This window comes from Paracidovorax cattleyae (assembly GCF_900104515.1).
In the GTDB taxonomy this organism is placed as follows: domain Bacteria; phylum Pseudomonadota; class Gammaproteobacteria; order Burkholderiales; family Burkholderiaceae_C; genus Paracidovorax; species Paracidovorax cattleyae.
The window spans coordinates 1-55584 of the sequence record NZ_FNJL01000030.1; the positions used below are offsets into that span (position 1 = coordinate 1).

The following is a 55584-nucleotide window of genomic DNA, read 5'->3' on the forward strand; positions in this document are numbered from 1 at the left end:
CTGGCGCAGCGCAGTGCCACCGCTGCCAGGGAGATCAAGTCCCTCATCGACGACTCCGTCGCCCAGGTCAATGCCGGCAGCCGGCTGGTGCAGGACGCGGGCTCCACCATGCAGGAAGTGGTCGAGAGCGTGCAGCGCGTCACCGCCATCGTCACCGAGATCAGCAACGCCAGCCAGGAGCAGAGCACCGGCATCGCCGAGATCGGCGGCGCCGTCAGCCAGATGGACCAGAGCACCCAGCAGAACGCCGCCCTCGTCGAGCAGGCCACCGCCGCCGCGCAATCGCTGCAGCAGCAGGCCCACCAACTCGCCGATGCCGTCGCCGGCTTCAAGCTCGACGCACACGGCTCCGCCGGCCAGGCGCCGCGCCACCCGGCGCTCGGCGCGCCTCGGTAGGCGCCCGGGAAGGCATTCGCGGCCGTGGCTGGCACGGCAGGCGCCGCAACTGCGGCGATGATGGGGGCATGATGACATCCCCGTCCACTTCGCCCACCCCCGCTGCGGCCAGCGCGCACCGCGCGCCCCTGTCGCCCCGCGCCTGGCTGGCCCTCGCGGGCTGGCTGCTGCTGTGCTTCATCGCCGCGGGCGTCGGCAGCGTGGCCTCGGTGCAGGCGCCGCAGTTCTATGCGCAACTGGTGCAGCCCCCCTGGCCCCCCCCGCCCGGCGTCTTCGGCCCTGTCTGGAGCGTGCTCTACACCCTCATGGGCATCGCCGCCTGGCTGGTCTGGCGCGAGCCCGCGGGTGCGGCACGGCGCCACGCGCTCGCGCTTTTCTGCGTCCAGCTGGCAGTCAACGCGCTCTGGAGCTGGCTGTTCTTCCAATGGCACCTGGGTGCCTGGGCCCTGGCGGACATCGCCCTGCTCGGCGCCTGCGTGGCCGCCACGTTCGTGGCCTTCCTGCGGCTGCGACCGCTGGCGGGCCTGTTGCTGCTGCCCTATCTGGCCTGGATCAGCTTCGCCGCGGCGCTCAGCTACACCCTCTGGCGAATGAATCCCGGCCTGCTCGGCTGATGTGCCCCCCCCCCGGGCGGCAGGCCTTTACAGCGCCTTGCGCAGGTTGGCCGGCGCGATCTTCAGCGCCTCGCGGTACTTGGCGACCGTGCGGCGTGCGCACTCGATGCCCTGCTCCTTGAGCATCTCGGCGATCTGGCTGTCCGACAGCGGCTTGGCCGGGCTCTCCGATGCGACGAACTGCTTGATGAGCGCGCGCACGGCCGTGCTCGACGCATTGCCGCCCGTTTCGGTGCCCAGCCCCGACCCGAAGAAGTACTTCAGCTCGTAGGTGCCCTGGGGCGTCGCCATGTACTTGGCTGTGGTCACCCGGCTGATCGTGGACTCGTGCAGTCCCAGCTCGTCGGCGATGTCGCGCAGCACCAGCGGCCGCATGGCCAGCTCGCCGTGCACGAAGAAATTCTTCTGCCGGTCCACGATGGCGCGCGACACGCGCAGGATGGTGTCGAACCGCTGCTGGATGTTCTTGATGAACCAGCGCGCCTCCTGCAGCCGCTGCTGCAGCGCCTGGTGCCCCTCGCCGCCACGGTTGCCGCGCAGCGCACCGGCATAGATGTCGTGCACGCGCAGACGCGGCATGACGTCCGGATTGAGCTGCACGGTGAACGCATGCGCCGCCCCGCGGCCGCTGCTCTTCTTCACGATCACGTCGGGCACGATGATGTTGCGCTCGACCTGCGCGAAGGCCCGGCCCGGCCGGGGCTCCAGCCGTGCGATCAGCGCCATCGCCGCGCGCGTGCATTCCTCGCTGGCGCCGCAGCCCTGGGCGAGCCGGCGAACGTCGCGCCGCGCCAGCATCTCCAGCGGCTGCTGGCAGATGCGCAGCGCCGCCTGCAGCACCTCGGGCTCCGCGTCGCCATCTTCCTGCTGGGCCCGCAGCTGCAGCGCCATGCATTCGCTCAGGCCGCGCGCGCCCACGCCCACGGGCTCCAGGCTCTGCAAGAGCCGCAGTGCCACCGTGAAGCGGTGCACCAGTTCCTCCACCTGTTCGGGGTCTTCCTTGCCCGCGAGGGCCACGGCCAGCGCCTCCAGCGGCTCGTCGAGGTAGCCGTCGTCGTTCAGCGATTCGATCAGGAAGCGCAGCGCAGCGCGGTCCACCTCCGACAGGCGCAGCGAGAGCGCCTGACGGTGCAGGTAATCGGTCAGCGACTCGTGCTCGCGCGCGAGCTCGGTCGCGTCCGTGTCGTCTTCGTCCCCCACCTGGTTGCGGGTGCGTGCGGGCGCCTCGCCGCCCCACTCGCCGTCGTCGGGCGCCATCTCGACCGTGCCGTCGCCCTCCCAGTCCGGCGCATCGGGGGCCTCCGGCGCGTCCGGGCCTTCGGCCGCACCCTCGCCCGGCGCCGTGGTCGCAGCCTCGGCCGCCCCGCTGGCCGGCGTGTAGAGGGACTCATCCGCACCACGGTCGGCCTCGCTCACCGGCGCATCCGCCTGCGGGAGCCCGAACTCCTCGCGCGGCGCCTCGTCCGGATTGCGCTCCAGGAAGGGGTTCTCGTCGAGCATCTGCTCGACTTCCTGCGACAGCTCCAGCGTGGACAGCTGCAGCAGCCGGATCGACTGCTGCAGCTGCGGCGTCAACGCCAGATGCTGCGAGATGCGCAGCGACAGGCCAGGCTTCATCACATGCGGAAGTGTTCGCCGAGGTACACGCGGCGCACTTCGGCGTTGTCCACGATCTCCGAGGGAGTGCCCTGCGCTAGCACCCGGCCGTCGCTGATGATGAAGGCATGGTCGCAGATGCCCAGCGTCTCGCGCACGTTGTGGTCGGTGATGAGCACGCCGATGCCGCGGGCCTTCAGGAAGCCGATGATGCGCTGGATCTCGATCACCGCGATGGGGTCGATGCCCGCGAACGGCTCGTCCAGCAGGATGAACCGAGGCTGCGTGGCCAGCGCGCGCGCGATCTCCACCCGGCGGCGCTCGCCGCCCGAGAGCGCGAGCGCGGGCGAGGCGCGCAGGTGGTCCACCCGCAGTTCCTGCAGGAGCGCGGTGAGGCGTTCCTCGATCTCCGCGCGCGAGAGGGCTCGCCCGTCGTCGTCGCGCTGCAGCTCCAGCACCGCGCGCACGTTCTCCTCCACGGAGAGCTTGCGGAAGATCGAGGCCTCCTGCGGCAGGTACGACAGCCCCAGGCGCGACCGGCGGTGGATCGGCATGTTCGCCACCGACTGCCCGTCGATGCGGATGTCGCCGCCGTCGCTGCGCACGAGGCCCACGATCATGTAGAACGACGTGGTCTTGCCCGCGCCGTTGGGGCCGAGCAGGCCGACAACCTCGCCCTTCTGCACGACCATGGAAACGTCCTTGACCACCTTGCGGGTGCCGTAGGACTTCTCGAGATGCATCGCCTCGAGGCGGCTCGGCGCTGCCGCCGCCGGTGCCGCCGCGGCGTCCGGTTGGTAGGAAGCCGCCATGCTCACTTCGCCCCGTTGCCCAGTTCGTTGCTGCGGCGCAGCGCGGGAGCGGGCCCCGGTGCCGGAGCCGCCGCGGGCGCCGAAGCGGTCTCCTTGGGTGAGAGCACTGCGCGCACGCGCCCGCCGGGCGTGCCGGACGACGCGGCGCCCGCGGGCGCGGTCTTCTGGCCGTCCACGGTGAAGACGTCGGTGGTGTTGTTGTAGACGATCAGCGCGCCGGCCATCTCGTCGGTGAGGGTGGACTCCCGGTAGCGGCGCAGCTCCGCGCGGCGGATGAGCCGCACCAGGTCGGCCCGGCCGTCGTACTCGATCACCTCGCCTTCGCCCTCGACGAACTCGTCCGGGGCGCCCGGCGCGGTGTCGCGCTTCTGGCGGAAGAAGGCCCGCTTGCCGGGCTCGGCCGTCATGGTGCCGTACTGGAAGCCGTCCGGGTCCTGGCGCACGTCGAGCCGGGTGCCACGCAGCACGATGGTGCCCTTGGTCACCACCACGCGCCCGGTGAACACGCTGGTCTGCTTGAGCTCATCGTGGCGCAGTGCGTCGGCCTCGATGTTCATCGGCTTGTTGCGATCGGCTTTTTCGGCCTGTGCCGGTCCCACGGCAAATGCCATGGACGCCAGCAGGAGGAGGGTGGGTAGGAGTCTGGGTCTCATAGAGGGCACGAATCTTGCAAAGATTGTAGTCCCCCGCTGCGGCAGCGCAGCCGCCGGAAAGGAAAAGCCCGCCGGAGCGGGCTTTTTGCCGGGGCGGAGGGCGGCGCCCTGGAAGGGATGTCAGCCCTTGCGGGCCAGGCCCGCCAGGTATTCCACCACCTGCAGCACGTTCTGCATGCTGCCAGCCATGGTGCCATCGGTGTAGAAGCGGCCGGCCACGCCCATGGAGGGCACGCCCTCGACGCCGTACGCGTCCTGCAGCTGGGCGGCCTTGCGCAGCTGGTTGGACACGGTGAAGGAGTTGTAGACCTCCTTGAACTTGGCCACGTCCAGGCCCTGCTTGCCGATCCATTCGAAGATCTGGTCGTCCTTGGCAAGGGGCAGCTTCTCCACATGCACGGCGCGGAACACCTTGGCATGTACCTCGGGCAGCTTGCCCATGCCCTCCAGGGCGAAATAGAGCTTCTGCTGCGCGGCGAAACTGGAGTTGAAGGCCACCGGGACGCGGCGGATCACGAGATCCTTGGGGGCGGACTTGATCCAGGCCTCGAGCGTGGGCTCGAAGGCATTGCAGTGCGGGCAGCTGTACCAGAAGAACTCGATGACCTCGACCTTGCCGGCGGGCGCATCGGTGGGGGCCGGCTTGGCCAGGCGGGTGTAGTCCTTGCCCTCCTTGAACTGGCGCGCCTGCGCGAAGGCGGGCGTGGCCACCGGCAGCGCGACGGCGGAAGCGGCCACGGCGGTGGCGGCGGAGAGGGAGAACTCGCGGCGTTTCATGGAAAAGGGCACTCCTGGTTACGGTATCTGGAGGATTGGGAGCCGCGCCAGGCGGCAAAGTTCAAGCCGACTTGGGGGCAGTTCACGGAACCCAGCGAAGCGGTTCCGGCGAGGCGCCGCATCGCAGGCAGTACGCACAGTACGACAAGATGCGGCAACGATGCCAGAAGGGTTCCGCGGGCTGCCCTCAGTGCTGCACGCGCACCAGTGCGGACTCCACCCCGGCGCCGTCCAGCTTTTCCTTGAGCATCTCGGCATCGTCGCGCTTGGTGAACGGGCCCACGCGCACGCGGAACACCGTCCGGCCGTTCTGCTCGCGCTCGCTCACGCGGGCCTCCCAGCCCAGCATGGCCAGCTTGGCGCGCTGCGCATCGGCATCGCCCTGGGTGCGGAAGGCGCCGGCCTGCACGAAGTAGTCGAACGGCTCCGCGCCGGTGGCGGCGCGTGCGCGGGCCAGATCACCCAGCGGATCGGCCGACGAGGCACCGGCGGCCGGCTTGCTGGCGGCGGCCCGCGGCATGGAAGCGGCCGCCACTGCGGCGGACGCCGCCGGCGTGCTGGCCGGCGCGGGCTCGACACCCGCGACGGCCGGCGTGCTGGCCGCCGGCGCGGCCGGCCGTGCCGGGTTCTTGCCGTACAGCGGCGAATTCGGGTCCCAGTTCTTGTTGCGCTGGGATTCGAGGGCATCCTGGTCGGAACTGCGGGCACCACCCTTGTTGAGGAAGGGCACCGGCACCTTGGTCACATACACCGCCACGGCGAGCGCCACGCCCAGGCCGACGACGATCCCCAGGATGAAGCCGACGGCCGAACCGCCACGTTGCTGCTTCTTGGTCATATTTGGCTCGAGACTCACATTCTGGCTGGCGCCGACACGCCCAGCACGGCCAGGCCATTGTGCAATACCTGCGCCGTGGCGGCGACCAGCGCGAGGCGTGCGCGCTTGACGGCCTCGTCGTCCACGAGGATGCGCTCGGCGTCGTAGTAGCTGTGATAGCTGGCGGCCAGGTCACGCAGGTAGAAGGTCACGTCGTGCGGGGCTTCGCCTTCGGCGGCGGCCGTCAGCATCTCGGGGTACTTGGCGAGCTGCAGCATCAGGGCCTGGGCCTGCGGGCCTTCCAGGGCCGACAGGTCCACCTCCTTGAGCGAAGCGACATCGCCGCCGCCGGCCTCTGCCCAAGCCCGCAGCACCGACTGGATGCGCGCATGCGCGTACTGCACGTAATAGACCGGGTTGTCGTTGTTCTGCGCCACGGCCAGATCGACATCGAAGGTGTACTCCGTGTCGGGCTTGCGCGAGAGCAGGAAGAAGCGCACCGCGTCCTTGCTGGTCCACTCGATCAGGTCGCGCAGCGTGACGTAGCTGCCTGCGCGCTTGCTGATCTTGACCTCTTCGCCGCCCTTGACCACGCGCACCATGGTGTGCAGCACGTAGTCGGGGTAGCCCTGCGGGATGCCCACGTCGGCCGCCTGCAGGCCGGCGCGCACGCGGGCGATGGTGCCGTGGTGGTCCGTGCCCTGGATGTTCACCACCTTGGCAAAGCCGCGCTCCCATTTAGAGATGTGGTAGGCCACGTCGGGCACGAAATACGTGTACGTGCCGTCCTTCTTGCGCATCACGCGGTCCTTGTCGTCCCCGTAGTCGGTGGACTTCAGCCACAGCGCGCCGTCCTGCTCGTAGGTGTGCCCCTTTTCGACCAGGCGGTTCACCGTGGCCTCGACGCGGCCCGAGGTGTAGAGGCTCGACTCCAGGTAGTACTGGTCGAAATGCAGGTTGAACGCCCGCAGGTCCTTGTCCTGCTCATTGCGCAGGTACGCCACGGCGAACTGGCGGATATTGTCGTAATCCTCGACGTCACCGTTGGCGGTGAATGCGCGATCCTCGGCCTGGACGGTCTTCTTCGCCAGGAAGTCGTTGGCGATGTCCTGGATGTACTCGCCGTTGTAGAACGCCTTGGAGGCCGGGTTCTCCGGATCGGTGGGCCAGCAGTCGTCGCCGGGCTTGAAGCCCTTGGCGCGCAACTGCGTGCTCTTGGCCAGCGTTTCGATCTGCACGCCGGCATCGTTGTAGTAATACTCGCGGTGCACGCTCCAGCCCTGGGTGGCGAAGAGGTTGCAGATCGCATCGCCCAGCGCCGCCTGGCGGCCGTGGCCCACGTGCAGCGGCCCCGTGGGATTGGCGGAGACGAACTCGACCAGCACGCGCTGGCCGTTGTCCTTCCGGTAGCCGAACCGGTCGCCGGCGGCCAGCACCTCGCGCACGATCTCCTGCTTGGCGGCGGCTTTGAGGCGGATGTTCAGGAAGCCGGGGCCCGCGATCTCGATGGCATCGACCCAGCGCGCGAAGGCCGGCGTGGCCTCCAGCGCGGCCTTCAGCCGTTCGCCCAGCGCGCGCGGGTTGAGCTTGAGCGGCTTGGCCAGCTGCATGGCGGCGGTGCAGGCGAAATCGCCGTGCGCGGCCACCTTGGGGGATTCGAAAGCGGCGCGCCCGGCAGAGCCGGGCGAGAGTTTTTCCAGCTCGCCGGCCAGCGCCGCGAGCAATTCCTGTTTGACGGAGAGCATGCGCGGATTCTACGGGCCGGCCGTCATCCGGCCGGGCCCGGCCGGCGTTAAGCTGGACAGCCCCGGTTTCCGCCAGTGGCGGCCGGGGCGGACCACCCCCCTTACATCACCCGCAGGAGCATTACATGAAGAAGCTGCTTTCGATGCTGGCCGCCGCCGGCCTGGCCCTCTCCTTCGCGACGGCCCACGCCGCAGACACCGCGGCCCCGGCCGCCTCCGCACCTGCCGCCGCCACCGCGGCTGCATCCAAGCCGGCCAAGGCGCCGACTGCGCAGCAGGGCAAGATGACCACCTGCAACGCCGAGGCCAAGGACAAGAAGGGTGACGAGCGCAAGGCCTTCATGAAGGAATGCCTCTCGGCCAAGAAGCCCGCCACCCAGCAGGACAAGATGAAGACCTGCAACGCCGACGCCAAGACCAAGGCGCTCAAGGGCGACGAGCGCAAGGCGTTCATGAAGGAATGCCTGAGTAATAAGTGACATCCCCCTGAGGCGGCTGCGCCGCCTTTCCCCCTTCTCTCGCCGCGCTGCGCGCGGCGGGAAGGGCGACGATGCCGGTGGCCCGGCAAAGCCGGTTCCACGGCATCTGCTGGCATGGCCTGCTCCGCGGCCTTCTGGATCTTTGGGGGTGAAGGCCATCTGGCGAAGCATGCCGAAGAGGTTTTGCCCCTCATGCCTGTGCTCGGTGCCTGACTGGCGCCGGCTTGTTACTGGCAATTTGGGACATATCACCGTTTGCCAGTCCGTACGCTCACCGCTTCACCTGGATTGCGCCCGGAAGCCATCATGGTCTCCGGGCGCGTTTCTTTTACCGGGCGCCGACGCCGCGGGCCAGGAAAACGGCCAGCAGCGGGATCACGGCCAGCAGGTGGGCCTCGATCATCACGAGGCGGCGCGTGCTGCGGATGGTGGCTTCGTCGGGCAACGCGCCGGTGGCTCGCAAGGTCTTGCGCCAGCGCAGGAAGCGCATCGTGGGAGCGATGGAGAGCACGCCGATCGCCACGAACAGGGTGACCTTGGCGTGCAGCAGGGGCTGCGACCAGTACCACGCGGAACCTTTCATGCCCCAGGCGACGCGGGCCAGGCCCGTGGCCAGGACGGCCAGGGCCGAGAGGCCGTAGATCAGGTCCACGCGCGCGAGGCGCTCCACGACGGCGGCATTCATCCATTCCTTGCGGCAGAGCGCGGCCTCGCTTGCCAGGAAGACGGCCATCGCCAGGATGGCCAGGAAATGGGCATAGGCCAGCAGGGCTTCGGTAGTCACGCGGCGATCCTTTGCATCGGAAGGGGTGGCGCATGGTAGCGCGCCCCGCCCTCTTCCCGCCGCGCGGCGCTGCCGGCTATTTCTGTGCGGGCAGCGCGTAGGCTCGCACGCTGTCGCCGGGCTTGGTGCCCGTGGAACCGTGCCCCCCGGCCACGACGACCACGTACTGCCGGCCGTCCTCTCCGGTATAGCTCATCGGCGTGGCCTGCCCGCCCGCAGGCAGGCGGTCCTGCCAGAGGATGCGGCCGCCGTTCAGGTCGTAGGCGCGCACGTAGTTGTCCAGCGCGCCCGAGTAGAACGCCACGCCGCCGCCGGTGAGCATCGGCCCGCCGATGCCGGGTACGCCCATGCGGAAGGGCAGGGGCAGCGGCGAGAGGTCCCGCACCGTGCCATTGCGGTGCTTCCAGGCCACCTCACCGGTGCGCAGGTCCACGCCGGCCACATAGCCCCAGGGGGGCGCCTGGCAAGGCAGGCCGATGGGCGACGTGAACGGCTTCATCGATGCGGCAAAAGGCGCGCCGAAGTTCTCGTTCAGCGCCGGCAGGCTGCCCTTGGGCGGGCCGCCCTCCTGCACGAGCAGGCTGGTGTCATCCTTGCGCGGCACCAATTTGGAGACGAACGCGAGGTAGGTCGGCGTGGTGAACGCCACCTGCCGCTGCGGATCGACGGCGATGCCACCCCAGTTGAACACGCCGAAATTGCCCGGATAGATGATGCTGCCCTGCTCCGACGGCGGCGTGAAGCGGCCTTCGTAGCGCAGGCGGTGGAAGGCGATGCGGCAGGCGAGCTGGTCGAACATCGTGCCGCCCCACATGTCTCGCTCCGAGAGCGGCGGCGGATCGAAGGACAGCGCGGACTTCGGCTGCGTGGCTGCCGTGCGGTCGCCTTTCGCGGCCCCCTGCGGCGCAGGGTGTTCCTGCACCGGCAGGATCGGGGTGCCGGTACGCCGGTCGAGCACGAACAGTTCGCCCTGCTTGGTGGGTTGCACCAGTGCCGGCACGGTCTGCCCGCCCACCTGCAGGTCGATGAGCGTGGGCTGCGACGGCACGTCGTAGTCCCACAGGTCGTGGTGCACGGTCTGGAAGTGCCAGCGCACCTTGCCACTGTCCAGGTCCAGCGCGACGACGGAAGAGGAATACTTCTCCACCGCCGGGCTGCGGTTGCCGCCCCACTGGTCGGGCGGCTGGTTGCCCATGGGCACGTACACCATGCCGAGTGTTTCATCGACGCTGGAAATCGACCAGCTGTTGGGCGAATTGGGCGTGTAGGTACGGCCGGGCGGCAGGGGCGCCGTGTCGTCGGGGTTGCCGGAATCCCAGTTCCAGACCAGGGCGCCGGAGTCGATGTCGAACGCGCGGATCACGCCGGACTGCTCCTTCACCGAGGCGTTGTCCAGCACTGTGCCGCCCACGATCACGAGGCGCTGCGTGACCACCACGGGAGAGGTCGAATAGTAGGCCCCGGGGCGCAGGTTGGGCATGCGCTGCCAGAGATCGATCTGCCCCGTGCCGCCGCCGAAGTTGACGCACACGGCACCGCTTTCGGGGTTGAGTGCGATCACTCGGCCATCGGCCGTGGGCATGAAGAGCTTGGCGCGGCAGGCGGCGTCGGTGGGGCCTTTGCGGGCCGCAACGGGCGGCTGGCGCTGGTCCGCGGCCTGCGTGGCGGGCGCCGCCGGCTGCGTGGTGGTGGGCGAGGCATGCACCGCGGGCTCGGTGCGCTCGCCGCCCGAAGCCACGCCGGCCACGGCATTGAGCGCCGCGGGCGAAGCATCGGCGACGGGATCGCGCGGCGGCTGGTAGGACAGTCCGCGGCAGGTCAGATGCTGCAGCGCGAGCTTGCCCTCGATCTGCGGGTCGTACCGCCAGAGCTGCTTGCCGGTGGTGGCGTCGAGCGCGATCACTGACTGGTGCGGCGTGCACAGGAACAGGCGGTTGCCGATCTTCAGCGGCGTGACCTCGTAGGTGGTTTCCTCCGGATCGCCGTCCTTGCCGCGCACGTCGCCCGTGCGGAATTCCCAGGCCATCTTCAGCTGCGAGGCGTTGTCGGGCGTGATCTGCGCCAGCGGAGAGAAACGCTGGCCATGGCCGGTGCGCCCGTAGGCATGCCATTCGCCGTCGGGCAGCGTGGGCGCCGCCTGCGCCGGGGCGGGCACGGATTCACCCGCCAGCTGTCCCGCCAGTTCGTGCGGCGCGGTGAACCAGGACGCCACCGCCAGCACAGCGGACAGCAGCAGGGCCAGGCCCAGCGCCATGCGCGGCGTGCGCAGCGCGGAAGCCCGCGCCACTGCATCCCCCGAGGCGCCCGGCTGGAGCGTTGCGGGCTCACGCAGCAGGGAGCGGCGCATCCACGGCGTCGCAAGCCAGAGTCCGAGCACGAAGAGCACGTCCAGCCGCGCGGCAAGCGGCCACCAGTCCACGCCCACCTCCCAGACCGCCCAGGCCGTGGAACCCAGCAGGAGCGCGGCGTACACCCAGAGGGCCGCAGCGGAACGCCGCGCGAGCAGCGCGCCCGAGGCCAGCAGCGCGAGCCCGGCGACGAGATAGTAGGGGCTGCCGCCCAGTGCGACGAGCCAGCCGCCCGCACCTGCAACGAGAACGCCTGTGATACCGACGAGAACGCCGGTGATGCGTGCGAGGCCTGCCATTGTGGTTGTCCTTTGTGTCCATGCCCCGGCCGGCCATCGGCGCGACAGTGCAGCGGGATGGAAAAAAGGAACGGCCTGGAGGGACGAATCTAGGCGGGCGGAGCGTGCATGCCCCGTCGGCGCGCGGCTTGCACGCCTGTGGGGCGCGGCCTACACCGCGCGCTGCCGGGCTCAGCGCGCGCCGAACTCCTGCCGCACCCAGTCGTCGATCAGCCCCTTCTCGTACCGCAGTGGATCGGAACCACCGCGTGCCGCCCGCTCCATGAAGGCGGGGTCGCGCAGTTCGCGGCGCCCCGACTGCAGCACCGAACCGTCGGCGGCCAGCCGCTTGAATTCGAGCGCGATGCGCGGCGGATAGATATCGCGCACGGTGCGCACCTGCCCCGCCTGCGGGCCGCGCCAGGGCTCGAAGCCGCCGGCACGCTGCACATCGGTGATCCGCACCTCCAGCCGCTGGCCCTCCGGCAGCGCCGCGGCCGCGGCTTCCGACAGGTACAGGCAGAGCGCGTCCACCCAGGCACGGCGGGCGCGGTCGGTTTCGTGGGCACCCCGGCGTGCATCGCTGAAGCCGGCCGGATCGTCATAGGTCACGCTGACGATGCCTGGCGGCGGCGGGCCTTTGGCCCGGGAAGGCGCCGGTGGGCCATCGCGCCTGGCAGGCACGGCAGCGGCGTCCTGTGCGGGCGCCGGCGCACTGCCGGGCGCGACCGCGCAGCCGGCCAGCAGACAGGCCAGCGCCAGGGCGGTCGGCACCCGGCCTGGAGTGGAGCGTCGAAAGAGATCGGGAGACGGGGCGGGGAATCGGTGCGTCATGGCGAAGGAGGGGTGGGGAGGACGGGAGCGGTGAGCGCATGCGCTGCGCGGCGCCAGAACGCCGGCTGCGCATAGTGGTGCTTGAGGTAGTCGATCCACAGCCGCACGCGCAGCGGCAGGTGGCGGGCATGGGGAAAGACCACGTAGATACCGTTGGGCGGCGCGGCGAAATCCTCCAGCACGGCCACCAGCCGGCCGGCGGCGATCTCGGCCTCCACCTCCCAGGTGCTGCGCCATGCGATGCCCCACCCCCCCAGGCACCAGTCGTGCAGTACCTGCCCGTCGGAGCAGTCGAGGGGGCCGGTGGGTTTGACGTGCACCACGTCGCCGGGCGCGCCGTCCGCATCCGCCGCGGGCATGCGGAAGGCCCAGCCGCGCGTCTGCGATGCGTCGCTCGACAGCATCAGGCAGGCGTGCCGTGACAGTTCGGACGGGTGCCGGGGCGTGCCATGGCGCTCGAGGTAGGCGGGAGTCGCCACGCAGAGCCTGCGGTTGTCGGCGATGCGCACGCTCACCAGCGAGGAATCGGGCAGGTCGCCCACGCGCACGGCGCAATCGAACCCCTCGCCGGCCAGATCGACCACGCGGTCGCTGAGGTTGAGGGAAATGCGCACTTCGGAATGCAGGTCCCGGAACAGCGGCACCAGCGGCGCCACGTGGCGCCGCCCGAACCCCGCCGGCGCGGTGATGCGCAAATGCCCGGTCGCCCGCGCCCCGCCGACCGACACGCTGGCCTCGGCCTCGGCCACGTCGGCCAGCAGGCGCTGGCAATCCTCCAGGAAGGCGCTGCCCTCGTGCGTGAGGCTGATGCGCCGCGTGGTGCGCACCATGAGCTTCACTCCCAGATGCTCCTCCAGGGCGTCCAGGCGCCGACCCATGATGGCAGGCGCCACCCCCTCGGCGCGCGCCGCGGCGGTGAGGCTGCCGCGTGTCGCCACCGACACGAACGACTCGAAGGCCTTGAGCTTGTCCATGGGCAGCGATTATGAGCAGCCTGTAACCGGCGGGCACGCCCGCCCCATCCCCGAACGTCCCATCGGCGCACCTGTCCTGGCGATAGTCATTATGAAAACTCGTTTTTCTGCTACTTAAAACATAGCAAACCAATGGACACGGATGTTGCATTCCGGGAAACCGCTACGCCTGCGCGGATTCGTGCAAAAAAGTCACGGGTTCTGCGATTCGCGGGTGGTTTATGCGGATAAAAAATTCAAATACAGTGACTCCACCGGGGTTCCCGGCCCCTGCACATTCCTTTTCCATCCGACCGAGCCCACCACACCATGACCGATCGCACCACCGTCCACGGCCTGCAAGTGGCCACGTCCCTGCACCGATTCATCGAAGAGCGCGTGCTGCCCGGCACGGGCGTCGATGCCGCCGCGTTCTGGTCCGGCTTCGATGCCATCGTCCGGGACCTGGCTCCGCTCAACATCGCCCTGCTGGCAGAGCGCGACCGCCTGCAGGCCGAACTGGACACCTGGCACAAGGCCCATCCCGGCCCGATCACCGACATGGCGGGCTACCGCGCCTTCCTCGAGAAGATCGGCTACCTCGTGCCGCAGCCCGCGGGCGTGCAGGCAACCACCGCCAACGTGGACGATGAACTCGCCACCCAGGCCGGCCCGCAGCTGGTGGTGCCCATCCTGAACGCGCGCTACGCCCTCAACGCCGCCAATGCGCGCTGGGGCAGCCTGTACGACGCGCTCTACGGCACCGACGCCATTTCCGAAGACGGCGGCGCCGAGAAGGGCAAGGGCTACAACCCGGTGCGTGGCGCCAGGGTGATCGCCTTCGCGCGCAACGTGCTGGACACCAGCGCCCCGCTCGCCGCCGGCTCGCACAAGGATGCGAAGGCCTACCGCGTCGAGGGCGGCCGGCTGGCCGTGGATCTGGAAGACGGCCGGACCACGGGCCTGAAGGACGCGTCCCGGTTCGTGGGCTACCGGGGCGACGCCGCCGCACCGTCGTCCGTGCTGCTGCGCCACAACGGGCTGCACCTGGACATCCTGATCGACCGCTCCACGCCCATCGGCAAGACCGATCCCGCCGGCGTGAGCGACCTGGTGCTGGAAGCGGCCCTCTCCACCATCCTCGACCTGGAGGATTCCGTCGCCGCCGTCGATGCCGAGGACAAGGTGGCCGGCTACGCCAACTGGCTGGGCATCCTGCAGGGCACGCTGACCGAATCCTTCGCCAAGGGCGGCCAGACCGTCACGCGCGGCCTGAACACCGACCGCATCTACACGGCGCCCGGCGGCAGCGGCGAAGTGCGCCTGCACGGCCGCTCGCTCATGTTCCTGCGCAACGTGGGCCACCTGATGACCAACCCGGCCGTGCTCTGGACCGACGCGCAGGGCGCGCAGCGCGAGATCCCGGAAGGCATCCTGGATGCGGTCGTCACCACCGCCATCGCACTGCACGACCTGCAGGGCAAGGGCCAGGGCGGCATCCGCAACTCGCGCAAGGGCAGTGTCTACATCGTCAAGCCCAAGATGCACGGCCCGGGCGAAGTGGCGTTCGCCAGCGAGCTCTTCGCCCGCGTGGAACGCCTGCTGGGCCTGCCGGAGAACACCGTCAAGCTGGGCATCATGGACGAGGAACGCCGCACCAGCGTGAACCTGAAGGCCTGCATCGCTGCCGCGTCGGCCCGCGTGGCCTTCATCAACACCGGCTTCCTGGACCGCACCGGCGACGAGATGCACACCGCCATGCAGGCCGGCCCCATGGTGCGCAAGGGCGACATGAAGGCCAGCGCCTGGATCCAGGCCTACGAGAAGAACAACGTGCTGGTGGGCCTGTCGTGCGGCCTGCGCGGCAAGGCCCAGATCGGCAAGGGCATGTGGGCCATGCCCGACATGATGAAGGCCATGCTGGAGCAGAAGATCGCCCACCCCAGGGCCGGCGCCAACACCGCCTGGGTGCCCAGCCCCACGGGTGCCACGCTGCACGCCCTGCACTACCACCAGGTCAACGTGGCCGACGTGCAGAAGGAACTGGAGAAGACCAGTGCCGATGCCGAGCGCGACAACCTGCTCACCGGCCTGCTGACCATTCCCGTCGCCGCCAACCCGCAGTGGACCGAGGCGGAGAAGCAGCAGGAGCTGGACAACAACGCCCAGGGCATCCTCGGGTACGTGGTGCGCTGGATCGACCAGGGCGTGGGCTGCTCCAAGGTGCCTGACATCCACAACGTGGGCCTGATGGAAGACCGCGCCACGCTGCGCATCAGCAGCCAGCACATCGCCAACTGGCTGCTGCACGGCGTGGTGACCGAGGCCCAGGTGCGGGAAACCTTCGAGCGCATGGCCGCCGTGGTGGACCAGCAGAACGCGGGTGATCCGGCCTACCGGAAGATGGCCGGCCGCTTCGCGGAGTCCGCTGCTTACCAGGCCGCCTGGGACCTGGTCTTCAAGGGCGCCGAGCAGCCCAGCGGCTATACCGAGCCGCTGCTGCATGCCTGGCGGCTGAAGGTGAAGTCCGGCGCGCCCCGCTGATCCGCCGCCACGCGTTCCGAAGGCACCCAAGCGGGTGCCTTTTTTCCATGGCGAAAAAACCTTCCCCGACCACAGGACACCCTGGAGGCCTACAGCAACACAAAACAAACATCAAGTTACAATCAGGGTTTACCCTGACATAGCGCATGAAGTTTCAAGATTTATCCATCGGAAAGCGTCTGGCGCTGGCCTTCGGCCTGCTGACGTTTTTCATCGTGGGCATGCTGGCCGTCGGCACGTGGCGGCTGCAGTCCGTCGCGCAGGACACCGCCACGATGATGAACCTGCCCCTGGCGAAGGAGCGCCTGATCTCGGACTGGTACCGCACCATCTACAGCAACGTATCGCGCCATGCCCTGGTCGCGCGCAGCAGCGATACGGCCCTGGCCGGCCGGTTCACGCAGGAGAACGCGGCAGCCTCCCGCCAATCGACGGAGCAGCAGCAGCAACTGGCCCGGCTCATCTCCGGCCCTGAAGAGCAGGCCCTCTTCGACCAGGCCGGCGTGCTGCGCAAGCAGTTCGTCGACGCACGCGATGCGATCTACAAGGCCAAGGCGGAAGGCCGGTCGGACGATGCCCAGCGCATCCTGGACACCGAGTTCACGCCGTCCGGCAAGGGCTATCTGGATGCGCTCCAGGCCCTGCTGGACTTCCAGCGCAAGCAGATCAACGAAGCCGCCGCTTCGGTGCAGCGCAATTACGAAAGCGGCCGCAATGCGCTGGTCCTGCTCGGCCTGCTGGCCACCGCCGCGGCCGCGGCGCTGGCACTGGGCATCACGCGCAGCGTGACGCGCCCCCTGCACCGCGCCGTGTCGGTGGCGGAGTCCGTGGCGGGCGGCGACCTGACGGCGCGCTCCGCCAGCACGGCGCGCGACGAGATGGGCCAGTTGCTGCGCGCGCTGGACGCCATGGCCACGCAACTGCGTGACACGGTCGGCCAGGTGCGCCGCGGCGCGGATGGCATCGCCCTCGCGTCCAGTGAAATCGCCACCGGCAACCTGGACCTGTCCAGCCGTACCGAAGAGCAGGCCAGCGCACTGCAGCAGACCGCCGCATCGATGGAACAGATGACCGCCACGGTGCGGCAGAACGCGGACAACGCCGCACAGGCCGACCAGCTGGCGCGCTCCGCATCCGACATGGCGGTGCGCGGCGGCCAGGTGGTCGGCAAGGTGGTGACGACAATGGGCGGCATCCACAGTGCTTCGCGCAAGATCGTGGACATCATCGGCGTCATCGATTCCATCGCCTTCCAGACCAACATCCTGGCGCTCAACGCCGCCGTCGAAGCCGCGCGGGCCGGCGAACAGGGCCGCGGCTTCGCCGTCGTGGCCAGCGAGGTGCGCACGCTGGCGCAGCGCAGCGCCACCGCCGCCAAGGAGATCAAGGCGCTCATCGACGATTCCGTCACCCAGGTGGACGCCGGCAACCGGCTGGTCGAAGAAGCCGGCACGGTGATCCGCGACGTGGTGGCCGGCGTGCGCCGCGTGACCGACATCGTGGCCGAGATCAGCGCCGCCAGCCAGGAACAGACCAGCGGACTGGAACAGGTGAACCGGGCCATCGCGCAAATGGACCAGGTCACCCAGCAGAACGCCGCGCTGGTGGAGGAAGCGGCCGCCGCCACGGGCTCGCTGGAGTCACAGGCTTCGCACCTGGTGCAGGCGGTGGCGGTCTTCCGCCTGGCCGAAGAGGGAACGGCACTGCCGCGCCTGCCGGCCTGAAAGCCGCCTGGTTTCTTCCGGGGCCTACACTGCCCGCATGCCCGACGCCGCCCTGCTTCCGGACCCTGGCCGCTGCCCCCTGTGCGGCCAGAGCAACCAATGCGCCATCGAGGCCGGCCAGCCGGCAGCCAGTTGCTGGTGCATGGACACCATGGTGGAGCCTGCTGCATTGGCCGCCGTGCCGGACGCAGCACGCGGCATGGCCTGCCTCTGCCCTCGCTGCGCAGCCGGCACAGGGGCCTCGCCGGACACCGCTGCGGCCATGCCGCCGATATGATCGGCAGACTGTCGTCTTCGCCATTCAAAGGAATCCAGCCCATGCCCACGTACCACATCGAAATGATGGAAGGCCGCACCGTCGAGCAGAAGAAGAAGCTCGTGGAGGAAATCACCCGCGTCTCCGTCGAGATCCTCGGTGGCTCCCCCGAATCGGTGGACATCCTCATCACCGACGTGAAGCGCGAGAACTGGGCCACGGGCGGCAAGCTCTGGTCCGAGAAACAGTGAGCATCCCCCTGAGCGGCTGCGCCGCTTCCCCCTTCTCTCGATTCGCTGCGCGCATCGGGAAGGGGGACGACGCCAGCGCCGCGGGGCGGCCCTTGCGCGGCGTCTGCTGGCGCAGGCCGAGCCTCCCGCGCCTCGGGGCGTTCCCGCCAGCCCCGCCCCGAGGCATCGCATGACGGGTTCGGCGGCGCTGCTGCGCGAGCGCTACGGCGAGCGCTACCGGTGGCTGCTGCTGCTGTCGGTCATGGTCGGCACCATGGCGTCGATCATGTCCTCCACCATCGTGAACGTGGCGATCCCGGACATGAGCCACCACTTCACGCTGGGGCAGGCGCGCGCCCAGTGGGTCACATCGGGCTTCATGGTGGCCACCACCGTGGCCATGCTTACCACCCCCTGGCTGCTGGCGCGCTACGGCTACCGGGCCACCTATGTGGGAGCCATGGTGCTGCTGCTGGTGGGCGGCATCGGCGGCGGCGTCGCCGGCCGGTACGAATGGGTGCTGCTGGCCCGCGTGCTCGAGGGCCTGGCGGCAGGCGTGGTGCAGCCCATCCCGGCGGTGATCATCCTGCATGCGTTCCAGCCGCACGAGCAGGGCCGCGCGAGCGGCATCTTCGGCATGGGGGTGGTGCTGGCGCCCGCCATCGGCCCGAGCGTCGGCGGCCTGCTCGTGGACTGGTTCGGCTGGCGCTCCATCTTCTTCATGGTGGTGCCGTTCTGCATCGCCTCCCTGGTGCTCGCGTACAGGTACGTGCCGGTCAGCAGCCCGGGCGGCGTGGCCGCCGACCGCGCCGGCGCCTCGCTCGACTGGGTCGGCCTGCTGCTCGGTGCGGTGGGAACGCTGTGCCTGCTCAACGGGCTGGTATCGCTGCGCGACGGCCCCGCTCTCATGTCGGCCGTGCTGCTCCTGGCAGCGCTCGCCGCCCTGGCCGCGTTCATTGCCTGGGAGCGTCGCATGCTGGCACGCCAGGGCAGGCCGCTGATGGACCTGCGGCTGTTCGAGGTGCGGCAGTTCGCCATGGGCAGCATCGTGGCGTTCATCTACGGCACCGCGCTTTTCGGGTCCACCTACCTGCTGCCGGTGTTCCTGCAGCTGGGACTGCAGATGTCCGCATCGCACGTGGGCACCCTGATGCTGCCGGCCGGCATCGTGCTGGCGGCCACCATTCCCCTGGTCGGGCGCATGGCCGACCGCCAGCCCACGCACCTGCTCGTGGGCATCGGGCTGGCGCTGCTGGCGCTGTCCTTCGGCCTGATGGCGTTCGCAGGCCTGCACACGGCCCTGTGGCTGCTGGTGGCCTTCGCGGTGCTGGGCCGCATCGGCCTGGGATTCATCCTGCCGTCCCTCAACCTCGGTGCGATGCGGCCGCTGGCCAAGCCACTCATCGCGCAGGGCTCCAGCGCCATCAGCTTCGTGCGCATGCTCGGCGGCGCGGCCGGGGTGAGCCTGTGCGGCATCGTGCTCGAATGGCGCATCGCCGCGCACGGCGATTCACTGCAGAATGCGGTCAGCAGCCCGGAACGCATCGCTGCCTTCGGGGACACCTTCCTTCTGCTCACCGGCCTGTGCCTGCTGGCCCTGGTGGCCGCCTGGCAGTTGCGCCCGCCGCGCGAAGGCTGACCGCACGCCCCGCGTCCAAGGTTTCGCGCCGCGGGAAACCGCGGCACCCCGCGCAGCCCCTCCGATATTTCTCCGTTCCCCATCGACCATGTGCCAGCTGCTCGGAATGAACGCCAACACGCCCACCGACGTGACCTTCAGCTTCACGGGGTTCGCGCAGCGCGGCGGCATAACGGGCGACCACTCCGACGGCTGGGGCATCGCCTTCTTCGAGGACAAGGGCCTGCGCCATTTCGTGGACCACGAACGGGCGGTGGATTCGCCGATCGCCGAACTGATCCGCCGTTATCCCATCCGCAGCCGCAACGTCATCGCCCATATCCGCAAGGCCACGCAGGGCAGCGTGGCGCTGCAGAACTGCCACCCGTTCGTGCGGGAACTCTGGGGCCGCTACTGGGTGTTCGCGCACAACGGCGACCTGAAGGATTTCCGTCCCCGCCTGCATTCGCACTTCCACCCTGTCGGCTCCACCGACAGCGAGCACGCGTTCTGCTGGATCATGCAGGAGCTTTCCAAATCTCATGCCGACGTGCCCAGCGTGCAGGAGCTCACCATCACCCTGCGTGAACTCGCGGCACGCATCGCACCGCACGGTACCTTCAACTTCCTCTTGTCCAACGGGCAGGCCCTATGGGCCCATGCGTCCACCCACCTCTGCTACATCGAGCGCCGGCATCCGTTCTCACAGGCCTGCCTGTGCGACGAGGACCTGAGTGTGGATTTCTCGGCCCACACCACCCCGCACGACCGGGTGGCCGTGGTGGTGACCGCGCCCCTGACCAGCGACGAAGTCTGGACGCCGTTCCGCAGCGGCGAACTCAAGGTGTTCGTGGACGGCGCCTGCCAGGCATTCTGACCGCGGGGCGACGGCAACCCGGGCGGCGCCGGGCGGCACCTACCGGGCCAGGCGGTTTCCGCCCCCATGCCACCAAACCGGTCCACAACCATGCCATTGCGCCCCCGCCTCCATGCCGTCTCTCCCGCCCTCATCGCCCTGATCCTGGCGAGTGCCACGCTGCCGGCCACCGCGTCCGCCGCCGGCGAGCAGCCCGGGCGCATTCCCGCCGTCAAGCTCTACGACACCCCAGACCACCGCGTGGCTTTCGTGAAGGGCACCGTTGCGACCCTGCGCAAGATGCCTGCCCGGGAGTTCTGGCTCAGCGATTCGGTGGAGGCCTGGGAGCAGGACGTGCACCCTGCGCCACGCCGCCAGTACGTGGTCACCCTCCAGGGCGAACTCGAATTCCAGGTCAGCGACGGGTCCACCTTCCGCCTGGCGCCCGGCACCGTGCTGCTGGCGGAAGACACGGGCGGCGCCGGCCACCGCTGGAAAATGCTGCCGGGCAGCAGGCCCTGGGTACGCATGTACCTCCCCATGGCGGGAGAGGACGACGGCTTCGAGCCGTCCCGCTGAAATCCCCTGGCGCCGTTCCGCACCTCAGCCCAGCGGTTTCCACACCGGGGGCTCGGGATCGGGGAAGCAGGGTGACGGGTTTCCCGGCCGCAGCATGGCCTCGCGCTGCCGGCGCCGCTTGATCTCCCGGGGCTTCGCGGCGATGCGGCCCGCGGCGGCGTCGGAGCAATGGCGATGGGACTTGGACATGGCGACCTCCGTCTTTCTGGGCGTGGAACCCCATTGGCGCATCGGAGCCGGCGCCCCGCCCGTCGGACGGGGGCGCGTCCGCCGACCCGACAACGCCCACGGCGGTGCCGGCCCCGCGCTCCCGCTCCCCAGCCACAGGCCAGGAAGCACGCGGAAACCACACTGCGACCCGGTCAAATTGACGCAAGTCAAGACGCCCGATCCGTGTAGGACAGGCGCTGCGCATTCGCTGACACGGCTTCGACCTCCAGGCCGTCGCGGCGGGGTCGGAATGGGCGATACAACGGTTCCAGCGGGCACAAGCCCGCCGTGACCATCCGATCCATCGACCACAAGGAGCAAGCCATGCAACCCGACAACACCACGCCCCCGCCGACCAGCGTCGGCCCCTCCGCAGACGGCATTCCCGTGGAGCACCGGCCAGGCTACGGGGTGCCGTCGCAGGATCCGCGGCCCGCGGCGCAGGTCCCCCTCACGCCCGAGGAGGCCGAGCGCGAAGCCGGCTCCGTCCTGGCCGGGGGCGGCGTCATGGCGGGGGCCGCGACCGGCGCAGCCGTGGGCGGCGCCGTGGCCGGCCCGATCGGTGTGGTGGTCGGTGTGGCCGTGGGAGGCGTGGCCGGGGCAGTGGGCGGTGCCGCCGCCGGCAGGGCTGCCGCCACGGACCCGCAAGGCGTTCCGCAACCCGCAGCGAAGGAGCCCGAGCCCGGCAGCGGGCGGTGAGCGGCGCCCCGGGGGCAGCCGGACCGCGGCGTTGCCGCGCACGAACGCCATCCGGACAGGGTCCGGGTCGTTGCATGAAGAGGGGGAATGGAGATCTGGTGCGGCTGGCGGGGATCGAACCCACGACCCTTGGCTTCGGAGGCCAATACTCTATCCACTGAGCTACAGCCGCATGCGGGCCCTTGCGGCCCAGACCGGGATTATGGCACGGCGTTGCGGCGCGGCTGGCAAATCTTCCAGGGGATGCCTTCGGACAGCGGATCGAAGCCGGCCGGCACGTCGAAACCCAGGCCGCGCAGATAGGCATCCACCGCCGCGCGGCCCGTCTCCGCCAGGCCGACAGTCGTACCGCCCAGCATCCAGACCTGCATCAGGCCGTCAAACAGCGCCTGCAGGCCCACGGCCGCCACGTCCGCCGAAGTCCGCAACTCCACCCCCTGGTCACTCGCCGCCAGGGCCAGCTCAACGGCGAACTGACGGCGGAACTCCAGGCTGGCCTCGACGTGGCGGTCCCGCACAGCGGACAGCTCGCCCACGTATTCCACTCGGAACATCGCGATCTCGAACACGCGGCGCATGGATTCGTCCTTTTCCAGGCTGCGCAATACGAAGTCGATCACGGCCCGCAGGCGCTGCAGCGGAGACATGCGGTTGTGGCCCGCACACTCGTCGCTCGCGCATTCCAGGGGCAGCGTCACGCGCTCCATCATGGCGTTGAACAGGTCCACCTTGTCCTTGAAATGCCAATAGATGGCGCCGCGCGTGGCGCCCGCAGCCTGGGCAATGTCGTTCAGGGATGCGTTCGACACCCCCTTCTGATAGAAAACGTGTTCTGCAGCATCCAACAGGCTGTTGCGGGTGGCGACCGCATCTTCCTTGGTACGTCGGGCCATGTGGGGTGTCTCCTTGTTCTGCAGGGGCTGGCGGCGAAGGACGGGCATCTTGGCCCGCGTCTCCGCGGCCCGGCATTCCACAATTATACATTCATGGTTGTATGTATAATGCCGGCGAAATACAAGGGCCGCTGCATGGTTTTGATGTTGCTCAAGGCCATGCGCCAGCCTTTTCCACCTGCGCCGATCCGGAAGGACTTCCATGTACCGCTTGAGTGTCGAACCTGCTGTCTCCGCCGCCCCGCTCCGCCGCACAGCGCGGTCGGGGCTTTTCTGCCTGGCCCTGCTTGCTGCCGCCACCCTAGCGGCCTGCGGGAAGTCCGGAGACTCCGCCCAGCAGGGCCAGGGCGGCACGCCCCCGCCCCCGCAAGTGGGCGTCGTGACGGTCGCGCCGGGCGACGTGGGCCTGGTGACGGAGCTTCCCGGCCGCCTGGAGGCATCGCGGGTGGCCCAGGTCCGCGCCCGTGCGGCCGGCATCCTGCAAAAGCGCCTCTTCACGGAAGGCAGCGACGTCAAGGCAGGCCAGCGCCTGTTCGCGATCGATGACGCGCCCTACCGGGCCTCACTGGAAAGCGCCCAGGCGAGCGTCGCCCAGGCAGAGGCCAACGTGGCCCAGAACCGCGCGCTGGCCGAACGCTACAAGCCGCTGGTGGCCGTGAATGCCGTGAGCCGGCAGGAATACGACAACGCGGTGGCGTCCCAGAAGACGGCCGAGGCCAACCTGGCCGCAGCGCGCGCCTCGGTCACCACGGCCCGCATCAACCTGGGCTACGCGGCCGTCACCGCCCCCATCTCGGGACGCATCGGCCGGGCACTGGTCACCGAAGGTGCGCTGGTGGGCCAGGGCGAAGCCACGCAGCTCGCCGTGATCCAGCAGATCGACCCGCTCTACGTCAACTTCACCCAGTCCGCTTCCGACGCGCTCAAGCTCAAGGCGGGCCTGGCGAGCGGCAAGTACAAGCAGGCCTCCAAGGGCGCGGCATCGGTGAGCGTGGTCATGGAAGACGGCAGCGTGCATCCGCAGACGGGCAAGCTGCTGTTCACCGACCTGTCGGTGGACCCCACCAGCGGCCAGGTCACGCTGCGCGCCGAGGTGCCCAATCCCGAACGCCAGCTGCTGCCCGGCCTGTACGTGCGCGTGCGCCTGGAGCAGGCCCAGGTGGACAACGGCGTGCTGCTCCCGCAGCAGGCCGTGACGCGCTCCGCCAAGGGCGATACCGTGATGGTCGTGGGCCCGGACAACCATCTGGCGCCGCGGCCCGTGAAGCTCGGCCCGGCCCAGGGTACCAACTGGGTCGTGCTGGACGGCCTGAAGGCCGGCGAGAAGGTCATGGTGGACGGCTTCCAGAAGCTGCCGCGCGGCAAGCCGGGCGACCCGATCGTGGTGCAGCCCGTGCCCTGGCAGTCCGCAGGCGCCGCCCCCGCGGGCGGGGCATCGGCGCCCGCCGCCGGGGCCTCCGCAGCCCAGGCCACCGCCTCCAGCGCCTCCGCCCCCGCGAAGCAGTAACCCCCAGAACACGGAGCGCGGCACATGGCCAAGTTCTTCATCGAACGGCCCATCTTCGCATGGGTCATCACAATTTTCATCATGGTGATCGGGGGTATCTCCATCGCCAAGCTGCCGATCGCGCAGTACCCTGCCGTGGCGCCGCCGACCATCCAGGTGTCGGTGACCTACCCCGGCGCCAACGCCCAGACGCTGGAGGACAGCGTGCTCGCCGTGATCGAGCGCGAGATGAACGGCGCCTCGGGGCTGGCCTACATCGAGACGACCAGCCAGGCCAACGGCACGGGCACGATCGTGCTGAGCTTCGAGCCCGGCACCAATGCCGACCTGGCCCAGGTGGACGTGCAGAACCGCCTCTCGCGCGCCACGCCGCGGCTGCCCTCCGCGGTGACGCAGCAGGGCGTGCGCGTGGAACAGTCGCGTTCGAACTTCCTGATGTTCGCCATGCTCACGACGGAGAACCCCGACGTGAGCATCGAGGCGCTGAACGACTATGCGGCGCGCAACGTCGTGCCCGAGCTGCAGCGCGTGGCCGGCGTGGGCACGCTCACGCAGTTCGGCGCCGAGCGCGCCATGCGCATCTGGGTGGACCCGGCCAAGCTCAAGGGCTTCAACCTGTCGCTCGACCAGGTGAACGCCGCCATCCGCGCGCAGAACGTGCAGGTGTCCGCCGGCAACCTGGGCGACCTGCCCGCCGAGCAGGGCCAGCCGGTGTCGGCGACCATCGTCGTGAAGGGGCAGCTCAACAATGCCGAGCAGTTCGGCAACGTGGTGCTGCGCGCCAATACCGACGGCTCTGCCGTGCGGATGAAGGACGTGGCCCGCATCGAGCTCGGATCGCAGAGCTACAGTACCAGCGCACGCCTCAACGGCAAGCAGGCCGTGGGCCTGGGCGTGCAGCCCACGCCGTCGGCGAATGCCCTGGCGACCGCCAAGGCCGTGAAGGCCAAGCTCGAGGAACTCAAGAAGTTCTTCCCGCAGGGCGTGAACTACGTGGTGCCCTATGACACGTCCAAGTTCGTCTCCGTGTCCATCGAGAAGGTGGTGCACACGCTGATCGAGGCCGTGGTGCTGGTGTTCATCGTGATGTTCCTGTTCCTGCAGAACTTCCGCTACACCATCATTCCGACCATCGTGGTGCCCGTGGCCCTGCTGGGGACGTTCGGTGCGCTGCTGGCGATGGGTTTCTCGATCAACGTGCTGACGATGTTCGGCATGGTGCTGGTGATCGGCATCGTGGTGGACGACGCCATCGTGGTGGTGGAGAACGTCGAGCGGATCATGGCCGAGGAGGGGCTGCCGCCGCTGCAGGCCACGCGCAAGGCCATGGGCCAGATCTCGGGCGCCGTGATCGGCGTGACCGTGGTGCTGATCTCGGTGTTCGTGCCGCTGGCGTTCTTCGCCGGCTCCACCGGCAACATCTACCGCCAGTTCGCGGCGACGATGGCCACCTCGATCGCATTCTCGGCCTTCCTGGCGCTGTCGCTCACGCCAGCACTCTGCGCGACACTGCTCACGCCCATCGACCCCGAGCACCACGCCGAGAAGAAAGGCTTCTTCGGCTGGTTCAACCGCTCGTTCAAAAGCACCACGCACCGCTACGAGAGCTGGATGGGCAAGCTGCTGCGCCGCGGCGGCCGCATGATGATCATCTATGCCGTGCTGCTGGGCGCCGTGGCGCTGGTGTACACGCGCCTGCCGACCTCGTTCCTGCCGAACGAGGACCAGGGCTACATCATCACCAACATCCAGCTGCCGGCCGGCGCGGCGCAGTCACGCACCAGCGACGTGCTGCACCAGGTCGAGGACTTCATGCTCAAGCAGCCGGAGGTCGAGAACATCGTCACCGTGGCAGGCTTCTCCTTCTCCGGCCAGGGGCAGAACGCGGGCCTGGCCTTCGTGATCCTGAAGGACTGGAGCGAACGCTCCGGCGCCGAGCATTCCGCAGCAGCGATCTCCGGCCGGGCCTACGGTGCGCTCTCGGGCATCCGCGACGCATTCATCTTCGCGCTGAGCCCGCCGCCCATCCCCGAGCTGGGCACCGGCACGGGCTTCAACTTCCGGCTGCAGGACCGCGCCGGCCAGGGCCATGACGCACTGGTCGCCGCCCGCAACCAGATGCTGGGCATGGCCGCGCAGAGCAAGGTGCTGGCGGGCGTGCGGCCCGACGGCATGGAAGACGCCCCGCAGATGCAGATCGATATCGACCGCGACAAGGCGAACGCCCTGGGCGTGGGCTTCGACAGCATCAGCAGCGCGCTCTCCACGGCACTGGGTTCGTCCTACATCAACGATTTCCCGAACCAGGGCCGCCTGCAGCGGGTGGTGGTGCAGGCCGATGCCGCGGCGCGGATGCGCCCGGAATCGGTGCTCGACCTGCCGGTGCTCAATGCCCAGGGCCAGACGGTGCCGATGTCCGCCTTCGCATCGACCCGCTGGATCACGGGCGCGATGCAGACCGTGCGCTACAACGGCTATCCCGCCATGAAGATCGCCGGCGACTCGGCCCCGGGCTTCACCACGGGCGACGCCATGGCGGAAATGGAAAAGCTCGCCGGGCAGTTGCCCCCGGGCTTCGGCTTCGAGTGGACGGGCCAGTCCCGAGAGGAAAAGCTCGCGGGCTCGCAGGCCTCGGTGCTGTACGCGTTCTCGCTGCTGGCGGTGTTCCTCTGCCTGGCAGCGCTGTACGAGAGCTGGTCGATCCCGTTCTCGGTGATGCTGGTGGTGCCGCTGGGCGTGCTCGGCGTGCTGCTCGCGACGCTGCTGCGCGGCATGTCCAACGACGTGTACTTCCAGATCGGGCTGGTGACCATCATCGGGCTCTCGGCGAAAAATGCCATCCTGATCGTGGAGTTCGCCAAGGACCTGCAGGCCGAAGGCAAGAGCGTGCTGGACGCGGCGCTGGAAGCCGCCCACCTGCGCTTCCGCCCCATCGTGATGACCTCGCTGGCCTTCACCCTGGGGGTGGTGCCGCTGTTCATCGCCTCGGGCGCGAGCTCGGCGAGCCAGCGCGCCATCGGCACCGGCGTGATCGGCGGGATGATCACCGGCACCGTGCTGGCCGTGGTCTTCGTGCCCGTGTTCTTCGTGCTGGTGCGCTCCTTCTTCAAGGGCAGCAAGCGCCAGCAGGAGCATGACGCGCACCAGGCACAGCTGCACCGGCATGCCACGGATGGGGAATAAGCCCGACCACGAACGGCAGGAGAAGAACACCATGCAAGCAACCTACCGCGCACGCCCCGGCATGCGCCCCCTCCTCTGCGCAGCCGCCGCCGCGGCGCTGCTCGCCGGCTGCAGCTTCATTCCGACCTACGAGCGCCCGGCAGCGCCGGTGCCCGCGGCCTATCCGGCCGCAGGCGCCGCCGCGCCGAACGGCGCCCGGGCCGCTGCAGACATCGACTGGCGCGAGTACTTCGCCGATCCCCGGCTGCAGCGCCTGATCGCGCTGGCCCTGGAGAACAACCGCGACCTGCGCGTGGCCGCGCTCAACATCGAGCAGGCCCGCGCGCAGTTCCAGATCCAGCGCGCGGGGCAGTTCCCCACGGTGAACGCCGCGGTGAACGCAACGCGCCAGCCGAGCACCACGACCGGCCAGTACGTCAACAATTACCAGGTCGGCCTGGCGGTATCCGCCTGGGAGATCGATTTCTTCGGCCGCATCGCCGCGCTCAAGGAACAGGCCCTGGCGCAGTACTTCGCGACCGAGGAAGCCCGCCGCGCCACCCAGATCAGCCTGGTCGCCTCCGTGGCGACCGGCTGGTTCAACCTGCTGGCCGACGAGGAGCTGCTCGACATCTCGCGCCGCACGCTGCAGACGCGGGACGAGTCCGTGCAGCTCACGAAGCTGCGGCTCGAGAACGGCGTGAGCTCCGAGCTCGACTTCAGCCAGGCCCAGGGGCTCGCGCAGTCCGCCCGCGCCACCTATGCGCAGCAGCAACGCCAGCGCATGCAGGACGAGAACGCGCTCGCCCTGCTGCTGGGCCAGCCGCTGCCGCAGGACATCGCGGCTACGCTCGACGCACGCACGCGCCTGGCCGATGCACCCACCATGCCGTCGCTGCCCGCCGGCCTGCCGTCCGACCTGCTGGTGCGCCGCCCCGACATCCGCCAGGCCGAGCAGCAGCTCGTGGCCGCCAACGCCAACATCGGCGCGGCCCGGGCCGCGTTCTTCCCGAGGATCTCGCTCACGGCCAGCGCCGGCACCGTCAGCAACGAGCTGTCGGGGCTTTTCAAGAGCGGCTCCTGGGCCTTCTCGCTGGCACCTCAGCTGGCCCTGCCGATCTTCGACGGTGGCCGCAACCAGGCCACGCTGGATTCCGCGCGCGTGGGCCGCGACATCGCCGTGGCGCAGTACGAGAAATCGATCCAGACGGCCTTCCGCGAAGTGTCGGATGCGCTGGCAGGGCAGGCCACGCTGGGCGATCAGTTCACCGCGCAACGTGCGCAGGCCGCGGCGGATGCCAAGCGCTTCGAGTTGTCCGACCTGCGCTACCGCAACGGCGTGGCGAGCTACCTCGACCTGCTGGATGCGCAGCGCTCGCTGTTCACGTCGGAGCAGCTGGTGGTGCAGACACGGCTTCTGCAGCTGCAGAACCAGGTGTCGCTCTACAAGGTGCTCGGCGGAGGCTGGACGGCAGTCCAGGAGACCCCGGCCGCGGCAGGCGGCACGGCGGCGCCGAACTCCTGAGCCGGCTTTCCACCCCTTCCAAGGCGCCCTGCGGGCGCCTTTTTTTTGGCGTGCCGCCCGATCCGTGGAACGCACGACTCCAACGGACGTGCATGCACTGCATGCCGGAAGACCGCTTGCAGCGTTTCGGCGTGCCGCTACCGTCCCTCTCCCGACCACACCAGAACAGCAGGGAGAAAGCCCGCCATGCGCACGCCATCGTCCACCCCTTCCGGCCATCCGCCTTCCGCAGCGCAGCGTCCAAGCCCCGGGCCTGCCCTGCGTCGCAGGAGCCTCGTCGGCATGGCCTGTGCCCTCGCGGCCTGTGCCGCCACGGCGGGACCGAAGCCCGGCCATCAGGACGACGGCGTGTGGACCCGGCTTTCCAGCGAAGGCGCCCCGTCCGCGCGCAGTGCGCCGGTCACCGCGGCACTCCGGGGCGCCATTTACCTCTTCGGCGGCGTGAAGGACGATTTCCGCGCCGGAACCAACGACTTCCTGAACGACCTGCACCGCTACGACGTGCATGCCAACCGCTGGACGCGCCTGGCACCCGCGGGCGACATCCCCTCTCCGCGCGCCTTCTCCGGTGGCGTGGCCATGCCGCAACGCGGCTGGATCGTGGTGTTCGGCGGTGCCCGCTACGCCGCGGACCTGTCGGACTTCACGCCCCTGGGCGACGTCTGGGCCTATGACGCGCGGGCCGGACGCTGGGAAGCGCTGGCGGGCGTGGCTCCCGGCGGCGCCCCGGCCCCGAGCCCGCGGGCGTGCCCCACGGTCTGGCGCGCCGGCGACCAGCTCTATGTGTTCGGCGGCGTGGAGGCCGGGTTCCGCACGCTCAACGACCTGTGGCGGTTCGATGTGTCCACGCGCACCTGGACGCAGCTGTCGCCCCATGGCGCGCCGGGATCGCCACCGCCCCGCTACTCGGGCGCCGTGACCGGCGAGCCCTGGCGCGGGCAGGTCGCGCTCTACGGCGGCGAGGCCACCACCGGCCAGGGCAGCTCCCTCTTCCTGCGGGACACCTGGACGCTCGACCTGCGGACACTGGCCTGGCGGCAGATCACGCCCGTGCCGGGGGAGGACGTCGATCCACCGCAGAACCACGGGGCGGACGCGCTGCTGGGCAGCGGCCTGCTGCTCGCCGGAGGGGACCAGCCGGGCGGCACCACGGGCTGTGGCGCACAGTTCAACCAGAACCCCACCAACGCGCTGTGGCGCCTGGACCTGAACACGGCCACATGGCGGCGCCTCGCGCCGCAGGGCGACGCCTTTCCCCGAATCAAGCGCACCAGCGCGGCCACGGTGATGGGCGAGATGTACGTGTTCTCGGGCTTCGGCTTCGCCTGCGAGGGCGGCAGCGGCGGCCAGGTCTGGAACACCGACGTGTGGCGCTACACGCCGCCGTACCGTTATTGGGGACACTGAACGGGCTCCTTGACCCAGCGCAAGGGTATTGCGGCTGGCCGTTTTCCCTAACGGCCGGCCCGGGAGGCGCTTCCTATAATCGTCCGCTGGTTCCGCCAGACATACCCACAGAGGCCCCCCTCATGAGCGACACCCCCCACGAAGAAGCGCATACCGGCCCGATCAAGACCCCCCGCCAGCTGCTCTGGACGGTGTTCGTCTGCTTCGTGGTACCGGTCTTCGCCATCATCGGCCTCGTGATCTACGTCACCTCGGGCACCAAGCCGGCCCAGGGCTCGGGCAACCCGGAGCGTGCGCTGGCCGAGCGCATCCAGAAAGTGGGCATGGTGGAGGTGCGCGACGCCAACCGGCCGCTGCGCAGCGGCGAGGAAGTCTTCAAGGGCCAGTGCGCCGCATGCCACGCCACCGGGGCCGCCGGCGCACCCAAGTTCGGCGACGCCGCCGCCTGGGGCCCGCGCATCCAGACAGGATTCGAGGCGCTGGTGCATTCCGCTCTGGCCGGCAAGGGCGCCATGGCCCCCCAGGGTGGAGGCGACTTCAACGACACCGAGATCGCCCGGGGCGTGGCCTACATGGCGAACGCAGCCGGCGCCAAGTTCACCGAGCCGGCAGCCCCCGCCGCCGGTGGCGCTTCCGCCGAAGCCCAGGCCGCCGCCACCGGCGCATCCGGCACCCCGGCCCCGGCTGCCCCCGCGGCACCTGCCATGGCTGCAGCGCAGCAGGCTCCGGCGGCCCCCACGGCCGCAGCAGCCACGGCACCTGCCGCCGCGGTGGCGGCCGGTGCGGGCGAAGCGCTCTACAAGCAGGCCTGCCAGGTGTGCCATGCTGCCGGCGTGGCCGGTGCACCCAAGTTCGGCGACAAGGCCGCCTGGGCCGAGCGCCTGAAAGACGGGATCGACGGAATGACGCGCATCGCCATCGCCGGCAAGGGCGCCATGCCTCCGCGCGGCGGCACCCAGGCATCGGACGCGGAAATCCGTGCCACCGTGGAATACATGGCCAACGCCGCCAAGTAGCCGGCGCCAGGGTTTCCGTCTGCCGTGAAAGCCGGTCTGCCCGACCGGCTTTCTTATTGGGTCTCTGCCGCGGCCGGGATCAGTACCGCAGTTCCGAAGGACGCTGCACATAGCCGTAGCGCCGAGGCAACTCGTCCATGCGCACGTCCGCAGGCGTCCAGAGCCCCTGCTCCACCGCACGGGCAGCCAGTTCCATGTCGAGCGTATGCACGAGGCCGAGCACCCGGCCGTCGAACAGGTAGAGCCTTCCGGACTCGTCGAGCAGGCATTCCTGCACGGCCGAGCGCAGGCCGGTGTGCGCCACGATGGAGAAGTCGGCCCCGCCACCACCGTCCCCCGCCTGTTCGATGCGCCACACCACGGGCGTGGCCTCCAGCTCCACGTACACACGCTGCGGCCCGTTCTGGAAGAACCACCGCCCCCGGGCATCGGGCTCGTAATTGCGGTGGATGAAATCGATCAGCTTGTCATGCTGCAGCACGGCGCCGCGCGACCGGGGAAAAGGGCCCTGCGCCTGCACGGCGTCGTCGCGCATGAACCAGCGCCCGCGCGCGTCCAGGCCCAGCCAGCCATAGCAATCGGGTACGTTGGGCCACTTGGCGATGGCCTGCCTGACGATGTCATCCATGGTCCGATCCTAGCCCGCCACAGCCGACGGTGGCGTAGGTGCGTGCCCCGGCGGACGTGCGGCCAGCCCCGCCTGCCCGGCCAGCCATTCGGCGACGGCTTCGGGCATGGCCCGCACATGGCCGGGCAGTCGCCCGAACGCGAAGCCCACGTGCCCGCCGTGCGGCGGCTGCCAGAGCGTTACATGGGCGCCGGCCTGTGCGGGCCGGGGCAGGCTGTCCGCCGGAACGAACGGGTCGTTGAGCGCATTCACCGCCAGCGCCGGAATGCGCACCGCACCCAGCAGGGGCCTGGCGGAGGCGCGGCGCCAGTAGTCGTCCGCGTCGCGGAAGCCGTGCAGGGGTGCCGTGAACAGATCGTCGAAGGCGTGCAGGTCGCGCACCGCGCGCAGGGCATCGCGGTCGAAGAGGCCCGGGTGCTGGCGCCACTTGGCCAGGGCCTTCGGCACCATGGTGTGCAGGAACATGCGCGTATAGACGAGCCGGTTGAATCCCTGCCCGATGGCACGGCCGCCCGCGGCGAGGTCGAGCGGGGAACATATGGCCGCCGCCGCGTCGGCGGTGCGCGCGGCCTCCAGCCCATGCTCGCCCGCCCAGCGCAGCAGTGCGTTGCCGCCGAGCGACACTCCGGCCACGAGCAGGGGCGCGCGGGGCCCGGCCGAGGCACCGCCGGGCCGCTGCCGTTGTGCCATGCGCCGCAGGATCCAGTCAATTTCCTCGTGGTCGCCCGAATGGTAGGCGCGCGGCGCAAGGTTGATCTCGCCGCTGCATCCACGGAAGTGCGGCACGGCATAGTCCCAGCCGCGGACCCGCGCCACGCCGGCGAACGCCTCGGCATAGTGGCTGCGCGACGAGCCCTCCAGCCCATGGAAGAGCACCAGCAGCGGCCGGGGTGGCCCCGGTGCCGCGGCGGGCGCCTCCAGGAAGTCCACGTCCACGAAATCGCCGTCCGGCGCCGTCCATCGCTCCCGCCGGTAGGCCGGCACGCCGCCCTCGGCGCGGCGCGACGCCAGCGCGGGCCAGATGGTCTGCAGGTGGCCGCCGGGAAGCCACCGGGGCGCTACATAGTCCATGGTGCGGCCTTCCAGGCCCGTCAGTGCAGCACCGGCGGCACCGGGCCGGCCACGGCCTCGTGGACGGTGCCCGGGCTCGCGTGGTGGGCGACCAGACGCCAGCCCTGCGGGGTCTTGTGATAGACGTTGGTGGACTGCACCAGCGCCTCGCGCGTGCTGCCCTCCAACCGCACCTCGACATGCTCGACCACGCTGTGCACGGCGCTGGCCAGGGCCTGCACGCGGTGGACCTGCGCGGGCCGGGCGCGCAGCCCGCCGTGCTCGAACATGGCGGTAAAGGCGGCCCGGATGGCGCCCGCGCCCAGCAGGCGGGGCCCGCCGGGGTTGATGCAGACGATGTCGTCTTCTTCCGCCCAACAGGCCATGAGGCGGTCGATGTCGCCCGCCTGCAGCGCCTCGTAGAACGCGGCCTCGGTCTCGTCGGCGGATCCGCCCACCAGGGCGGCGCGGTAGGGAGTGCGTGTGCTCATCGTGGAGTGTCCTGGCATCGGGGCCCCGGCGGGGCCGGATCGGGAAGTGCGCCATTGTCGGAAATTCGGCCGCGCCGCGCATCCTGCCCGTCGGGCGGCCGATCCGCCACATGCGCCGCCCGCTGACGCGGCAGGCCCGGCGGCTGCGGCAGAATGGCCCGGCGCCGGAGCGGCCAGGGCACGTCGCCCCAACGTTCGCAATCCCGCCCGGCGCCCGCACACCATGAAACGCCTCATCGCCACCCTCGCCGCCGCGATAGCCCTCTCGGGCTGCGGCTACAACGACTTTCAGCGCCTGGACGAGCAGAGCAAGGCCGCCTGGAGCGAAGTGCTCAACCAGTACCAGCGCCGCGCCGACCTCGTGCCCAACATCGTCGCCACCGTGAAGGGCGAGGCCGCCTTCGAGCAGGACACGCTCACCAAGGTAGTGGAAGCGCGCGCCAAGGCGACCTCGATCCAGGTGACGCCCGAGACGCTGAACAACCCCGAGGCGTTCAACAAGTTCCAGCAGGCGCAGGGCGAACTGTCGTCGGCGCTCTCGCGCCTGATGGTGGTGGCCGAACGCTATCCCCAGCTGCAGGCCAACCAGGCGTTCCGTGACCTGCGCGTGACGCTCGAGGGGACCGAGAACCGCATCACCGTGGCGCGCAACCGGTACATCCAGACCGTGCAGGAGTACAACGTGCTCGCGCGCAGTTTCCCGACCAACCTGACGGCCAAGGTGTTCAGCTACGAGCCCAAGCCCAGCTTCACCGTGCAGAACGAGGCGCAGATCAGCACGCCGCCGACGGTGGATTTCTCCCGCCCTGCACCGGCCGCGCCCGCCGCGCCGGCTTCGCGGGCGGGATCGACGCCGCGCTCGGGCAGCTCAGCGCGCGCATCGCAGGCGAGAACCTGCCGGCGCCCACGGGCCACACGCAGGCAGCCCGCGCCGAGCGCGGCGTGGACTGGAACGATTTCGCGATCTTCCTGTTCTTCGGGGTGATGGTCGGCGGCCCGGTGGCCCGCGGCATTTTCGGCAACCGGGCGGGCGGGCTGCTCATGGGCGGCGCAGCGGGCCTCATCGCCTTCCTGTTCACGGCCAGCGTGCTGCTGGCGGCCGGGGCAGGCGCCGTGGCGCTGCTCTATACATGGCTCTTCGGCGGACGCGGCGTGGCGGCCGGCCGCCGCGGCGGATTGCGGGACGGATTCTCCACGGGCCTGGGTACCGGTATCGGCATGGGCGGCTGGAGCGGCGGCCCGGGCGGTGGAGGCAGCAGCGGCAGCGGTGGCTTCAGTTCGGGCGGCGGTGGCGACTTCGGCGGCGGCGGTGCGTCGGGCGACTGGTAGACCTTTCCCTCCCAGGCCGCTTTTCCCCATCAACATCCAGGACCGGATCCGCTCCATGCCCTCCACCTCCCGCCCCCCTGCACCGAAGCATCCTCCGGGACTGCCCGCCCGGATCGTGCGGCTCCTGCGCCACCGCTGGGCAGAAGGCGGACTGCACCGCGCGCTGCCGCCCGACCTGCTCGAACGCCTGGCGCGCCGCGTGGCCGCCAGCGAGGCGCGGCACACGGGGCAGATCCGCATTTACGCCGAAGGCGGGCTGCCGGCGAGCTACCTGTGGCGCGGGGCATCCGCGCGCGAGCGCGCCGTCACGCTCTTCGGCAAGCTGCGCGTGTGGGACACGGAGCACAACAACGGCGTGCTCATCTACCTGCTGCTGGCCGAGCATGCGATCGAGATCGTGGCCGACCGGGCCCTCGCGCGGACCGTGCCGCCCGCGACCTGGAGCGAAATGGCCGCCCGCATGGGCGAGGCCTTCCGGCCCGGACGCTACGAGGACGGACTGACGCAGGCCCTGGAGGAAGTGTCGGCGCTGCTGGCGGAGCATTTTCCGGCCGGCCCGGGCCCCCGCGGAGCCAATGAGCTGCCCGACATGCCTTTGCTGGGTGGCCATGCATTGCTGAAGGGGCGGTAGCCGGAGTCCGGCTCCTGGCATCCCGCCGGTTCGCGAATCGACCACCTGCTGCGCATGGACGCAGGGTGTGCCACACCGGCCGCGCGAGCATGGCGCCATCGCCCGTGCCAGAGCACGGCAGGAAAGTACGCCTCCCATGCATCCTCCCACCAGGCCCTCCGGTAGCGCCAGTCCCCGCGCGCGCAGCCCCCGGCACGACAGCGGCAGCGACACCGAGACATCGCCGACGCGGCGCGTGCGTGCGCGCACCACGGAAACCGGCTCCAGCCTGGCGGGACTGCTGCCGGCACGCCAGGCCGCCGCGGCGCCCTTGTCGGAAGCGGGTCCTTCCCGCCGGCCGCCCCGCGCCGCCGTGCCGCCGCGCACGCCACTCCCCGGGCAGCCTGCGGACAGCGCCGGTGCCAGCACCAGCACTGGGGCTGGCACCGGCACCCAGGCAGCGCCCGCACAAGCCGCCGCAGACACGCAGGCCCCCGAATCCCTGCGCCAGGAACTTGCGGCATTGGGCATCCAGGGGCCGCCCGGCCGTGAGCAATTCGTTCCCCTGGTCATGGCGGCCGTGGCGCACCCGGACCTCGAGCCACGCATCCACCAGGTGGCTGCAGCCCTTCTCGCCCACCAGGAGGGCACCGGGCACGAGGTCGGAGAGGCATTGCGCTCGCTCTGGCTTTTCTTCCAGCTCTGCAGCCCTGCCGCAGCCCGGGTGATCGAACGCATTCTGGTCCCGGAAGGTGTTCCCGAGGCCGGCGGCACATCGTCTTCGGACAACGAAGCCACCGGATCCGACGAGGACGACAGGGGCCTCGTGGGAGACCTGGAGCACCTGGGCGCGCCGCTGGGCATCCAGCTGCAGACCTGGCTGGGCGATGCGGCCCGTACCTCCACGGTGGATCTCCATGCCTTCGACGAGGAAGAAGCCGCCCCGGCCTTCGCCCGGATGCTCGAGCGCCTGCATCAGGAAGCCCTGCCTGAACTCTCGGGCACCGCACGGCGCGAGATGGAAAACCAGGTGAAGACCGCCTTCACGGCGATGACCCGGGATGCCGAGTTGCGCAATGAGGTGTTCCTGATTGCGCAGACCGCCCTGGGCAGCTGCCAGGACAACGTTCTGGAGGGCTTCTCCAAGGTGATGCTGTCGGTGCGAAAGCTCCAGTTGGTGATGGCCGCGCGCCGCGGTCTGCTGAACGAAGCGCAGCTTCACCAGTGGACCAGCCAGCAATTCCGGCTGGCCCTGCTGGAAACCGCCGTGGGCCGCCTCATCAGCGAGATGCTGCAGCGCACCGACATGACCCCCTGGGAGAGGGACAAGTTGCGGGAGGACCCCATGGAGACGCTGGCCCATGCCAAGTCCGCGCTCAGGCAGGCCCTGGAACTTCCGAAGGACACTGTGCAGCACCTGACGAGCGTGGAAATGAGCGTGCTCGACCCGGAACACCTTGAGGCCCTGAAAACCCAGGTGCAGCAACAGGCAGCGGACCCGCAGGCCTACCGCGCATTCATCCTGCAGCACGACACCTGGCGTACCTGCATGCAGGTGCTGCACCCCTCGGTCTTCCGGCCGCTGGAGGCGGCCCGTGATGCGGACCCCTTCCACGAACTGGACATCCCCGAAGACTCCGAGAGCCCTGCCGCCTACGCCTATGCCGAGGCAGGCCGCCAGGTCTACGAGCGCTGGCAGGCTTCGGTGCAGCGTGCCCTGGAAGGCCTTGCGGACCAGGCACGGTACACCCCGCCGCGGCCGCAGCCGCAGGACCCGGGCCCATCGTCAGGACAGGGCGCCGCCTGACCGCTCCAGCCGGCCGGACGCCCCGGACTGCCGGCACGCAGCAGACACTGGCACCCCGCTCCAACGCCGGACCTGCACATCCGACCCAGCGGCAGGATTCCGCCGCATCGCCGCGCGAGGTGGGCAGCGACATGCATGGCAGACCCGCCCCGGACCAGGGTTCCTGGCTGATGGACATGCTGGACGCGACCCGGAGCAGGCTTTCCGGGCATTGCGCGCCGCCACCGACCTCCTGGCGCAGTTCGGGACGCCGCCGAACTCTCGCTGAATCTGGTGCACCAGGAGGAACCGCCGGGTCGGGAGATGAGCCGATGGACCGGCGGGGAGCACGACGCGGCGGAGCTGTGCGGCCGCTTCGACGATGAACCCGGCGCGCCCGCCTTCGCCCGCCTGCTGGCGCGCCTGCGGGAAGCCACCGCAGCGGGATCGTCTTCCGCGACGGCAGCGGAGCGCGCCGCGCACGTGGCCTCCGTGATCGAAGCCATCTCCCGATCTCCCGGAGCACGGAACTGCGCGAGCAGGTGTTCCTGATCGCGCAGACCGCCCTGGGCAGCTGCAATGACAACGTACTGGAAGGCTTCTCCAAGGTCCTGCTGGCCGTGCGCGACCACCAGATGGTGGACGGCATCCGCAGCGGCCGGGTGGATGCCGCTCATTTCCACCGCTGGGCCGGCAGCAGTTGCGGCTCGCGCTGCTCGAAAGCGAAGTCACCCGGTTCATCCAGCGGCAGCTCCTGAGTGCGGACCTGAGGGATGGGTTGCGCAAGCGGTCGAGGACATCCCCGAGGAACTGGCTGGGCAGATCGACTGTTCCGTACGGGCCCGCGCCAGGGAATCGCACTGGCGGCAGGAGGAGGACCGGGTGCTGCGGCAGCTGGCAGGCTTCGACCACCCACGCGGCGAATCGGCCAGTCCCGAGCCGCCCGGCGCCTGAGCCCGAAGCGCCGCGTTCAGGCGCGGCGGGCGGCCCCTGCGGCCTTGTCCGGCACCGGCCACACCCGTCCTCCGCCCACGGCGAAAAACCGCCGCCCCGGCGCAGGCGCCATCGACTGCCCGCCCGTGAACTCGCCGAAGGCGGGCAGCAGCGTGCCGCCGGCATCGGAGCCTTCAGCCGCGTCCGCCACGAAGCACGGCAGCCGCAGCGCATCGCGGCCCGGCCCCCGCAGCACCACGGCGGGATGCACATGGCCGGCGAGCACATGCAGCGCAGCGTGCCGCTGCGGATGGTGGCAGCAGGCGAACGGCCCGAGCGGCCAGGGCTCGTCCACGATCGCGATACCCAGCTCCGCAGGCGGATCGCCCGCATGGCTGTCGTGGTTGCCGCGCACCAGAACCACCTCCAGCGCCGCATGCATCGCACGCCAGGCCGCGAGCGATGCCAGCACGGCGGGCGAGCGCGCCTCGGCCGCATGCAGGAAGTCGCCCAGCACCACGAGCCGCTGCGCGCCCTGTTCCGCCACGAGCGCGGAAAGCCGCGCGAGGTTGTCGCGCGTGGTTCCGGAGGGCACGGGCAGCCCGCGCGCGCGGAACGTGTCGGCCTTGCCCAGGTGCACGTCGGCCACGAAGAGCGTGCGCCCATCGGGCCACCAGAGGGCATGGCCGGCGAGCAGGTGGACTTCGGTACCGGCGAGGTGAAAGATGGCGGATGCGCCTGTCAATTGAAGGGGTCCCTGCACAGCGATGAGAAAGCGCCATTGTCCCGGACCGGCAGGCCGGGTGCCGGCATATGGCCTCAGAGCCGCGGCAGGGGCCGCGCCGGCTTGCGCTCGCGGCGCCGGCTGCGCCCTCCGCCTGCCGCGCCGTTGCCTGCCTCCTCGGCAGAGGTGAGCGAGAAGTCCAGGGTACGGCGCACCGCCTCGGCGGCCTGCTGCATCGCGGTGTCGGCGGGAGGCGCGGCCTCGGCCGCCGCCTCGCGGACCCGGCCGGCCGCCTTCTTCGCCGCGGGCCGGCGCTGCGGCCGCGCAGGTGGGTCGGGTGGCACCACGTCCTGCGCGGGCAGGTTGGCGGCGGCGCCTGCATCGGCGGCAGTGTCCAGTTGCGCCAGCATGCGGGCGATGCGGTCAGCCAGGTGCTCATTGGTGAGCTTTTCCCGGAAACGCTCCACCATGAGCGGGAAGGCGAACGGACTGGGACGGGTCAGCGGCTTCACCACCAGATCCTGCGCCTGCATCCGGCGCAGCGCCGACAGCAACTGCGCCACGTCGAGCTCCTGGCTCAGAACCTCTTCGTCGGCCTGGCGCAGGAGCATGTTGCCTGCGTCGTACTTGCGGAAAACCTCGAAGAACAGCTGCGACGAGGCCTGCAGCTGGCGCGCGCTGCGGCGCTCGCCGGGATGGCTCTGGAAGATGAGCCCCGCCACCCGCGCGATTTCGCGAAACCGGCGCCGGGCCATTTCGGTGGCGTTGAGGCTGGCCAGCACTTCGTGCAGCAACGCGTGGCGGGCCTCGTCCTGCGGGGCGCTGGCGGCCTCGACCACACTCGCGCCGGACGAATCCTCGGCCTCGGCCCGCGCGGCGTTCGCGGTATTGCGGATGACCAGGGCTTCACCGGCCGGCAGCCGCGGTGGGCTGGCATCGCGCCCACGCTCCGGCACGGGCGCGGCATGCACCCGCAGCAGTTCCGGCAGCAGCGCGGACCAGTCGCGCTCGGTCGCCGACAGCAACTCCAGCCCGTAGTCATTCACGGCGATGGAAAACGTGCCGGCCTCACCCTGGGCGGCGCGCCACGCGAACAGGCTGGCCAGGCCGATGTGCGCATGGCGACCCGCGAACGGGTACAGGAACAGGTGCCAGCCTTCCCGGGTGCGCAGAGTTTCGGCGAGCAGCGTTCCGGGCGTCGGCAGCGCAGACCATCGCTGCTGCACGTCCAGCAGCGGCCGCACGCAGCGCAGCTCGGGCGATCCATAGCGCCCCGCGGCCGCCTGCGCAAGCTGCTGCACCACGAAGTCCGCAAGCACGGTGGACAGCGGCATGCGCGATCCGGCCCAGCGCGGCACCGTGGGCCGTCCGCGCGCGGCGCGCCGCACATAGGCCGTCATGTCCTCGATCTTCACCATCTCCAGCACCTGCCCTGCGAAGACGAAGCAATCGCCCGGCGACAGGCGCGACAGAAAGCTCTCCTCCATCGTGCCCAGCCGCGCGCCGTGCAGCACCTGCACGGCCATGCTGGCGTCGCTCACGATGGTGCCGATGTTGGCGCGGTGGCGGCGCGCCAGGCGGGCGCTCGGCATGCGCCAGATGCCCTCTTCGTCCGGCGCCACGCGCTGGTAGTCGGGGTACGCCGCGAGCGAGGGCCCCCCGCGATGCACGAAATCCAGGCACCACTGCCAGACCGCGCGCGGCAGGTCGCGGTAGGCCACGGTGCGGCGCACTTCCGCATACAGCGCCTCGGGCTCGAAGCCTCCACCGAGCGCCACGGTGACGAGGTGCTGCACCAGCACGTCCACCGGCCGGCGCGGACTGGCGCGCATTTCCACCTCGCCGGCCTGCACCGCCGCGCGCGCGGCGGCGGCCTCGACCAGTTCCAGGCTGTGCGTGGGCACCAGAGTGATGCGCGACGGCCGCCCCGGGGCATGGCCCGAGCGCCCGGCACGCTGCAGCAGCCGCGCGATGCCCTTGGCCGAGCCGATCTGCAGCACGCGCTCCACGGGCAGGAAATCCACGCCCAGGTCCAGGCTGCTGGTGCACACCACGGCGCGCAGGCGTCCCTCCTTCAGGCCCGCCTCCACCCACTCCCGCACGCCGCGGTCCAGCGAGCCATGGTGGATCGCCAGCTCGCCCGCCCAATCGGGCCGCGCGTCGAGGATGGCCTTGTACCAGAGCTCCGCCTGCGACCGCACGTTCACGAACACCAGCGTGGTCGTGGTGGACTCCAGCTCGCGCACCACCGCCGGCAGCATGCGCAGCCCCAGGTGCCCGGCCCAGGAGAACCGCTCGGGATGGTCGGGCAGCAGCGTATCGACGACGAGCCGTTTGTCCACCTGCCCCTGCACCAGCACGCCCTCCCCCGCCACCTCCGCGCCCAGGGGCGCCAGCAGCGCATCCCGCGCCTCGGGCAGGTTGCCGAGCGTGGCCGACATGCCCCAGACGCACACCCGCGGATTCCAGCCGGCCAGCCGCGCCAGTGCCAACTGCACCTGCACGCCACGCTTGTTGCCGAGCAGCTCGTGCCACTCGTCGGCCACCACCAGGCGCACGGTGGACAGCAGCTCGCGCGCATCCGAGCGCGCCAGCAGCAGCGACAGGCTCTCCGGCGTGGTCACCAGCACCGTGGGCAGCCGGCGCGACTGTGCGCCGCGTTCGGCACTGCCCGTGTCGCCCGTGCGGGCCCCGCTGGTCCAGCGCGCGAGCGTGGGCTGCGTCGCCGCGAGTTCGTCGAGCGGGGTGCGCAGGGCCTTCAGCGTGTCGGCAGCCAGGGCGCGCATCGGCGTGAGCCAGAGCACGGTGAGTGGTTCAGCCGGCGGAGCCTTGCTTCGCCTGCCGCCGGAAGGTTCAGGGACCGCAACCCGCGCGGCGTCCGCGGCGCCGAAGGCCTGGAGTGCGCCGAGCCATACCGCATAGGTCTTGCCGGCCCCCGTGGTCGCATGCAGCAGCCCGCTGCGACCCTGGGCAAGGGCGCGCCAGACCTCGCGCTGGAAGGGGAAGGGGCGCCAGCCGCGCGCGGCGACCCAGGCTTGCGCGATCGAGCGGGAGCGCGGCACGCGCTGGCGGCTATGGGACGCGGAAGTCATCGGTGTGGCCTGTCTTCCGCATCAGGGGTCCGACCTCGGCAGCAGCCCCTCCAGCGTCTCCAGCGAATCCGCCTCCTCCACCGGCTTGTCCTCCCGCCAGCGCAGCATCCGCGGAAACCGCACCGCGATGCCGCTCTTGTGCCGCGTACTGCGGGCGATGCCCTCGAAGCCGAGCTCGAACACCAGCGTGGGCTTCACGCTGCGCACCGGCCCGAAGGTCTCCACCGTGGTGCGGCGGATGACTGCGTCCACCCGCGCCATCTCCGCGTCGGTCAAGCCGGAATAGGCCTTGGCAAAGGGCACGAGCGCGCGGCCTTCCGCGCCGGGCGGCCCGTCCCAGACGGCGAAGGTGTAGTCGCTGTACAGGCTGGCGCGCCGCCCGTGGCCGCGCTGCGCATAGATGAGCACCGCATCCACGCTCAAGGGGTCGATCTTCCATTTCCACCACGTGCCCACGTCCTTGGTGCGGCCCACGCCGTACTGCGCGCCCCGGGCCTTGAGCATCATGCCTTCGACGCCCAGGGCGCGGGCATGGATGCGTTGTTCCGCCAGTTCCTCCCAGCCACTGCCGTGGAGCAGGGGACTGGCGACGAGCGCCGGATGCGACACCCGCGCGAGCAGCGCATCGAGCCGCTTCCGGCGCTCATGCTGCGGCAGCGCCCTCAGATCCTTGCCCTCCTCTTCCAGCAGGTCATAGGCCAGCAGCACCACGGGCAACTCGCGCAGCAGCTTGGGGCCGAGCGTCTTGCGGCCGATGCGTTTCTGCAGGTCGGCGAAGGGACGCACGCGTGCCGGCACATCGCCCTCGGCATGCTGCCAGACGACGATCTCGCCATCGAGCACCGTGCCGTCCGGCAGGGCCTCCTGGCCCAGGCGCTGCAGTTCGGGGAAGCGGTCGCTGACCAGCTCCTCACCGCGCGACCAGAGCCAGGTGGCGCCCGCGCGCCGCACCAGCTGGGCGCGGATGCCGTCCCACTTCCACTCCACGATCCAGTCACCGGGCGGCCCGAGCGCGGGCTCGAACTGCTCCACGGGCAGCGACAGCGGGTGCGCCAGGAAGAAGGGATAGGGATGGCCGCTGGTTTCGCGGGACGGGTCGGTGCCCTGTCCGGCATCGGCGAGCGGTGCCACGAGGCGTTCGTAATCCGCCGGCCCGGGCCGGGCGCCGATGTGCGTATAGCCCATGAGCCGCTGCGCGATGCGCTTGGGATCCACGCCGCTCACGGCCGCCAGGGCATGCGTGACCTGCAGCTTCGACACCCCGACGCGGAAGGCGCCCGTGATGAGCTTGAAGTACACGAGCCGCTCCTCGGGCGCCAGCCGGTCCCACTGTGCCCGCAAAACCGGCCCGAGGGCATCGGGTGCCATGCCGCGCAGCGGCAGCAGGTGCTGTTCCACCCACTCGGCCAGGCCCAGCGCATGGGCTTCGGCGGGCGGCGGCAGCAGGAGCGCGATGGTTTCCGCGAGGTCCCCGACCGCTTCGTAGCTTTCGTCGAACAGCCATTCCGGCAGGCCCGCGGCCTCGCGCGCGAACTGCCGCAACAGCTTGGTCGGGACCAGTTGGCGCGGCTTGCCGCCCGCGAGGAAATACACCGCCCAGGCCGCATCCGCAGGCTGCGCCGCGCGCAGGTAGGCCTGCAGCGCCGCCTGCTTGGCGAGGCTGGACGTGCTCGCATCCAGCGCGCGGTAGAGGGCTGCGAAATCCTTCATTGCGCCGCCTCTCCGCCCTCTTGCGGCCTGCCATCCTCCACGGGCGACGCATCACCGCCCGGCGCGGCGACCGGGGGTGCGGCCGGTGAGGCATCGGGCGCCGCATCGTCGTCCTCGTTGCCGTACTCCGTGCGGAACGACTGCGCATCCAGGCCCTGCTCCAGGAGCCAGCGCACCAGCACCGCCACGCTGCCGTGCGTCACGAAGACACGCTCCGCCCCCGTGGCACCGATGGCCGACTGCAGGCCGGGCCAATCCGCATGGTCCGACATCACGAAGCCCCGGTCCACGCCGCGCCGGCGCCGGGTACCCCGCAGTTGCATCCAGCCGCTCGCGAAGGCATCGGAATGCCGCGGGAACCGGCGCATCCAGGGCGTGCCCTGGGCCGACGGCGGCGCGACCACCAGCGCCGTCTGCAGCAGCTTCGCATCCACGGCCGGGTCCGTGGCCCGCAGCGTCGGGGGCAGCGCCACACCGGCCGCGCGGTACACGGCATTGAGCGGCTCCACCGCACCATGGACCACGACGGGCCCGATCGAGGCGTCCACGCCGTGCAGGATGCGCTGCGCCTTGCCGAAGGCGTAGCACAGCATCACCGACGGCCGCCCCTCGGCGGCGTTCGCGCGCCACCATGCGTCGATCTCCGCGAACAGCGCCTCCTGCGAGGGCCAGCGGTAGATCGGCAGGCCGAAGGTGGACTCGGTGATGAAGGTATCGCAGCGCACGGGCTCGAACGGCACGCAGGTACCGTCCGGCCCGGTCTTGTAGTCGCCCGAGGCCACCCAGACATGGCCGCCGTGCTCCAGCCGCACCTGGGCCGACCCGAGCACGTGGCCTGCGGGATGGAGCGAGATGCGCACGCCATGGTGTTCGATGGCCTGCCCGTAGGGCAGCGTCTGCAGCGTGATGTCGGCCCCGAGCCGTGTGCGCAGGATGCCTTCGCTGTCGATGTGGGCCAGGTAGTGGGTGTGGCCCCAGCGGGCATGGTCTGAGTGGCCGTGCGTGATGACGGCCCGCTCCACGGGCTTCCAGGGATCGATATAGAAATCGCCCGGGGGACAGTAGAGCCCTTCGGGCCGCGCGATCACCAGGTCATCGGAAGCAGCCGCCATGCGGGAGCCCTTCCATGGAATGGAGGTAAGCGCCAACCCGCCGCCCCGCTGACCCCGCCGCCCAATGCGACGTACGTAGAAGGAAGAAAGCCCTGGTGTGCGCTTGCATGAGGAATGCTAGCGCCCGTCCCGTTGCCCCTCCCGTACAGCCCGCCGCATGCCGGTGTCGGAACGCACCTACCCCACGGCCCAGTTTCCGGCAGCCGAAACATGCGGGCCCCGCAGTACCGGCCCGGCTCATCAGAGCCATGGCCCGGCGGCAGGGAAAAAGAAAAAGCCGCCCGTGGGGCGGCCTGGACAGGGGTGCGCAAGGCCGTTGCCGGCCACGCCGGATTCAGCGCTTCTGGCGGAACTTGCGCAGCGCGGCGATCTGGGCGGCCATCACGGCCAGCTCGGACTGCGCACGTGCGAAATCGACGTCGCTCTTGGCATTCTTCAGCGCTTCCTCGGCGGCGGCACGGGCGGCGTTGGCCTTCTCGTCGTCCAGGTCCTTGCCGCGGATGGCGGTGTCGGACAGCACGGTCACGCGCTCGGGCTGCACCTCGAGGATGCCACCGGCCACGAAGACGAACTCTTCGCCGCCGTCGGCCGTCTCGATGCGCACCGATCCCGGCTTGATGCGGGTGATCAGCGGCGTGTGGCGCGGGTAGATGCCGAGCTCGCCGGCCTCGCCGGGCAGCGCGACGAAGCGCGCCTCACCCGAGAAGATGGACTCTTCGGCGCTGACCACATCGACGTGGATGGTGTTCATGGGTTTTCCTCTGGGCTCTGAAAGAAGGTGGGGAAAGCAAGCAGACGGGAGGGCCCGCCAGGCGCCGCGCACAGCCGTACCTGGGTACGGCGAGCACGGCAACGACGCGGGCTGCCCGTATGCGCCGCTTTACGCGACCTTCTTGGCCTTTTCGAAGGCTTCGTCGATGGTCCCGACCATGTAGAACGCCTGCTCCGGCAGGTGGTCGCACTCGCCGGCCACGATCATCTTGAAGCCGCGGATGGTTTCCGCCAGCGGGACGTACTTGCCGGGCGAGCCCGTGAACACTTCGGCCACGTGGAACGGCTGCGACAGGAAGCGCTGGATCTTCCGGGCGCGGGCCACGGCCAGCTTGTCCTCGGGGGCCAGTTCGTCCATGCCCAGGATGGCGATGATGTCGCGCAGTTCCTTGTAGCGCTGCAGCGTGCCCTGCACGCCGCGGGCCACCTGGTAGTGCTCTTCGCCGACCACTTGCGGGTCCAGCTGGCGGCTGGTGGAGTCCAGCGGATCCACGGCGGGGTAGATACCCAGCGAAGCGATGTCACGCGACAGCACCACGGTGGAGTCCAGGTGGGCGAAGGTCGTGGCGGGAGACGGGTCGGTCAAGTCATCGGCAGGCACGTACACGGCCTGGATGGAGGTGATCGAGCCCACCTTGGTGGAGGTGATGCGCTCCTGCAGGCGGCCCATTTCCTCGGCCAGCGTCGGCTGGTAGCCCACGGCGGAAGGCATGCGGCCCAGCAGTGCGGACACTTCGGTGCCGGCCAGCGTGTAGCGGTAGATGTTGTCCACGAAGAACAGCACGTCGCGGCCTTCGTCGCGGAACGACTCGGCGATGGTCAGGCCGGTCAGGGCCACGCGCAGACGGTTGCCCGGGGGCTCGTTCATCTGGCCGTAGACCATGGCGACCTTGGAGTCTTCGAGCTTCTCGAGGTTCACGACGCCGGAATCGGCCATTTCGTGATAGAAGTCGTTGCCTTCACGGGTACGCTCGCCCACACCAGCGAACACCGACAGACCGCTGTGGGCCTTGGCGATGTTGTTGATGAGTTCCATCATGTTCACGGTCTTGCCCACGCCGGCGCCGCCGAACAGGCCCACCTTGCCGCCCTTGGCGAACGGGCACACCAGGTCGATCACCTTGATGCCGGTTTCCAGCAGCTCCTGCGACGGCGACAGTTCGTCGTATGCAGGGGCCTTGCGGTGGATGGAGGCCGTCAGCTCCTGGCTGACCGGACCGCGCTCGTCGATGGGCGAACCCAGCACGTCCATGATGCGGCCCAGCGTCGCCTTGCCCACGGGCACGGTGATCGGGTTGCCGGTGTTGGACACCATCAGGCCGCGGCGCAGGCCGTCGGACGAACCCAGGGCGATGGTACGCACCACGCCGTCGCCGAGTTGCTGCTGCACTTCCAGCGTCAGGGGGGAGCCTTCGAGCTTGAGCGCGTCATACACCTTGGGCATCCGGTCGCGCGGGAACTCGACGTCCACCACGGCGCCGATACATTGAACGATCTTGCCCTGAACGCCAGCGTTCACTTGGGTGTTCTCTTGAGCCATTGCATTTGCTCCAAAAATTTAAACTGCCGCGGCACCCGCGACGATCTCCGAAAGTTCCTTCGTGATCGCGGCCTGGCGCGTCTTGTTGTAGACCAGCTTGAGTTCGCCGATGACGTTGCCCGCGTTGTCCGTGGCGGCCTTCATGGCCACCATGCGCGCCGACTGCTCGGACGCCATGTTCTCGGCCACGGCCTGGTAGATCAGGGACTCCACGTAGCGCACGAGCAGGTCGTCGATGACGCTCTGGGCATCGGGCTCGTAGATGTAGTCCCAGCCGTGCTCGGTCTTCTCGGCCTGCATCTTCTCGGAAGAGAGCGGCAGCAGCTGCTCGACGACCGATTCCTGCTTCATGGTGTTGATGAACTTCGTGTACGCAAGGTACAAGCCGTTGATCTTGCCTTCGGCATAGGCGTCGAGCAGCACCTTCACGGGGCCGATCAGCTTGTCCAGGTGGGGGGTGTCCCCCAGGCCGGTCGCATGCGACACCACCTGGGCGCCGACGCGGTTCAGGAAGCCCAGGCCCTTGTTGCCGATCGCGACGGCCTGCGTGGACACGCCCTGCGACTGCAGTTCGCGCAGCTTGGCCGTCACGGCGCGCAGCACGTTGGTGTTCATGCCGCCGCACAGGCCCTTGTCCGTCGTCACCACGATGAAGCCGGCCGTCTTGGCGTCGTTCGACTTCATGAAGGGATGGACGTACTCGGGATTGGCCTGGCCGAGATTCGCCGCGATGTTGCGGATCTTCTCGCTGTAAGGCCGTGCGGCACGCATGCGGTCCTGCGCCTTGCGCATCTTGGAAGCGGCCACCATTTCCATGGCCTTGGTGATCTTCTTGGTGTTCTCCACCGATTTGATCTTGCCGCGTATTTCCTTGCCTGCTGCCATGATGGGTCCTCGTCCGGTTTAGGCGAACGACTTCTTGAAGGCCGTGATGGCTTGCGTCAGTTCGGCCTCGTCCTTGCCTTCCTTGTCGAAGGCGCGGTTCTTCTCCAGGCGCTCCAGCAGGGCGCCATGGCTGGTCTTGAGGAACTGGTGCAGGCCGGATTCGAAGGCGAGCACCTTCTTCACGTCCACGTCGTCCATGAAGCCCTTGTTCACTGCGAACAGCGTCGAACCCATCAGCGAGATGGGCAGGGGGCTGTACTGGGCCTGCTTGAGCAGTTCGGTCACGCGGGCACCGCGGTCGAGCTGCTTGCGGGTGGCTTCGTCCAGGTCGGATGCGAACTGCGCGAACGCAGCCAGCTCGCGGTACTGCGCCAGGTCGGTACGGATACCGCCGGACAGGCCCTTGATGATCTTGGTCTGGGCAGCGCCACCCACGCGGGACACGGAGATACCGGCGTTGATGGCGGGGCGGATACCGGCGTTGAACAGGCTGGTTTCCAGGAAGATCTGGCCGTCCGTGATCGAGATCACGTTGGTCGGAACGAAGGCGGACACGTCGCCGGCCTGCGTCTCGATGATCGGCAGGGCCGTCAGCGAACCGGTCTTGCCCTTGACTTCACCCTTGGTGAAGGCTTCGACGTAGTCGGCGTTCACGCGGGCTGCGCGCTCCAGCAGGCGGCTGTGGAGATAGAACACGTCGCCGGGGTAGGCTTCGCGGCCCGGCGGACGGCGCAGCAGCAGCGAGACCTGGCGATAGGCCACGGCCTGCTTGGACAGGTCGTCATAGACGATCAGCGCGTCTTCGCCGCGGTCGCGGAAGTACTCGCCCATCGTGCAGCCGGAGTAGGCCGACACGTACTGCATGGCAGCGGACTCGGAAGCGGATGCCGCCACCACGATCGTGTATTCCATGGCGCCGGCCTGTTCCAGGGCGCGCACCACGTTCTTGATCGACGATGCCTTCTGGCCGATCGCGACGTAGATACACGTCACGCCCTGGCCCTTCTGGGCGATGATGGCGTCGATGGCCACGGCCGTCTTGCCGGTCTGGCGGTCACCGATGATCAGCTCGCGCTGGCCACGGCCCACGGGCACCATGGCATCGATGGACTTGATGCCGGTCTGCAGCGGCTGGTCCACGGACTGGCGCGCGATCACGCCGGGAGCGACCTTCTCGATCACGTCCGTCAGCTTGGCGTTGATCGGGCCCTTGCCGTCGATGGGCTGGCCCAGTGCGTTCACCACGCGGCCGACCAGTTCGGGACCCACGGGCACTTCCAGGATGCGGCCCGTGCACTTCACGGTGTCGCCTTCGGAGATGTGCTCGTACTCGCCCAGAATCACGGCGCCGACGGAGTCGCGCTCGAGGTTCAGTGCGAGGCCGTAGGAGGGCTGGCCGTCCTGGGTGGCCGGGAATTCGAGCATTTCGCCCTGCATCACGTCCGACAGGCCATGGACGCGCACGATGCCGTCGGTCACGGACACCACGGTGCCCTGGTTGCGGATATCGCTGCTGGCTGCCAGACCTTCGATGCGGCTCTTGATCAGTTCAGAAATCTCTGCGGGATTGAGTTGCATGACTCTTTCCTTCTTTCTTGGGTTAGCCGAAACCTCGGGCGCTTACGCGACGAGGGCCGCTTTCATTTGTTCCAGACGGGCCTTGACGGAGGTGTCGAGCACCTCGTCGCCCACGGCCACGCGCACGCCGCCGATCAGCGACTCGTCGATCTGCACGGAGAGGTTCAGCTTGCGGCCGAAGCGCTTCTCCAGCGAGGCGCCGAGTTCCGCCAGCGCGGCGGCATCGATCGGGAACGCGCTGTGGACCACCGCGTCGGACGAGCCGCTCTGCCGGTTGACCAGGGCGCGGAACTGCGCCGCCACCTCGGGCAGCGCTTCGAGGCGGCCGTTGTCGATGAGCACGCGCAGGAAGTTGCGGGCCGCATCGGAGAGCGGCGCGCGCACCACCCCGGCGATCAGGTCGAACAGCTGTCCGGGCTCGATCTTGGGGTTGTCGGCCAGCTGCCGCACCTGCGGGTCGGCAGCGATCGCCGCCAGTTCGTCCACCCAGGCGACGGTGCTGCCCAGGTCGGCGCCCGGCTGGGCAGCGCAGGCCTTGAACAGGGCTTCCGCGTAAGGGCGGGCAATGGTGGCGAGTTCAGCCATGGTTGCGTCCCTTACTTACAGCTCGGTCTTGAGCCGGTTCAGCAGATCGGCGTGGACGCCGGCGTTGACCTCCTTGCGGAGGATCTGCTCGGCACCCTTGACGGCCAGCGCGGCCACCTGCTCGCGCAGGGCCTCGCGGGCCTGGACCGTCTGCTGCTCGGCCTCGGCACGGGCAGCGGCGACGATCTTGTTGCCTTCCTCGCTCGCACGGGCCTTGGCTTCTTCGATGATGGCCTGGGCACGGCGCTCGGCGTCCGCAAGACGCGATGCCGTCTCGTTGCGCGTCTGCGCGAGTTCGGTCTCGACGCGCTGGTTCACGGCGACGAGTTCGGACTTGGCGCGGTCGGCAGCAGCGAGGCCTTCGGCGATTTTCTGGGCTCGCTCATCCAGTGCCTTCGCGATCGGGGGCCACACGAACTTCATCGTGAACAGCACCAGGATCAGGAAGACGATGGCCTGAACGAACAGGGTCGCGTTGATACTCACGGCAACACCTTTCTAGTTGGGCGTTGGTCGGGAATCAGGCCAGGACGAAGGGGTTGGCGAAGGCGAACAGCAGGGCGATGGCAACGCCGATCAGGAAGGCGGCGTCGATCAGGCCGGCCAAGATGAACATCTTGGTCTGCAGTTCGTTGATCAGCTCGGGCTGGCGGGCGGAAGCTTCGAGGTACTTGCCACCCATCAGAGCGATACCGATCGATGCGCCGATGGCGCCCAGACCCACGATCAGACCACAAGCCAGAGCGACGAGACCGAGAATGTTTTCCATGATGACTCCTAGGATGAAAAGAAAGAAAGGTTGAGAAGGAAGGAAAGGGAAGGCTCAGTGAGCGTCATGCGCCTGGCCGAGGTAGATCAGCGCCAGCATCATGAAAATGAAGGCCTGCAGGGTGATCACCAGGATGTGGAAGATCGCCCAGATAGAGCCCGCAATGATGTGCCCCACGGGGAGCAACACACCGGAAAGCGACATGGCTGCCGCGCCGCCCATCAGGGCGATCAGCATGAACACCAACTCACCAGCGTACATGTTGCCAAACAGCCGCATGCCATGCGACACGGTCTTGGCAACGTATTCGATGATCTGCATCAGCAGATTGACCACGCCCAGGATCAGGGCGAAGACGGGATTCTTGCTCGTGCCGAACGGAGCGGTCACGAGTTCGTGCGCCCAGCCGCCCAGGCCCTTGATCTTCACGCTGTAGTACAGGCAGAGGATCAGCACGGCCGTGGACAGGCCCAGCGTGGTGGAGAGGTCGGCCGTGGGCACGACGCGCAGGTAGGCGTGGTGCGGGTCGTTGCCTGCGGCGCCGTAGATCTGGGCCCAGATGGCGGGCAGCAGGTCCACGGGCAGCATGTCCATCGCGTTCATCAGGAAGATCCACACGAACACGGTGAGGGCCAGCGGCGCGATGAACTTGCGGCTCTCGGCGTTGTGGATGTTGGCCTTGGCCTGGTTGTCCACCATCTCCACGAGGATCTCGACGGCGGCCTGGAAGCGGCCCGGCACGCCGGAAGTCGCCTTGCGGGCGCAGATCCAGAAGGTGAACAGGGCGATCGCACCGAGCACCAGGCCCACGATGACGGAGTCGTAGTTCACCACGGAGAAATCGACGATGGACTTCTGCTTGATGTTCTGAAGATGCTGCAAGTGGTGAACGATGTATTCACTGGCAGTCGGGGCATGCGCTTCTGCGGCCATCGGACAACTCTTCTCTCAATCAATCGGTTTGCGGACACCGGACCGCACCATGAGCGCGATCCAGTACGTTTTCATCGTCACCACCATGCCGGCGAGCAGAGCCAGCCAGCTCAATCCCGGCACCAGCCGGGGCGCCGCCGCCAGCATGGCGACGGTCAAAGCAATCTTGACCAGCTCCCATCCGAAGAGACCCGCCAGGGCGCCCCCGGCGGAACATCTCCTGCGCGCCATGCCCCGGGCGAAGAGCGCTGCGGGAAGAACCACCGCCAGCGCTCCGTAACCCGTGGACCAGGCGACATGGGAGCGTCCGGTCACCACCCAGGCCACCAGGGCCGCAGCGAGCCCCACCACCGCCTGGCCTGCAACGATGCGCCAGATGGACATGGGTGGATGTCGCTGCCGCCATTCCTGCGCCTCGGCGGTAGAAAGGGGCTTGAAACCGGAATCCTCGACCTCAGTTCCAATGTCCGTAGCGTCTGTTTTCATGGTTGGTCAACGCCTGCTGGACGCCCGGCATCCGGGCTGGAACTTCTTACAAAGCCCTTGATTATAAGTAAAAACCCGTTGCATCCTGCAATGCCTCGGGGCGCGCGTGCGACAACGGCGCGCAACGGTGCACCCGTTGGGTGAACCAGGCCTCCTGCGGGCACCAGCGTGGCGCATCGCCACACCCCGGTGCCCATCCCCTGCTTCGCCGACAATCATCGCATGACACAGCCCCCCACCCCTTCCCCGGTGATCGGATCCGAGGGCGATCCGCGCAAGGAATCGCTCATCGATTACCCCTCCCGCTTTCCCATCAAGGTCATGGGCCGCAAGGCCGACGGGTTCGTCCATGCGCTGACCGAGGTGGCCCGCCGCTTCGATCCCTCGTTCGACGCCTCCACCATCGAGTTGCGTGACAGCCGCGAGGGAAATTACCTGGGCGTGACCCTCACGGTGACGGCGACCAGCCGCGAGCAGCTCGACGACCTGTACCGCGCGCTCTCTTCGCACCCGATGGTGAAGGTAGTGCTCTGATCCAGGCCACGGCGATGCAGGTGCGGATGCTCGGGCGGGTGGACTTGCGCGAAACCGTGGACGCCATGCAGGCGTTCACCGCGCAGCGCACCGACGACACGCCCGATGCGCTCTGGGTGTGCGAGCACGCACCCCATTTCACCCAGGGCCTCGCGGGCCGTGCCGACCACCTGCTGGCCCCCGGCGACATCCCCGTGGTCGCCACCAACCGCGGCGGGCAGGTCACCTTCCACGGGCCCGGACAGGTGGTGGCCTATCCGCTCGTCGATCTGCGGCGCGCCGGCTACTACGTGAAGGAATACGTCCACCGCGTGGAAGAGGCCGCGATCCGCACCCTCGCGCACTTCGGCATCACGGGCCACCGCGTGGCCGGCGCGCCGGGCATCTACGTGCGGCTGGACGATCCGCGCAACCACGCCATGCTGCCCCAGCGCCCGCAGAAGGCCGAACCTTCGGCAACCGCGGCCAGCCCCGATTTTTCCGGCCTGGGCAAGATCGCCGCACTCGGCATCAAGGTCTCGCGCCACTGCACCTACCACGGCGTGGCACTCAACGTGGACATGGACCTGGAACCCTTCTCGCGCATCAACCCTTGCGGCTACGCAGGGTTGCCGACCGTGGACCTTTCTACAATCGGCGTGCACACCACCTGGGACGAAGCGGCTTCCGTGCTGGCCAGCCAATTGGCCATCCGCCTCGCGCCCTGACCTCAGCACCAGCCATGAGCACTCCCGAAGTCGTGCGCGAAGCGCAATCCACCGTCGCCTACAACCCGCTCGCCAAGCAGAAGGCCGCCGCGAAGCTCTCGCGCATCCCCATCAAGGTGGAGCAGGGCGAGGTGCTGAAGAAACCCGAGTGGATCCGCGTCAAGGCCGGCTCGCCCACCACGCGTTTCTACGAGATCAAGGAGATCCTGCGCGAGCACAAGCTGCACACGGTGTGCGAGGAGGCCTCCTGCCCCAACATCGGCGAATGCTTCGGCAAGGGCACGGCCACGTTCATGATCATGGGCGACAAGTGCACGCGCCGCTGCCCGTTCTGCGACGTGGGCCACGGCCGGCCGGACCCGCTGGACAAGGACGAACCGCTGAACCTCGCGCGCACCATCGCCGCGCTCAAGCTGAAGTACGTGGTGATCACCAGCGTGGACCGCGACGACCTGCGCGACGGCGGCAGCGGCCATTTCGTGGAGTGCATCCAGAACATCCGCGCGCTCTCGCCCGCCACGCAGATCGAGATCCTGGTGCCTGACTTCCGCGGCCGCGACGACCGCGCGCTGGAGATCCTCAAGGCCGCGCCGCCCGACGTGATGAACCACAACCTCGAGACCGCGCCGCGCCTCTACAAGGAAGCGCGCCCGGGGTCGGACTACCAGTTCAGCCTGAACCTGCTCAAGAAGTTCAAGGCGCTGCACCCCGGCGTACCCACCAAGAGCGGCATCATGGTGGGCCTGGGCGAGACGGATGAAGAGATCCTGCAGGTAATGCGCGACATGCGCGCGCACGACATCGACATGCTGACCATCGGCCAGTACCTCGCCCCCTCCAACAGCCACCTGCCGGTGCGCCGCTACGTGCACCCGGATACGTTCAAGATGTACGAAGAGGAAGCCTACAAGATGGGCTTCACCCACGCCGCCGTGGGCGCGATGGTGCGATCGAGCTACCACGCGGACCAGCAGGCGCACGCGGCAGGCGTCCAGCCCGTCTAGTCCGTCTGGCCCTGTATCCGCCGGCCGGGGCGCCGCATGCTCCAGCGCACGATGCCCCAGGCGATGGCGAGCGGCATGAACAGCGCCAGGATGGCCATGCCGGCCTGGCACAGCGCCGGCACATCAGGCGTGGACACGGAACGCCTCCGGCGTCGGGGGGTTTTCGGGCCGTGGGCCGTCATGGGCCACGCAGCCGATCCGCCCGAATTCCGCCATCGGCAGGGCGGCCATGAGCCGGTGCATGCACTCGCCGATATCGGCCTCGCGCAGATGCAGATAGACCGTGCATACCGGCCGCACGGCATCCACCGACAGGCGGTAGGTGCCCAGCAGCGGCCCCAGCGCGGCATGCAGGCGCTGGCGCACGCGCAGTGCCGGCTCCCGTGCCATTCGGACCGGCAGGACCACGCCAGGCACCGCGGGGCGGGCACGGCGGGCACTGGAACACGCGGCGCCGGCAGCGGCACCCTCTTCGTCTGGAAATATCCGATGCAACAGCATGCTCTGGGGCTTCGTGCGGCGCGGAGCGCTTGTGCGAAGCAGGATGGAACAGGCCTTCAGTCTAGGAACGGCCGCATCAAAACGGCGTAAAAAGCGCGGTGCGCCGCGTCAATCCGCCGCAAAGCGTCAGGCGGCCAGGCGGTACCCCACCCCGGTCTCGGTCAGCAGGTGGCGCGGCTGCGCGGGGTCGGCCTCCAGCTTCTGGCGCAGGTGGCCCATGTAGATGCGCAGGTAGTGGCTCTGGTCGGAGCGCGCCGGGCCCCAGACCTCGCGCAGCAGCTGCCGCTGGGTGATGACGCGGCCCGCGTTGGCCACCAGGACGGTGAGCATGCGGTACTCGGTGGGCGTGAGGTGCACCACCGTGCCCCCACGCCGCACGAGGCGCGCCCCCCGGTCCACCTCGATGTCGCCGAAGCGGAACACGGGCTCGGAGGCTTCGGCCTGCAGGCCCTGCCCGGTGGCGGGGCGCGGCCGGCGCAGGTTGGCGCGCACGCGCGCGAGCAGTTCGCCCGTG

At 69.4% G+C, this 55584-nt stretch carries 54 protein-coding genes, 1 tRNA gene and 2 pseudogenes (1 of these 57 only partly in view); 25 read left to right on the forward strand and 32 right to left on the reverse strand.

The genetic code is table 11. From position 1 onward, the window contains the following. Positions 1–396, forward strand: a 396-nt coding sequence (locus BLR05_RS20260; protein ID WP_244160143.1) for a methyl-accepting chemotaxis protein, incomplete at its 5' end; no start/stop codon positions are given. A 68-nt stretch (positions 397–464) separates the two neighbouring features. Further along, a complete protein-coding gene (locus BLR05_RS20265; RefSeq protein WP_092838078.1) occupies positions 465–1010 on the forward strand; it encodes a TspO/MBR family protein in 546 nt (181 codons plus the stop codon). 27 nt (positions 1011–1037) lie between these two features. Here the strand turns inward: BLR05_RS20265 and BLR05_RS20270 are convergent, their stop codons facing one another. The 6 genes from BLR05_RS20270 to argS all read right to left on the reverse strand — a co-directional run bounded on the left by BLR05_RS20270 (position 1038) and on the right by argS (position 7410). Further along, positions 1038–2627 (reverse strand): RNA polymerase factor sigma-54, encoded by a 1590-nt coding sequence (locus tag BLR05_RS20270; RefSeq protein ID WP_092838081.1) that lies wholly within the window; start codon positions 2625–2627, stop codon positions 1038–1040. Continuing rightward, positions 2627–3418, reverse strand: a complete 792-nt coding sequence (gene lptB, locus BLR05_RS20275) for an LPS export ABC transporter ATP-binding protein (protein WP_092838084.1) — start codon at positions 3416–3418, stop codon at positions 2627–2629. The genes BLR05_RS20270 and lptB overlap by 1 nt, the downstream gene beginning before the upstream one ends. A 2-nt stretch (positions 3419–3420) precedes the next feature. Continuing rightward, positions 3421–4071, reverse strand: a complete 651-nt coding sequence (gene lptA, locus BLR05_RS20280) for a lipopolysaccharide transport periplasmic protein LptA (RefSeq protein ID WP_092838087.1) — start codon at positions 4069–4071, stop codon at positions 3421–3423. Between the two features lie 120 nt (positions 4072–4191). After that, complete coding sequence (locus BLR05_RS20285; protein WP_092838090.1) at positions 4192–4848, reverse strand: thiol:disulfide interchange protein DsbA/DsbL; 657 nt, start codon at positions 4846–4848, stop codon at positions 4192–4194. 187 nt (positions 4849–5035) lie between these two features. Further along, on the reverse strand, positions 5036–5686 hold the full coding sequence (locus BLR05_RS20290) for an SPOR domain-containing protein (RefSeq protein ID WP_092838093.1): 651 nt from the start codon (positions 5684–5686) through the stop codon (positions 5036–5038). 14 nt (positions 5687–5700) lie between these two features. Further along, positions 5701–7410 carry an arginine--tRNA ligase gene (argS, locus tag BLR05_RS20295; protein WP_092838096.1) on the reverse strand — a complete coding sequence of 570 codons (1710 nt, stop codon included), beginning with the start codon at positions 7408–7410 and terminating at the stop codon, positions 5701–5703. A gap of 125 nt (positions 7411–7535) precedes the next feature. Here argS and BLR05_RS20300 point away from each other — a divergent pair, with 125 nt between their 5' ends. Then, the gene (locus tag BLR05_RS20300; protein ID WP_092838100.1) at positions 7536–7889 is read left to right on the forward strand and encodes a PsiF family protein; all 354 of its coding nucleotides are present in this window, start codon (positions 7536–7538) and stop codon (positions 7887–7889) included. 328 nt (positions 7890–8217) lie between these two features. Here BLR05_RS20300 and BLR05_RS20305 read toward each other — a convergent pair whose 3' ends face one another. The 4 genes from BLR05_RS20305 to BLR05_RS20320 all read right to left on the reverse strand — a co-directional run bounded on the left by BLR05_RS20305 (position 8218) and on the right by BLR05_RS20320 (position 13107). After that, complete coding sequence (locus BLR05_RS20305) at positions 8218–8673, reverse strand: DUF2214 family protein (RefSeq protein WP_092838103.1); 456 nt, start codon at positions 8671–8673, stop codon at positions 8218–8220. A 76-nt stretch (positions 8674–8749) separates the two neighbouring features. Further along, positions 8750–11320 (reverse strand): membrane-bound PQQ-dependent dehydrogenase, glucose/quinate/shikimate family, encoded by a 2571-nt coding sequence (locus BLR05_RS20310; RefSeq protein WP_092838106.1) that lies wholly within the window; start codon positions 11318–11320, stop codon positions 8750–8752. Between the two features lie 171 nt (positions 11321–11491). Beyond that, on the reverse strand, positions 11492–12133 hold the full coding sequence (locus BLR05_RS20315; RefSeq protein ID WP_092838109.1) for a DUF3016 domain-containing protein: 642 nt from the start codon (positions 12131–12133) through the stop codon (positions 11492–11494). Beyond that, positions 12130–13107 (reverse strand): LysR family transcriptional regulator, encoded by a 978-nt coding sequence (locus tag BLR05_RS20320; RefSeq protein ID WP_092838112.1) that lies wholly within the window; start codon positions 13105–13107, stop codon positions 12130–12132. The genes BLR05_RS20315 and BLR05_RS20320 overlap by 4 nt, the downstream gene beginning before the upstream one ends. A gap of 309 nt (positions 13108–13416) precedes the next feature. Here BLR05_RS20320 and BLR05_RS20325 point away from each other — a divergent pair, with 309 nt between their 5' ends. The 7 genes from BLR05_RS20325 to BLR05_RS20355 all read left to right on the forward strand — a co-directional run bounded on the left by BLR05_RS20325 (position 13417) and on the right by BLR05_RS20355 (position 20893). After that, positions 13417–15630, forward strand: coding sequence for a malate synthase G (locus BLR05_RS20325; RefSeq protein ID WP_092838115.1), 2214 nt, complete (start codon positions 13417–13419; stop codon positions 15628–15630). A 146-nt stretch (positions 15631–15776) separates the two neighbouring features. Beyond that, positions 15777–17354, forward strand: a complete 1578-nt coding sequence (locus BLR05_RS20330) for a methyl-accepting chemotaxis protein (RefSeq protein WP_092838118.1) — start codon at positions 15777–15779, stop codon at positions 17352–17354. 37 nt (positions 17355–17391) lie between these two features. Further along, positions 17392–17631 (forward strand): cysteine-rich CWC family protein, encoded by a 240-nt coding sequence (locus tag BLR05_RS20335; RefSeq protein ID WP_092838121.1) that lies wholly within the window; start codon positions 17392–17394, stop codon positions 17629–17631. A 41-nt stretch (positions 17632–17672) separates the two neighbouring features. Next, a complete protein-coding gene (locus tag BLR05_RS20340) occupies positions 17673–17861 on the forward strand; it encodes a 4-oxalocrotonate tautomerase (protein WP_013592959.1) in 189 nt (62 codons plus the stop codon). Between the two features lie 169 nt (positions 17862–18030). Beyond that, on the forward strand, positions 18031–19479 hold the full coding sequence (locus BLR05_RS20345) for a DHA2 family efflux MFS transporter permease subunit (RefSeq protein WP_092838124.1): 1449 nt from the start codon (positions 18031–18033) through the stop codon (positions 19477–19479). 88 nt (positions 19480–19567) lie between these two features. Beyond that, a complete protein-coding gene (locus BLR05_RS20350) occupies positions 19568–20335 on the forward strand; it encodes a class II glutamine amidotransferase (RefSeq protein ID WP_092838127.1) in 768 nt (255 codons plus the stop codon). 90 nt (positions 20336–20425) lie between these two features. Next, positions 20426–20893, forward strand: a complete 468-nt coding sequence (locus BLR05_RS20355; RefSeq protein WP_167361306.1) for a cupin domain-containing protein — start codon at positions 20426–20428, stop codon at positions 20891–20893. 24 nt (positions 20894–20917) lie between these two features. Here BLR05_RS20355 and BLR05_RS26640 read toward each other — a convergent pair whose 3' ends face one another. After that, positions 20918–21082, reverse strand: coding sequence for a hypothetical protein (locus BLR05_RS26640; RefSeq protein WP_167361307.1), 165 nt, complete (start codon positions 21080–21082; stop codon positions 20918–20920). A 345-nt stretch (positions 21083–21427) separates the two neighbouring features. On the opposite strand from BLR05_RS26640, the gene BLR05_RS20360 reads away from it, so the two are divergent. Further along, the gene (locus BLR05_RS20360; protein WP_244160144.1) at positions 21428–21802 is read left to right on the forward strand and encodes a bacteriocin; all 375 of its coding nucleotides are present in this window, start codon (positions 21428–21430) and stop codon (positions 21800–21802) included. 96 nt (positions 21803–21898) lie between these two features. Here the strand turns inward: BLR05_RS20360 and BLR05_RS20365 are convergent. Together BLR05_RS20365 and BLR05_RS20370 are read right to left on the reverse strand one after the other, a co-directional pair. Continuing rightward, positions 21899–21974: transfer RNA gene (locus tag BLR05_RS20365), tRNA-Arg, on the reverse strand. Between the two features lie 28 nt (positions 21975–22002). Further along, the gene (locus tag BLR05_RS20370) at positions 22003–22695 is read right to left on the reverse strand and encodes a TetR family transcriptional regulator (RefSeq protein ID WP_092838253.1); all 693 of its coding nucleotides are present in this window, start codon (positions 22693–22695) and stop codon (positions 22003–22005) included. Between the two features lie 202 nt (positions 22696–22897). Here BLR05_RS20370 and BLR05_RS20375 point away from each other — a divergent pair, with 202 nt between their 5' ends. From BLR05_RS20375 to BLR05_RS20395, 5 genes are all read left to right on the forward strand, one after another. Then, positions 22898–24202, forward strand: a complete 1305-nt coding sequence (locus BLR05_RS20375) for an efflux RND transporter periplasmic adaptor subunit (protein ID WP_092838130.1) — start codon at positions 22898–22900, stop codon at positions 24200–24202. A gap of 24 nt (positions 24203–24226) precedes the next feature. After that, positions 24227–27385 (forward strand): efflux RND transporter permease subunit, encoded by a 3159-nt coding sequence (locus BLR05_RS20380; protein WP_092838133.1) that lies wholly within the window; start codon positions 24227–24229, stop codon positions 27383–27385. Positions 27386–27416: 31 nt separating this feature from the next. Further along, positions 27417–28889, forward strand: a complete 1473-nt coding sequence (locus tag BLR05_RS20385; RefSeq protein WP_092838256.1) for an efflux transporter outer membrane subunit — start codon at positions 27417–27419, stop codon at positions 28887–28889. 282 nt (positions 28890–29171) lie between these two features. After that, positions 29172–30296, forward strand: a complete 1125-nt coding sequence (locus BLR05_RS20390) for a Kelch repeat-containing protein (protein ID WP_225979062.1) — start codon at positions 29172–29174, stop codon at positions 30294–30296. 122 nt (positions 30297–30418) lie between these two features. Next, entirely contained in the window at positions 30419–31312 is an 894-nt protein-coding gene (locus tag BLR05_RS20395) for a c-type cytochrome (protein ID WP_092838138.1), read from the forward strand. A gap of 79 nt (positions 31313–31391) precedes the next feature. On the opposite strand, the gene BLR05_RS20400 is transcribed toward BLR05_RS20395, so the two are convergent. The 3 genes from BLR05_RS20400 to BLR05_RS20410 are packed head-to-tail and all read right to left on the reverse strand — an operon-like array spanning position 31392 to position 33481. Beyond that, positions 31392–31940: a DUF2946 family protein gene (locus BLR05_RS20400; RefSeq protein WP_092838141.1), complete on the reverse strand. Its 549-nt coding sequence runs from the start codon at positions 31938–31940 to the stop codon at positions 31392–31394. Between the two features lie 9 nt (positions 31941–31949). After that, a complete protein-coding gene (locus BLR05_RS20405) occupies positions 31950–33011 on the reverse strand; it encodes a YheT family hydrolase (protein WP_092838144.1) in 1062 nt (353 codons plus the stop codon). A gap of 20 nt (positions 33012–33031) precedes the next feature. Then, positions 33032–33481 carry a YybH family protein gene (locus BLR05_RS20410; RefSeq protein ID WP_092838147.1) on the reverse strand — a complete coding sequence of 150 codons (450 nt, stop codon included), beginning with the start codon at positions 33479–33481 and terminating at the stop codon, positions 33032–33034. Positions 33482–33704: 223 nt separating this feature from the next. Between BLR05_RS20410 and BLR05_RS20415 the strand changes: the two are divergent. The 6 genes and pseudogenes from BLR05_RS20415 to BLR05_RS20440 form a co-directional block, all read left to right on the forward strand. Further along, positions 33705–34289: pseudogene (locus BLR05_RS20415) on the forward strand (LemA family protein); the annotation flags it as partial. Between the two features lie 14 nt (positions 34290–34303). Next, positions 34304–34810, forward strand: a pseudogene (locus BLR05_RS20420) (TPM domain-containing protein); the annotation flags it as partial. A 55-nt stretch (positions 34811–34865) separates the two neighbouring features. Then, entirely contained in the window at positions 34866–35441 is a 576-nt protein-coding gene (locus tag BLR05_RS20425; RefSeq protein WP_092838150.1) for a TPM domain-containing protein, read from the forward strand. Between the two features lie 136 nt (positions 35442–35577). Next, entirely contained in the window at positions 35578–37227 is a 1650-nt protein-coding gene (locus BLR05_RS20430) for an NEL-type E3 ubiquitin ligase domain-containing protein (protein WP_107204669.1), read from the forward strand. Between the two features lie 303 nt (positions 37228–37530). Continuing rightward, the gene (locus BLR05_RS20435) at positions 37531–37758 is read left to right on the forward strand and encodes a hypothetical protein (protein WP_092838154.1); all 228 of its coding nucleotides are present in this window, start codon (positions 37531–37533) and stop codon (positions 37756–37758) included. Then, positions 37749–37964 (forward strand): hypothetical protein, encoded by a 216-nt coding sequence (locus BLR05_RS20440; RefSeq protein ID WP_167361308.1) that lies wholly within the window; start codon positions 37749–37751, stop codon positions 37962–37964. Before BLR05_RS20435 ends, BLR05_RS20440 begins: the two co-directional genes overlap by 10 nt. A 212-nt stretch (positions 37965–38176) precedes the next feature. Here the strand turns inward: BLR05_RS20440 and pdeM are convergent, their stop codons facing one another. The 13 genes from pdeM to BLR05_RS20505 all read right to left on the reverse strand — a co-directional run bounded on the left by pdeM (position 38177) and on the right by BLR05_RS20505 (position 52324). Then, positions 38177–38884: a ligase-associated DNA damage response endonuclease PdeM gene (gene pdeM / locus BLR05_RS20445; RefSeq protein WP_092838160.1), complete on the reverse strand. Its 708-nt coding sequence runs from the start codon at positions 38882–38884 to the stop codon at positions 38177–38179. Positions 38885–38958: 74 nt separating this feature from the next. Further along, complete coding sequence (locus tag BLR05_RS20450) at positions 38959–41955, reverse strand: ligase-associated DNA damage response DEXH box helicase (protein WP_092838163.1); 2997 nt, start codon at positions 41953–41955, stop codon at positions 38959–38961. Between the two features lie 21 nt (positions 41956–41976). Beyond that, the gene (locus BLR05_RS20455; protein WP_092838166.1) at positions 41977–43665 is read right to left on the reverse strand and encodes an ATP-dependent DNA ligase; all 1689 of its coding nucleotides are present in this window, start codon (positions 43663–43665) and stop codon (positions 41977–41979) included. Then, positions 43662–44777 (reverse strand): ligase-associated DNA damage response exonuclease, encoded by a 1116-nt coding sequence (locus tag BLR05_RS20460; protein ID WP_092838169.1) that lies wholly within the window; start codon positions 44775–44777, stop codon positions 43662–43664. The genes BLR05_RS20455 and BLR05_RS20460 overlap by 4 nt, the downstream gene beginning before the upstream one ends. A 334-nt stretch (positions 44778–45111) precedes the next feature. Further along, positions 45112–45528, reverse strand: a complete 417-nt coding sequence (locus BLR05_RS20465; protein WP_019703875.1) for a F0F1 ATP synthase subunit epsilon — start codon at positions 45526–45528, stop codon at positions 45112–45114. Between the two features lie 129 nt (positions 45529–45657). Then, a complete protein-coding gene (gene atpD, locus BLR05_RS20470) occupies positions 45658–47088 on the reverse strand; it encodes a F0F1 ATP synthase subunit beta (RefSeq protein ID WP_092838172.1) in 1431 nt (476 codons plus the stop codon). An 18-nt stretch (positions 47089–47106) separates the two neighbouring features. Next, on the reverse strand, positions 47107–47973 hold the full coding sequence (gene atpG, locus BLR05_RS20475; protein ID WP_092838175.1) for a F0F1 ATP synthase subunit gamma: 867 nt from the start codon (positions 47971–47973) through the stop codon (positions 47107–47109). Positions 47974–47991: 18 nt separating this feature from the next. After that, positions 47992–49551: a F0F1 ATP synthase subunit alpha gene (gene atpA, locus BLR05_RS20480; protein ID WP_092838178.1), complete on the reverse strand. Its 1560-nt coding sequence runs from the start codon at positions 49549–49551 to the stop codon at positions 47992–47994. Positions 49552–49593: 42 nt separating this feature from the next. Then, the gene (locus BLR05_RS20485; protein WP_092838181.1) at positions 49594–50136 is read right to left on the reverse strand and encodes a F0F1 ATP synthase subunit delta; all 543 of its coding nucleotides are present in this window, start codon (positions 50134–50136) and stop codon (positions 49594–49596) included. Between the two features lie 15 nt (positions 50137–50151). Further along, positions 50152–50622, reverse strand: a complete 471-nt coding sequence (locus BLR05_RS20490; RefSeq protein WP_092838184.1) for a F0F1 ATP synthase subunit B — start codon at positions 50620–50622, stop codon at positions 50152–50154. Between the two features lie 34 nt (positions 50623–50656). Then, positions 50657–50905, reverse strand: coding sequence for a F0F1 ATP synthase subunit C (gene atpE / locus BLR05_RS20495; RefSeq protein ID WP_011793551.1), 249 nt, complete (start codon positions 50903–50905; stop codon positions 50657–50659). Between the two features lie 54 nt (positions 50906–50959). Further along, entirely contained in the window at positions 50960–51838 is an 879-nt protein-coding gene (atpB, locus tag BLR05_RS20500) for a F0F1 ATP synthase subunit A (RefSeq protein WP_092838187.1), read from the reverse strand. A gap of 15 nt (positions 51839–51853) precedes the next feature. Then, the gene (locus BLR05_RS20505; protein ID WP_092838190.1) at positions 51854–52324 is read right to left on the reverse strand and encodes an ATP synthase subunit I; all 471 of its coding nucleotides are present in this window, start codon (positions 52322–52324) and stop codon (positions 51854–51856) included. 222 nt (positions 52325–52546) lie between these two features. Between BLR05_RS20505 and BLR05_RS20510 the strand changes: the two genes are divergently transcribed. Genes BLR05_RS20510 through lipA form a run of 3 tightly spaced genes read left to right on the forward strand, consistent with a single transcriptional unit; the run spans position 52547 to position 54569 of the window. Beyond that, entirely contained in the window at positions 52547–52858 is a 312-nt protein-coding gene (locus BLR05_RS20510; protein ID WP_092838193.1) for a YbeD family protein, read from the forward strand. 14 nt (positions 52859–52872) lie between these two features. Continuing rightward, positions 52873–53565: a lipoyl(octanoyl) transferase LipB gene (gene lipB, locus BLR05_RS20515; RefSeq protein ID WP_092838196.1), complete on the forward strand. Its 693-nt coding sequence runs from the start codon at positions 52873–52875 to the stop codon at positions 53563–53565. A gap of 14 nt (positions 53566–53579) precedes the next feature. Beyond that, positions 53580–54569, forward strand: a complete 990-nt coding sequence (gene lipA / locus BLR05_RS20520; protein ID WP_092838199.1) for a lipoyl synthase — start codon at positions 53580–53582, stop codon at positions 54567–54569. Here the strand turns inward: lipA and BLR05_RS26645 are convergent. The 3 genes from BLR05_RS26645 to kdpE all read right to left on the reverse strand — a co-directional run. Next, the gene (locus BLR05_RS26645; RefSeq protein ID WP_167361309.1) at positions 54566–54706 is read right to left on the reverse strand and encodes a hypothetical protein; all 141 of its coding nucleotides are present in this window, start codon (positions 54704–54706) and stop codon (positions 54566–54568) included. The genes lipA and BLR05_RS26645 overlap by 4 nt on opposite strands. After that, positions 54693–54959, reverse strand: a complete 267-nt coding sequence (locus tag BLR05_RS20525) for a hypothetical protein (protein ID WP_225979061.1) — start codon at positions 54957–54959, stop codon at positions 54693–54695. The genes BLR05_RS26645 and BLR05_RS20525 overlap by 14 nt, the downstream gene beginning before the upstream one ends. Before the next feature lie 237 nt (positions 54960–55196). After that, positions 55197–55584, reverse strand: the 3' portion of a protein-coding gene (gene kdpE / locus BLR05_RS20530) for a two-component system response regulator KdpE (protein ID WP_377777309.1). Its footprint extends 323 nt past the window's final position; the window shows 388 of its 711 coding nt (coding positions 324–711); its start codon lies beyond the right edge, outside the window; its stop codon occupies positions 55197–55199.

Coding starts and splice junctions, on each gene's coding strand:
- BLR05_RS20400 (WP_092838141.1), bottom strand. CDS start 31,940: ATGGATGACATCGTCAGGCAGGCCATCGCCAAGTGGCCCAACGTACCC.
- argS (WP_092838096.1), bottom strand. CDS start 7,410: ATGCTCTCCGTCAAACAGGAATTGCTCGCGGCGCTGGCCGGCGAGCTG.
- lipA (WP_092838199.1), top strand. CDS start 53,580: ATGAGCACTCCCGAAGTCGTGCGCGAAGCGCAATCCACCGTCGCCTAC.
- BLR05_RS20390 (WP_225979062.1), top strand. CDS start 29,172: ATGGCCTGTGCCCTCGCGGCCTGTGCCGCCACGGCGGGACCGAAGCCC.
- BLR05_RS20335 (WP_092838121.1), top strand. CDS start 17,392: ATGCCCGACGCCGCCCTGCTTCCGGACCCTGGCCGCTGCCCCCTGTGC.
- BLR05_RS20350 (WP_092838127.1), top strand. CDS start 19,568: ATGTGCCAGCTGCTCGGAATGAACGCCAACACGCCCACCGACGTGACC.
- BLR05_RS20310 (WP_092838106.1), bottom strand. CDS start 11,320: ATGGCAGGCCTCGCACGCATCACCGGCGTTCTCGTCGGTATCACAGGC.
- BLR05_RS26640 (WP_167361307.1), bottom strand. CDS start 21,082: ATGTCCAAGTCCCATCGCCATTGCTCCGACGCCGCCGCGGGCCGCATC.
- BLR05_RS20510 (WP_092838193.1), top strand. CDS start 52,547: ATGACACAGCCCCCCACCCCTTCCCCGGTGATCGGATCCGAGGGCGAT.
- BLR05_RS20410 (WP_092838147.1), bottom strand. CDS start 33,481: ATGAGCACACGCACTCCCTACCGCGCCGCCCTGGTGGGCGGATCCGCC.
- BLR05_RS20425 (WP_092838150.1), top strand. CDS start 34,866: ATGCCCTCCACCTCCCGCCCCCCTGCACCGAAGCATCCTCCGGGACTG.
- BLR05_RS20290 (WP_092838093.1), bottom strand. CDS start 5,686: ATGACCAAGAAGCAGCAACGTGGCGGTTCGGCCGTCGGCTTCATCCTG.
- BLR05_RS20315 (WP_092838109.1), bottom strand. CDS start 12,133: ATGACGCACCGATTCCCCGCCCCGTCTCCCGATCTCTTTCGACGCTCC.
- BLR05_RS20485 (WP_092838181.1), bottom strand. CDS start 50,136: ATGGCTGAACTCGCCACCATTGCCCGCCCTTACGCGGAAGCCCTGTTC.
- BLR05_RS20285 (WP_092838090.1), bottom strand. CDS start 4,848: ATGAAACGCCGCGAGTTCTCCCTCTCCGCCGCCACCGCCGTGGCCGCT.
- BLR05_RS20450 (WP_092838163.1), bottom strand. CDS start 41,955: ATGACTTCCGCGTCCCATAGCCGCCAGCGCGTGCCGCGCTCCCGCTCG.
- atpE (WP_011793551.1), bottom strand. CDS start 50,905: ATGGAAAACATTCTCGGTCTCGTCGCTCTGGCTTGTGGTCTGATCGTG.
- BLR05_RS20370 (WP_092838253.1), bottom strand. CDS start 22,695: ATGGCCCGACGTACCAAGGAAGATGCGGTCGCCACCCGCAACAGCCTG.
- BLR05_RS20355 (WP_167361306.1), top strand. CDS start 20,426: ATGCCATTGCGCCCCCGCCTCCATGCCGTCTCTCCCGCCCTCATCGCC.
- BLR05_RS20325 (WP_092838115.1), top strand. CDS start 13,417: ATGACCGATCGCACCACCGTCCACGGCCTGCAAGTGGCCACGTCCCTG.
- atpG (WP_092838175.1), bottom strand. CDS start 47,973: ATGGCAGCAGGCAAGGAAATACGCGGCAAGATCAAATCGGTGGAGAAC.
- BLR05_RS20265 (WP_092838078.1), top strand. CDS start 465: ATGATGACATCCCCGTCCACTTCGCCCACCCCCGCTGCGGCCAGCGCG.
- atpB (WP_092838187.1), bottom strand. CDS start 51,838: ATGGCCGCAGAAGCGCATGCCCCGACTGCCAGTGAATACATCGTTCAC.
- lptA (WP_092838087.1), bottom strand. CDS start 4,071: ATGAGACCCAGACTCCTACCCACCCTCCTCCTGCTGGCGTCCATGGCA.
- BLR05_RS20330 (WP_092838118.1), top strand. CDS start 15,777: ATGAAGTTTCAAGATTTATCCATCGGAAAGCGTCTGGCGCTGGCCTTC.
- BLR05_RS20360 (WP_244160144.1), top strand. CDS start 21,428: ATGCAACCCGACAACACCACGCCCCCGCCGACCAGCGTCGGCCCCTCC.
- BLR05_RS20455 (WP_092838166.1), bottom strand. CDS start 43,665: ATGAAGGATTTCGCAGCCCTCTACCGCGCGCTGGATGCGAGCACGTCC.
- atpD (WP_092838172.1), bottom strand. CDS start 47,088: ATGGCTCAAGAGAACACCCAAGTGAACGCTGGCGTTCAGGGCAAGATC.
- BLR05_RS20320 (WP_092838112.1), bottom strand. CDS start 13,107: ATGGACAAGCTCAAGGCCTTCGAGTCGTTCGTGTCGGTGGCGACACGC.
- BLR05_RS20380 (WP_092838133.1), top strand. CDS start 24,227: ATGGCCAAGTTCTTCATCGAACGGCCCATCTTCGCATGGGTCATCACA.
- BLR05_RS20270 (WP_092838081.1), bottom strand. CDS start 2,627: ATGAAGCCTGGCCTGTCGCTGCGCATCTCGCAGCATCTGGCGTTGACG.
- BLR05_RS20345 (WP_092838124.1), top strand. CDS start 18,031: ATGACGGGTTCGGCGGCGCTGCTGCGCGAGCGCTACGGCGAGCGCTAC.
- BLR05_RS20435 (WP_092838154.1), top strand. CDS start 37,531: ATGAGCCGATGGACCGGCGGGGAGCACGACGCGGCGGAGCTGTGCGGC.
- BLR05_RS20465 (WP_019703875.1), bottom strand. CDS start 45,528: ATGAACACCATCCACGTCGATGTGGTCAGCGCCGAAGAGTCCATCTTC.
- BLR05_RS20430 (WP_107204669.1), top strand. CDS start 35,578: ATGCATCCTCCCACCAGGCCCTCCGGTAGCGCCAGTCCCCGCGCGCGC.
- lptB (WP_092838084.1), bottom strand. CDS start 3,418: ATGGCGGCTTCCTACCAACCGGACGCCGCGGCGGCACCGGCGGCGGCA.
- BLR05_RS20385 (WP_092838256.1), top strand. CDS start 27,417: ATGCAAGCAACCTACCGCGCACGCCCCGGCATGCGCCCCCTCCTCTGC.
- BLR05_RS20405 (WP_092838144.1), bottom strand. CDS start 33,011: ATGGACTATGTAGCGCCCCGGTGGCTTCCCGGCGGCCACCTGCAGACC.
- BLR05_RS20395 (WP_092838138.1), top strand. CDS start 30,419: ATGAGCGACACCCCCCACGAAGAAGCGCATACCGGCCCGATCAAGACC.
- lipB (WP_092838196.1), top strand. CDS start 52,873: ATGCAGGTGCGGATGCTCGGGCGGGTGGACTTGCGCGAAACCGTGGAC.
- BLR05_RS20300 (WP_092838100.1), top strand. CDS start 7,536: ATGAAGAAGCTGCTTTCGATGCTGGCCGCCGCCGGCCTGGCCCTCTCC.
- atpA (WP_092838178.1), bottom strand. CDS start 49,551: ATGCAACTCAATCCCGCAGAGATTTCTGAACTGATCAAGAGCCGCATC.
- BLR05_RS20340 (WP_013592959.1), top strand. CDS start 17,673: ATGCCCACGTACCACATCGAAATGATGGAAGGCCGCACCGTCGAGCAG.
- BLR05_RS20505 (WP_092838190.1), bottom strand. CDS start 52,324: ATGAAAACAGACGCTACGGACATTGGAACTGAGGTCGAGGATTCCGGT.
- BLR05_RS20460 (WP_092838169.1), bottom strand. CDS start 44,777: ATGGCGGCTGCTTCCGATGACCTGGTGATCGCGCGGCCCGAAGGGCTC.
- BLR05_RS20375 (WP_092838130.1), top strand. CDS start 22,898: ATGTACCGCTTGAGTGTCGAACCTGCTGTCTCCGCCGCCCCGCTCCGC.
- BLR05_RS20525 (WP_225979061.1), bottom strand. CDS start 54,959: ATGGCACGGGAGCCGGCACTGCGCGTGCGCCAGCGCCTGCATGCCGCG.